Raw genomic sequence first — 57,671 nt, 5'->3', positions numbered from 1 at the left:
TAGAGCTTCAACCTATTCTGCCCCAGATAGCCGATAACAATCGTTTAAGACTATTTTCTGGTTCGGCAAATGTTTCCCTTTCTCAGGAAGTGGCACGCTATCTAGGCATCGACTTGGGACCGATGGTACGGAAACGATTTGCTGATGGGGAGCTCTATGTCCAAATTCAAGAATCCATCAGGGGGTGTGATGTTTACCTGATTCAACCGACTTGCTATCCGGTGAATGATTACCTGATGGAGTTACTCATTATGATCGATGCTTGCCGTCGAGCCTCAGCACGGCAAGTTACTGCTGTGATTCCTTACTATGGTTATGCTCGAGCAGACCGTAAAACGGCGGGGCGTGAGTCCATTACAGCGAAACTGGTGGCTAACCTGATTACTGAAGCTGGTGCTAATCGGATTTTGGCAATGGATTTGCACTCCGCTCAAATTCAAGGTTATTTCGATATCCCCTGCGACCATGTCTACGGTTTACCAGTATTACGACAATACCTGGCTTCTAAGGAACTAACCGATCTGGTAGTAGTTTCGCCGGACGTTGGTGGTGTGGCTAGAGCCAGAGCGTTTGCCAAAAAGCTATATGATGCCCCCCTTGCCATTATCGACAAGCGCAGGCAAGCTCACAATATCGCTCAAGTCATGAATGTGATTGGGGATGTGAAGGGTAAAACTGCGGTGTTGGTGGATGATATGATTGACACTGCTGGCACGATTTGTGAAGCGGCCAAAGTACTGCGTCAAGAGGGTGCTCGTCAAGTCTACGCTTGTGCAACCCATGCCGTGTTTTCGCCACCATCTGTAGAGCGCCTCTCTAGTGGGGTGTTTGAAGAAGTAATTGTTACCAATACTATTCCACTTCCGGAAGCGAAACAGTTTCCACAGTTGACAGTGCTTTCAGTGGCTAACTTATTGGGTGAAACCATCTGGCGTATTCATGAAGACTCTTCTGTCAGCAGTATGTTTCGTTGAAAATCCCCCCTGCTCCCGGGGGGATTTTAATTTTAAAAAGTTGTATTGAGTGTTGAGTGTTGACTAGATACAAGCAATGGTTAACAGTCAACCAATAACGCAACTGGGTATCAGCCAAGATTAAATTGGCCACTAAAAATTATTCGTTTGGATAGGAGGTGGAGAGAAACGGGAGATAGGGAGATAGCGGTGCTGAACGCGCACCGTGGGGTAATTTTTATTAATAAAAATGGGAACCGTGGCGAATTTAATTCTTAATGGATCAAGCGCACCTTAGGTATTTTTAACCTAAAAAAAACTCTCCCCAGCACCCCACCTCCCTTTTAACCCATTGACATACCTGCCCACTAAGGGGGTGATTATAAACGGTTTTCAGGTGTTATGAATTGAGATTCAAATCGTGAAAACCCCTTGAATAAAAGCTTTCAGGTTTATTTTTTGATTATGAGTTTTAAGGTTTATTTATCCCCACCTAAATGATATTATTATATATAAATTCAAAGAGGCATGATTTTTATGGGAAAACAAGAATCTTCTGATTTGGTGTCTGTGGACAATACATACACAGAACTCGCCAAGTATTATGATAACTTGATGACATCTGGCTATTATGACCATAAGGGTTATGCCACATCATTGCAGAAAATTTTGGGTGAAAGAAGAAAAATTCTGGATATGGGGGTGGGAAGCGGCTTATTAACGGAGCAGATGTTGTTATTGGAGAATTATAATATTACAGGTATTGATTTCTCGCCTGCGATGCTTACACAAGCAGAAAAAAGACTCAAGGATAATTCGGTGAGGCTCGTATGTGCAAGTATTGAAGATTATGAAACCAGCGAGACTTTTGAGGCTGTTATTTCGACTGGGGGAGTTTTCTGTTTCTCCTACAGAGAGCAAGAACAACAATATCGGCTGTATAGTTATTGCCCTAACAAAGATGTGCAGATGAAATCCCTGAACAAACTGTATGATATTTTAGATAAGGATGGTATTTTATGTATGTCGATTCAAGGGGATCATACCAATTCTGAAATGCCAATCAAAGATGGAATCGTGTATACGCAAAAAACCGACTTTGGAGAACAATCATTACAGAAGACTTATACATTTTCAGCAAATGGCAAGATCCTTTCTCAACAACAAATGCGATTAATATTTTTCGATGAAACAGAGTATCTTAGCTTGTTCGAAACCGCAGGGTTTTCCTTGGTTGGGCAAGAGCGGACGCAAAAATTCTGCATTTTTCGGAAAAACGAATTGAAAAAAGGGTAATAATTCAGGTGAGGGCCGGTTGAAAAAATCTTGAAATACGCTATTCTGACGGCATGAGCTTAAAACCGAAACCCGAAAAACTATAAAAACTAAAGCTATCAGCTATCAGCTAAGTGCGTTTGTATTTGAGATGTAAACCTGTATGGTCTTTTTTTTGGCAATAAAACTGAGGAGCTCTTTCCCCTCTTGGCTTTTACCTGCCCCCCTTCCGAGCCAGGGTTTAGGGGAGATTCCTTTGGCATTTTTTGGTAATTCGTGTGTTTACAATCGAGCTCCAAACGCTATATATTCTATTAATATAGCTTAACACCAATATCATTAATCTAGAATTGCCAAAAGAATAAGAAAAGGTAGTGTTTTTTGTTTGGTCTCCCTAACCCTACCTATTATAGGTGGGGTTAGGGAGAGATTTTGTTCAATTTGCCACAGTAAATTATTCGTTGCTCCTGTAGGGACTAACGTCTAACTCGCCATTATTTTTAAAGACTACTCGGAAATGAGCAAGGGGCTTCTGGGGTACTAACCCAGTCCCTTCGCTACCAATTCCAGCTGCTGCTGGCTTCATTAGGCGTTCTAAAGGAGTTTCTTGGGAGTAATCCCAAGACTCTTTATCAATTGCTTCATAATCAGCAATGATACCCTCTTCAGTCACAGCTACTCGATAAGTTAAATCTTGAGGATAGCTGGAGGTTTTATTCCAACTGTCACGAATTGGCTGAGACACTTTGTCTTTCAAATCATTAATGACAGCGATGTCAGTAATTTCTGGACCTAGGGTAATCTTACCCATATAACCATCCCAAGGACTGATTTCGAGAATCCCTTCGTTTTCCCCTGGTTTAAATAACACCTGGAACTGAGCAATAGGTTCTTGGGTAGCAATATTGTCTGTAGTCTTGGTGTAGAGCAATTCAGGCAGGGGGGTTTGCTCTGCCCCATCCAAGGGTGTGCCATTAACGGGTTTGTAGCCTAAAATCGCACCATCTCTGCCAACACTAACCTGGTATTTTAAATTCCCAGCAAACTGTTGCCGGTTCCCCCAAGCTCGAAAAATTCGCTTTTGCAGGCTTCTTTGTATATAGCGCAACTCTGTGGGATCAGTAATTTCTGGTGCAGTTGTGAGCACTTTTTCTAGCTCGTCGATGGAGAGTGGTGTTCCCTTTGGTGTTGGTGTTGGTGTTGCCTGAGGGTCACTCTCCCCAGTTGGGGTGGTGGTTTCATTAGTATTTTCCCCTGTTCGGGAAGGTTCGGGTTCCCGTACTTCTGGAATCGGTACAAAGAAAAATGCGATCGCAGCTAGAGCCAAACTTGCCATTCCCAGTGCAGCAGGTCCAGTACGCTCGGTTACTGGTTTTTCAGCTTGGCGATAGTGCTTAGAAACAGGCTGCAACGAAACACTAATATCTGGTAGGGTTCGTCCATCAGCCAAAAACTGGTCAATCGCCTCCACCAAGTCAAACAACTGCACTGTGTTCAAATCTACATGGAGAGGTTTGCCTGAGTTAGTCATTGCTCCTGACTCAGCAGTATTTAGCAGTATCAGTCGATGCAAATTCTTGTCCTCGACTTTCTGCAGATGCACCTTAGCTGGTTTCTCAGCATGGGGTTGGGGGTGAGGCACTTTAGACAAAAATTCCTGAGCATAGCGGCTTACACTATTTACCAAGTCCTCAAAAAAATCCCGCCCACCGCTGAGGGGTTTGTCCATAGCCCCTACATAGCATTCCGCATTACTTAGAGTTGTCAGCAATGGTCGGGCATCTGGCTGTAACCCATCCCCTGTGGTACTATTACTCCAACCCTCCAGGATTAGGGTACAGTTGGGAAGACTGTACTGGCGTCGAATTGTCATCGGCTGTTCCTGCTGAAAAATCCCCTTCAACCTCTTAGACTAGCATTGAGGGAATGGGTAATTGGTAATGGATAATGGGTAATCGATAATGGATAATTGATAATTGATAATGGGTAATTTGTCAATCAGCTGACTATACTTGATACTTGATGGCATGGCTATAGTCAGAAACGCCAACATTCAAGGCAATTCCCCATCAAACAGACTAGTCCATAATCTTTGCCTTCCAGAAGTGCCTGTACAGAACAGAAGCTGACTCAATAGAGAAATTGCGAGTTCATTCAACTTTTCTTGAGAGTTATAGGCAGCCACTTTAGAGCGACGGGGATTCATCCGGCTGCGAAAATGAGCCTGGAACCTTTCCAAATACTTAGATAAGCGAAAATGTTGTTCTAGAGGCACCTGCTTTTCCAGTAGTTGTTGATAAGCCGTCAACAACTGCCTAATCAGAACCGTCATTCGCCGTGCCATATGACTAGCAATCACCACTAAAGCCTTAGCTTCCTCTGGAGTTAGAGGACGTCGTGTGTAAGAGCGCCGCCAGGGATTGGTAGAGCGCATACGCCACAGGACAACACGATTTTTAATAATGTCCTGAAGTTCCAGCTCTCTAGCCGCCAATAGCATCGCCTCAGAACCTCCCAGTTCGAGAGCTTCAATGGCTAGTAAAATTAGGTCAATATGCAGCCGAGTTCGTGGTGGACAGCCCTGAGCTGGAATCCTGAAATCAGGTAGGCTATCTAAAATTATTGGCTTTGACTGGGAAGCAGGACTATTGGTCAGCATTACGGTCCGTCGAAAGATTCACTCTAATAGCGCTTATCCTACAGCGAAAACCTTTTGAATAGATTTGTTCCAAGGAATCACACAAGGTTCAGCTTTCTAGTGTACGCTTTTACAGAAAGGGAATGGCAAGCTATAGTTTGAGTCAAACCCCATTGATAACTAAGTTCACCTACTGATGGATTTAAAATCTCTGATTCGCGATATCCCTGACTTTCCCAAACCAGGGATTGTATTTCGGGATATCACTACCCTCCTGAGCAATCCAGAAGGACTACGCTACACTATCGATACCTTAGCTCAAAAATTTCAGGAAGCAGGAGTAAGGGCTGATTATGTCGTGGGTATGGAGTCTCGTGGTTTTATATTTGGACCACCTATAGCTTACCAACTCGGGGCTGGGTTTGTCCCAGTGCGCAAACCGGGTAAACTACCAGCAGCGGTATACTCGGCTGAGTATGACCTAGAATACGGCACAGACAAGTTGGAAGTCCATCAAGATGCTTTCACACCTAACTCCCAGGTTGTGATTATCGATGATTTAATTGCTACTGGAGGAACAGCAGCAGCTACAGTCAACCTGGTAGAACAAGCAGGCGGTCAAGTGGTAGCTCTTGGCTTTATCATCGAATTACGGGATTTAGGTGGACGTCAGCAACTGCCTGATGTACCAGTTATAACCCTGGTTGACTATTAGTTATTAGTTATTAGTTATTAGTCATTGGTCAAAAGAAAGTTTCCAATTAATAAAGGACTTTCAAGGAATGACAATTTTTGAATTCAAAATGACGTAAGCATTCAGCTATCAGCTATCAGCTATCAGCTATCAGCTATCAGCTATCAGCTATCAGCTATCAGCCATAGGCCAACGGCTGACGGCTGACGGCTGACGGCTGACGGCTGAATGCTTACAAAATGACTAGCTTTATAATTGGCAATTGTTTCCACCGGAAACAACCCCCTGAATTCAGGTATGGGATAATTTTGAATTTTTAATTGATAATTTTGAATTGGAGCGAAGCGATTGACTTCTTCTACTAGAGATTCTAGCATTATCAATCGGTTTGATGGGGCTTGGCATAGACTAAAACTTCTGGTCACCAGTGAGACCTTTCTGTACGTGGTAAAGCGACTGTTGCAAGGTCTTTTGACCTTGCTGTTGGCATCTGCTCTAAGTTTTGCCATTATTCAGTTTGCACCAGGAGATTTTCTGGATACCCTCAGGCAAAATCCCAAAATTTCCCCGGAACGAATCGAGGAACTCAAGGAGCAATTTGGTTTAGATCAGCCAGCAATTATTCAGTATTGGCGTTGGCTAGTACGAGTTGTAACCAAGTTTGACTTTGGTACCAGTTTCGCTTACTTCCGTCCGGTGTCGTCTTTGTTATTAGAACGGATACCAGCAACCTTACTCTTAGCCGTAGCCTCAATCTTTATTACTTGGACGATCGCAATTCCTCTTGGTATCCTGGCTGCTGTTAATCAGAATCGCACCACTGACCGATTCCTACAAGTCATTAGCTACACAGGTCAGGGTTTCCCCAGCCTAATCACTGCTCTGTTGCTGCTCATACTCGCCCAGAATCTTTCCCCCTTAGTTCCTGTCGGTAGTATGACCAGTATCAATCATGATGATTTATCCCCCATTGGTAAGGTTTTGGATATTGGCTGGCATATGATTTTGCCAACAATAGCTCTATCCATTACTAGTTTTGCAGGTCTACAACGAATTACTAGGGGTGAATTGCTGGATGTGCTACGGCAAGACTATATTCAGACAGCTCGTGCTAAGGGACTGCCAGAAAATCGAGTTATCTATGTCCATGCTTTGCGCAATGCTATTAATCCTCTAATTACCATCCTTGGCTTTGAGTTTGCTTCTCTACTCAGTGGCTCATTTATTGCTGAAATTTTCTTCAACTGGCCAGGTTTAGGTCGTTTGATTTTACAGGCGGTAACTGCTCAAGACCTCTATCTGGTAATGGGAAGCTTGATGATGGGGGCTACAATGCTGATTTTGGGGAATTTGTTAGCAGACTTGCTTCTAAAAGTAGTTGATCCTCGAATTCGTCTAGAAGATTTGAAATAGAGAATGTAAGCAATCAGCAATCAGCCATCAGCCATCAGCAATCAGACATCAGCAATCAGCAATCAGCCATCAGCCATCAGCCATCAGCCATCAGCCATCAGCCATCAGCCAAAAGCCTATGCTTCACAGCGTCGAAGTCTGTGCCACGCTACTTGAGGTGCGACAGTTTTTGAATAAAATAACCTGACCGCTGACCGCTGACTGCTGAATACTTACTGTCCTAAATGTACTTTTGACGTCAATTTTTGTTAACAACCTAAATAGGCGTTGCAGAATAACGGGATGATGTACCTATTTACTGAAGTTTGAACTGTAGACTATAAGCCACTTTCAGTTATGTGCAAAAAATGGTATCATCCCACAAATGTGCAACGCCCCTAAATAAAATAAAACCTTTTATTAAATCAGGAAAAAAACCTGAAACGATTGTCCATCCTGCCTTCAGCATAGCTGCCTTCAGCATAGCTGCCTTGCTGTAAAGACGCGCCTCAGGAATATTTTCAAGATGTTTACCCAAATTCATTATGTAATTCTTTCTAGAAGGAACGGTCGTTATCTGGTTGCCCAACCGAAAGCTGGTAGCCCAGAGGCTGGAGCTGGATATCTGTTGATGTTTCGCGAACACTTTGATGCCCTGAGTTATCTCAATACCCACGGTGCTGATTTAGCTGACCAATTTTCTGTAGAGTCGGTTTCTGGTAGTCAGTTGAAAAATTTGCTGGAACGGTGGGGGTTTGTTGGTGTGGGTGTTGTTCAAGACCCATTGGTACCTCAAATTGAGTTTTTTTCTTACAAATAAGGGCTATTAGGTGACACAACCAGACTATTCAACTAGTCCAAAAAATAGCGATCGCATTTTGTAAGCATTCAGCCGTCAGCCGTCAGCCGTCAGCTGACGTAACAGAGATTAAACCAATGCTTACTTGTTTTATTCAAAAGCTGATAGCTGATAGCTGATAGCTTACCGCATTTTCCCAAGCTCTCTGGCTTGACTGGGGATAATTGATACTCCTACTAACCGTCGTTCCCTGATTGATTTTTTTGAGCAGGCAATGATTGCGAGGACTGGTTATTCACGGAATTGATATTTCCTCTTGCTTGTCCATCACGACAACCATCACACCGCTGCTGGGCATATTGTTAATATGCATAGATTTTGTTTAAATTTTATTAAGGAGTAAATATAAGGAGTAACTATGAAAGACCTCACTGCTTATCGAAATATAGGTATCTTTGCTCATGTGGACGCAGGCAAGACAACTACAACAGAGAGGATACTAAAACTTACCGGGAAAATCCACAAAATTGGTGAGGTTCACGAAGGTGCAGCTACAACGGACTTTATGGAACAGGAACAAGAGCGCGGTATTACTATTCAGTCTGCCGCCACCAGTTGTTTCTGGAAAGACCACCAACTCAACATTATTGATACCCCAGGTCACGTAGACTTTACCATTGAGGTTTATCGTTCCCTCAAGGTTCTCGATGGTGGCGTTGGTGTTTTCTGTGGCTCAGGTGGTGTAGAACCCCAGTCAGAAACTAACTGGCGCTATGCCAATGACTCAAAAGTTGCTCGGATTATCTACGTAAACAAACTTGACCGTCTGGGGGCTGATTTCTACCGAGTTGTTAAGCAGGTAGAAGATGTACTTGGTGCTAAGCCTCTGGTAATGGTACTGCCGATCGGAACTGAGAACGATTTTGTGGGTGTAGTGGATTTGCTAACCCGTAAGGCATGGGTATGGGATGACTCTGGGGATCCGATGAACTATGAGATTCAAGACGTTCCCGCCAACATGGTTGATGATGTGGAAACCTACCGCGAGCAGTTAATTGAAATGGCTGTGGAGCAGGATGACGAGGTGATGGAACAGTATCTAGAAGGGGAAGAACCAGATCTCGAAAGCCTTAAGCGTTGCATTCGCAAGGGAACTCGTGAGCTGGCTTTCTTCCCTACCTACTGCGGTTCATCCTTCAAGAATAAGGGAGTGCAGTTGGTACTCGATGCTGTAGTTGACTACCTGCCGAATCCCACTGAAGTCAAACCCCAGCCAGAAATCGATCTAGAAGGTAACGAAACCGGTACACTTGCCTATGTTGACCCAGAAAAACCTTTGCGTGCCTTGGCATTTAAGATCATGGATGACCGCTTTGGCGCTCTGACCTTTACCCGTATCTACTCAGGAACCTTATCTAAGGGTGACACAGTACTTAATACCTTCACCGGTAAAACTGAGCGTATTGGTCGTTTGGTAGAGATGCATGCCGATTCTAGGGAAGAAATTAACTCTGCCCAGGCCGGTGATATTGTGGCCATCGTTGGGATGAAAAATGTCCAGACTGGGCATACCCTCTGTGACCCGAAAAATCCTGCTACTCTGGAGCCGATGGTCTTCCCAGACCCGGTGATTTCCATTGCGATCGCACCTAAGAAAAAAGGTTCCTCTGAGAAAATGGGCATTGCCCTGAGCAAGATGATTCAGGAAGACCCATCTTTCCACGTTGAAACTGACCAGGAAAGTGGCGAAACTATCATTAAGGGCATGGGTGAGCTGCACCTAGACATTAAGGTTGATATCCTGAAACGGACTCATGGCGTTGAGGTGGATGTAGGTAAGCCCCAGGTTGCATATCGTGAGTCCATTACCAAGCGCATCGAAGACAGCTATACCCACAAGAAGCAGTCCGGTGGTTCTGGTCAATATGGTAAAATCGATTACGTTATCGAGCCTGGTGAACCCGGTACTGGCTTCCAGTTTGAGTCCAAGGTGACTGGTGGTAATGTCCCCAGGGAATTTTGGCCTGCTGTGCAAAAGGGCTTTGAGAATAGCATTCAAAAGGGTCTGTTGGCTGGATTCCCTTGTGTGGACTTCAAGGTTACCTTGACTGATGGTGCCTACCACCCCGTAGACTCATCGGCTATTGCCTTTGAAATTGCGGCCAAGTCGGCTTATCGGCAATCCTTTGGTAAGGCTTCACCTCAATTGTTAGAGCCAATTATGAAAGTGGATGTATTCACACCAGAAGATTACATGGGGGATGTAATTGGTGACCTCAATCGCCGCCGTGGGATGATTAAGTCTCAGGAGAAAACTCTTACTGGTGCTCGCATTAAGGCAGATGCACCGTTGAGCGAGATGTTTGGCTATATTGGTGACCTGCGTACTATGACATCTGGTCGTGGTCAGTTCTCGATGGAGTTCTCCCACTACGCCCCTTGCCCAAGTAATGTGGCAGAAGAGGTAATTAAGGAAGTGAAGGAACGTGAGGAAGCTGCTAAATAATCTTTTGATTTAAGTAGAGTTCCTGGCTGGTTTTAGACTGGCCAGGAACATCGTGTGATCAATGATTAAGTCTGTGCCATCACCATCCCCATCAAGGCAATTACCGAAGCATTGTAATCAATAGCATATTCATTAGTAGCCCAAGACCGCTCATCATCTACATAACTCAACATTCCCAAGCCTTTAGGCGCAATCCCATCCTGGGCATCAGTATTAGGACCCCCTACCATCAGACCAGGGATGACAATTCCTTTAGCTCGGGAAATCCGGTGATGAACATGACGCACCGAGTTGCTACCAACACGGGTAATAAAACAAAGATTAAAATGATTGCGCCCCAGTAAATAATCTAACTGCTCAACAGCTGCCTTGTAGTAGCCTCGATTGCCAGTGATGCGGTAGGCATAGAGTAGAGTAATTCCTTCCTCAGCTATCTTATGATTAGATGCCCAATGGAATTTATCAATAGTTAAACGGTAGCCACTACGGTTAATCTTTTCCATCAGAGTATCCGCCCTTCGCATCAGCCTAGCTGTTATTTCTAATTTCAGTTTGTCTGACCCTTTCCTTTGTTTCTGCACCAAATAGTTAACCATTGCTAGAGGAGACGGATCTTTCCAACCAAACTCACCATAGTCAAAGGCCGTGATAGTTTTAGCTAAGTATTTCTCGTAGCTAGTATCCCCTGTAGTAATAAACAGTTCTACGGCTGCCCAGAAGCGGTCATCTTGATCTGTTTTTAAGGATTCTTGCTGATCCCACTCTCCAAAAAGATACTTACCTGAACCGGTGTCATCTCCTTCTTGCCAATCCACCTTCATAGATCGCTGTTTTCGGAGAAACCCCCAGGCTTTCTGAGCTGCTTGTAAGTAGGTTTGAGCCTGTTGCTTGTCAAAGGGACTATAAACTCTAGCAGCCATTGCCATTACTGCTGCAAACTTGCCAGTCTCAGGTGTCGAGATTCCAAAAGTGTACCGTGGCTGAGTATCTTGATTGGGTAGAATTTCCCCTGGCCATTTTTTTCCTGACAGCTTGCGGTAGACAGCACCATCCTCTCGCTGCATCTTCAGCAGCCAATCTAATCCTACTTTGACCTCATCGAGTAGGTCAGGTCTACCATTGCCGCTTTCTGGTATAGTTAATTGGTTGTCCCTAAATAATTTAGGATATTGCTCGTACAAGCTTAACAAGCGTCCGATGGTGACTGTCATTGGCGCAACATATTTACCAAAATCCCCAGCATCATGCCAGCCACCTTGGGCAGATTTGAAGTCTCCAGCTTTATTAATCTCATCGTTGTGGGCAATAATCCCATCTTTGAGATGGCAGGGGGGATGTTTGACTCCAGATACTGAATCATTTACAGCAACACCGCACCGTTGCAAATAGTAGGACCGGAGTAGCTTTGTAAAGGTATCCTTATAAATTTCCTTACCAATGCCAAACGGATAAGACTGACTATAGCCGTATTTGAGGTAATAGCTACCTGATTTATCGTATTTAGTAAAATCAATAACCGTAATTTTATCATTACTGGCTTTATCCTTTACGGAGTTTCCCAGGTTGGTCACAAAAACCGTTTTGTGAGTGATTAAATCAACAAGTTCAACCTGCTTGTTTTCCGAATTGGGGGAATTGATTAAGAACGCCAACTTAGGCCCAGTTGGGTAATAACCTATTTGATTGATAACAATTTTTCCTCTAGCTGCTGGATTATAGGGTTGAGCATTAAGCTTGGAAAAAAATCCATAAGCGATCGCACTGATCCAGCCGATAAAAAATCTTCTATCTATTTTCATCGTCAAGCTTTTACTTCCATGATATCTTGATTATGGGTCTTTTGGAAATTTTCCAGAACGAACCTCTGTAGTAAACTCCTGCACGGCTTGGGTTATTACCTGGCGCAAATTCACATAAGACTTAGCAAAGGGTGGCTGGTGCTCGGAAAGCCCTAGTAAATCCGCTGTCACTAACACCTGGCCATCACAGTGTGGTCCGGCTCCAATGCCAATGGTGGGAATAGTTAATTTTTGTGTAATTGACATTGCCAAATCGCTTGGAATATGCTCTAAAACGATAGCAAAGGCACCAGCTTGCTCCAATGCGATCGCATCCTGCAAAATCCGCTCCCCAGTTTCCGGTGTTTTTCCTTGTTGCCGTAAACCCAGCCGATGAATAGACTGCGGTGTTAAACCTACATGACCCATCACCGGAATTCCCACAGCGCTAAGCCTCCCCACCGTTTCAGCCATGGCAGGATATCCTCCCTCCAACTTCACTGCCACTGCCCCAGTTTCCTTCAACACTCGACCGGCAGAGTGGATTGCCTGCTGAGGACTTTCCTGATAACTCAAAAACGGCAAATCACAAACCACTAATGCCCGTTTAACACCCCGACACACCGCTTTGGCATGGTGAATCATGTCCTCAAGGGTCACTGGCAGCGTTGTCGAGTAACCCAGCGTAACCATTGCTAGAGAATCCCCGACCATGATTATGTCTACTCCCGCTTCATCCAACAGCTGAGCGATCGCATAATCCGCAGCAGTCAGCACCACAATCTGGCGCTCCTGTTGTTTCCATTGATTCAACTGCTTGATAGTAACTGCCATAACCAATAATAGTTTCGGTCAATCCGATTAATAATTCTCAAAGATGCTTATAAAAAAAGTAAACCGAACTATGGAAATCTTTGTAAAGAAGCGTGAACTACTGACTTCAGTGTAATGTGATCGTTAGCTATCAGCTATCAGCTCTCAGCTATCAGCTCTCAGCTCTCAGCTCTCAGCTCTCACCCAAAGGCCTGTGGCCAAGCTACACCGAACAGTTTTTGAATAAAATAAGCTGACCACTGACGGCTGACCACTGACGGCTGACGGCTGACGGCTGACCACTGAATACTTACATCTCATCTGTGCAACTGATTTATGACCTATTAATACTATATGGGTTAATTACGGTAATCAAGAAGGTTGAAGAATACTGCTTGAGTAGGGAATACTAAAAATGAAGCTTCCTCGATCAGGTTCCCTATGTCAGAGCCTCTAATTTCTGCCATCATCTGCACCCACAATCGCGAACAATATTTGGGTGCCGCCATTGATAGCGTGCTACAGCAGGATTTTGCCGATTATGAAGTAATTGTGGTCGATAATGCGTCAAGCGATCGCACCCGTAACATTGTTGACCAACGCTTGGACAACTCTCGACTAAACTATGTTTATGAACCCGTACTTGGTTTATCGGTGGCTCGTAACACTGGGGCTGCCAGTGCCTGTGCTGGTATTTTAGCTTATCTGGATGATGATGCCGTTGCCAGTCCCCGTTGGCTTAAGACAATTTACGAAGCTTATCAAAGTAACGAAAAACTGGCAATTGCTGGTGGTAAAGTTACCCTATTGTGGCCAGATGGCATTACCTCTCCCTCCTGGTTGTCACCAGACCTAGCAGGAAATTTGGGAGCTTATGACCTAGGGGAAACCCTAATTCAGATCCAAAATCCTGGTTTGACTCCCAGAGGTTTAAATTACTCGATCAGGCGGACTTTCCTGGAGAAAATCGGTGGTTTTGATGTCAATTTAGGTCGTGTGGGGAAAAATTTATTATCTAATGAAGAGTTACATATGACAGAATTAGCTCTCCAGGATGGTTGGCAAGTTGCTTATCTACCTGATGCTCTAGTGGCTCACAATGTTGCCCCAGAACGAATCAATAAACGTTGGTTTTTGAATCGTGGTTGGTGGCAAGGTATTAGCGAGTGTTACCGTGAACAATTGGTTGGTCGTGCTGGTACTGCCCAATTGTTACGGGGAGGTGAACGAATGATGCGAGGAATCTACAAATCCTTCAAGCACTTCCGCAATCCAGCTCTTCGCTTTGATAATTTCGTTTATGCCTATGGTCAAATCGGTTATCTGAGTGCAGTAATTAAAGGAATGCTACCAAAACATCCGGGAACGTGAGATCCCCTCTCTTTTAAGGAGGAGATGAAACGGACGCGACGGGTTTTAACCCGCCGTGTCCCTCTGCTTAGGTTCATAAAATTTGGATATTAGACTTCTGACCAACTCAGATGGAGTCATCCCACGCCGTTCTGCTTCTTGCTTTAATTGCATTTTTTTTAATTTATTAATTCGGATCATCAATCGTTCGTCTTTCATTTTTGGAATACTATTTGCGCGCACGAATGTTACGATTCTAGTAGGAGGCAATCAAATGTACAAGACGATTCCAGTAAAAGCAAACTTGACAGAGGAAGAGCAAGCTTTTTGGGTATTTCAATGCCAACAAGCGAATAGTCTGGTAAATTGTGCTATCTATTACTCCAAACAAAAACATTACACCTGGTTAGAACAGCAAGAAGAAGCTTTTACGACTTACTGGCGAGAGGATGATCTTAGATATGGGTGGAAAACCTATAAATGCAGTGTCAAATATGCCGAACTCTGCAAGAATCTAAAAGAGAATCCTCACTATAAGGCGATGGCAGCTCAGTCGGCACAACAAACTCTCAAGACTGTAGCCGAATCAATCAATAGCTACAATCAGTTAGTCGGCCATTATTACAAGGGAAAAGTCGATAGACCAAAACTGCCAAGATACAGAAAGAAAGGCGGATTGGCAGCTGTAACTTTCCCTAGACAAGCTCTTGGTTATAAGTCAGGGTTGTTCTACCCTTCGATCAGCAAAGAAACAAAACCTGAGTTGATCACCGAGATTACCCTGGAGCCGCCGGACTTTATAGATCCGGACTGGGTAAAACAGATAACTGTTCGTCCGTACCTTGGGCAACTTTGGATCGACTGGGTAATTGATGACGAGAAGCAACCAATCTCTGATAACCCCAACCTCGACTATTCCCAAGCGTGGAGTTTTGATCACGGCGGGACGAACTGGCTGACTGGGCTTTCAACCCTTGGCAAGAGCCTGATAATTGACGGTCGAAAACTCAAGTCAATGAATCAGGGCTACTGCCGGTTAGTCGCCAAGTACAAACAGGGGAAACCAGAGTTTTACTGGGATTCCAAGCTAGATCGAGTGCAGCGGAAACGAAACAACCAGATACGGGATGCGATCAACAAAGCTGCTAGATTCATTATCAATCGGTGCTTAAATGATCGCATTGGAAACCTAATTATCGGCTGGAACGAAGAACAGAAAAGCCGTTCTAATATGGGCAAACGTGGCAATCAGAATTTCGTAGTCATCCCGACCAAGAGACTAATCGAACGGCTGAAACAACTTTGCCCTGAGTACGGCATTAAACTAACAATTACCGAGGAATCGTACACCAGCAAAGCGTCTTTCCTTGACGACGATCCATTACCAAAATATGGTGAAAAACCCAACGGGTGGAAACCGTCAGGATGTCGGGTAAGGCGTGGTTTGTATAAAACTTCTGAGGGATACCTGGTAAATGCCGACTGCAATGGTGCGGGTGTGATTCGTTAGCTAGAAACCATATTCTATAAAGGATTTGGGGGATTAGCTGCTTGGTTATAGAACCATGACAACTTGATAACCATGATGGTGAAAATCCATCCCTCGTGAAATCCGAGTGACAAGAACAGATGAACTATTTACCAGATCAGCAAGCAATTACCCATCAGGGGGCTATAGTAATGGTAAAAATATTAGGCTTAAGTGACATGCTTCCCCTATTACCTATTACCCATTACCTATTACCCATTACCTATTACCCATTCCCGATTCCCCATTCCCGATTCCCGATTCCCCATTCCCGATTCCCCATTCCCCAGATAAGCGTACTAATGTTGCTGCATAAGTGACATGCTCCCGTTTCTCGCAGTTATGAGGTACACTATCCTTTGACACTGATTCCCTGTCTTGATGCAATAGCGAGTGGGGGGAACCACGGCAATAGCGAGTGGGGGAAACCCCCAAGACCGTAATGGTGCGTTTACAGTCGTCGAATTAAATTCGCCACGGGTCGCACCTCTGCCTCCCCAAGACCGTAATGGTGCGTTTGACCCGTAATTAAATTCGCCACGGGTCGCACCTCTGCATCGCTTAAAACCCTCTTTACTATTGCTAGCATGCATGCATGCCTTTTGCCTTAAAGGGATAAGCAATGTCGCTCACTCGTCCTGAGAACTGCTATAATTTGGAGGCTACTAGAGTCAGCAAACAGCGATTAATTTCTCTGATTTTATTAATTTGTTTGTCCTACACTTTAGCTAATTTTAATGGACAATATATTCAGCAAAAATGGTTAGCATCCTATGTTAATCGTCCCAGTTATCATTCAATATTTTACCGACGACATAGCAGTTTTTATATTGGCTTGCATGGTAAAAATTGGTTGGATTCAATGTCTTTTGTCTCAGAACTCATTCAATAATTACTTCGTTTTTATCGCCACAAACTGCCTTATCCTCTCCGAGGTTACAGGGCTGCTTCCCTTATATAGCACTACCCATTAAGATGTTTGACATTTCTAAACTCCGAAACCTAGTCAATGCTTACTTTTGACTTCTGACTTGTGACTTGGGACTTGCGCGTTTGTGGATGCTTGGATGTAAGCCTTTTTCCTAGACCAGTAAATCTTGGCGAGGATTAAAATTATCAATCTCCCTTAGTTTTTCGTATAGTTCTCTGACCTCCTGAGTGGCTTCGGTTGGCACAACAATCTGAATTTCTACTACCTGATCCCCTCGTAACCCATCCTGATTGGGATAACCCTTATTTGCCAAGCGCAATTTTTGTCCTGACCTGACGCCACTAGGAACATTAATTTGCACTATACCATCCAAGGTGGGAACTTCTATTAAGTCACCTAATACTGCTTCAGCAGGGCTTACTGGTACTACACAAATCACATCCAATTCCTCTAATTTAAAGAAAGGATGAGGTGACACAGTAATTTTTAAATTTAAACATCCACCATCAATACCTTGACCTTGGAGCCGCACCAGGGCACCGGTTACCATCCCAGCAGGTAGCTCAATTTCTAAAGCCCGTCCATCTTCTAGGCGAATTCGCTCTCGACCCCCTTTATAGGCTTTTTCCAAAGGTAGGGTTAATCGAGCGTCAATATCTTGAGGTTGAGGTTTGGGATAAGGTTGAGGCTGAGGGGGGGATTTGGGTTGAGGTCTCAGACGAGAACTAACAGTGTAGGCTGTTTTAGTTTTCCCTGGTCGAAACGCACTCTCAGAACTTACCCGAGTCCCTGGAGGTGGGGTTGATGTTGCCTTTCTAGTAGAGCGACGCCCGAGTAGTTGATCAATGAAGGTGTTGAAGTCCCGGTAATTGCCATAATCCTCTGGTTGGTATGAACCACGACCATTGCCGTTCCAGCCTACATTTTTAATCAAAGTAGCAGCTTTAGCCGCTTTTCTACCAAACTTCTTCTTCTGCCAATATCGGCTGAATTGGTCGTACTGCGATCGCCTATTCGGGTCAGAGAGAACTTCATATGCCTCACCAATATCCTTGAACTTGTCTTCTGCTGTCTTATCTCCAGGATTCAGGTCGGGGTGATACTGTCGAGCTAACCGCCGATAAGCCTTTTTAATTTCCTCGCTGGATGCCTCTGTGGGTACACCCAACATTTCATAGTAATCTCGATAGTTTTGCATAATTAGTCAATAATGAAGTGTCTCGATGCACTCCCTCATCGGGTAAACCCCCGTATTAAGGCTTTTTTGATCTATTCGTTTTTTGATCTATTCGTGATTAATCGTTAATTGTCAGTATTTTTTAAAGGGAAGAGCGAGAAAACTTTTACCTAAAGACTAACCGCTAATTAGTTGTGGCTACTGACAACTGACAACTAACTACTGACTAATTTAGAACCAATTATCATCCTCATCCCAATCATTTTCAAGGGGGTTTCTGCGATCGCGATCGCGACTGGACCTCGATGAACTAGCCCCATAGGAGTCATAGGAGTCCCGGCGGTAATCCCGTTGAGAATATCGGTCTGTGTCACTATCTCCGGTGAAGGTGCGACGAATTGAGCCAAACAAGTCATCATCCTCTTCTTCCTCATATTGCAGCCGTACCTCTCGCTTGAGCTCATAGAGGGCATCTTGTAGATCACCTTGAGTGCGATCAATAGCCCGGTCATCATTTTGGGCAACGGATTGACGCATCTCCTGAATTAAGCCTTCAATCTGACGCCGATAACCACTAGCAAACTGTCTCCCAAAATCTAGGGCTACCTCCCTCAGTTGCCGTTCCGCTTCATTAGCCAAACTTTCTGCCCGATTGCGCTTTTCTACTCGTTCCCTTCGTTCCCGGTCAACCTCAGCGTATTCTTCTGCCTCACGAATCATTTTGTTGACTTCCGCTTCACTCAGGGTAGAAGCCCCTTGAATGGTAATGCTTTGTTCTCGACCAGTAGTTTTATCCAGTGCCAATACCTGCAAAATTCCATTAGCATCAATATCGAAAGCCACCTGAATTTGGGGCACTCCCCGTGGTGCTGGGGGAATACCAGTCAACTTAAACCGACCCAAAGACTTATTATCTGTTGCCATATCCCGTTCCCCTTGCAGGACATGAATTTCCACCAAAGTCTGATTATTTTGGGAGGTGGAAAAAATATCAGACCGCCGGACTGGGATAGTCGTGTTGCGGGGGATTAACTTTTTCATCACCCCACCAATAGTTTCCAAACCCAAGGACAACGGAGTTACATCCAGCAATAGGATATCTTTGACTTCACTGTTAAGAATTCCTCCTTGAATTGCAGCTCCTACTGCCACTACCTCATCAGGATTAACATTCTGATTTGGTTCCCGATCGATTAAGCTGCGCACCAATTGTTGTACCATCGGGGTGCGGGTTCCCCCTCCTACCAAGATCACTTCATCAATGTCCATAGGAGTTAAGCCAGCATCTTTGAAAGCTCGTTTTAGGGGTCTGCGCAAACGACTAACTAGATCCACACATAGCTCTTCAAACTGAGAGCGCTTCAGCCTAGTTTCTAGGTGTTTTGGACCATCTTCTGTAGCTGTAATAAAGGGCAAATTAATCTCAGTTACACCCACCCCAGACAGCTCGATCTTAGCTTTTTCTGCAGCTTCAGTCAGCCGTTGTAGGGCTTGGCGATCGCGTCGCAGATCAATTCCCTCTGATTTCAAAAATTGCTCTGCCAACCAGTCAACAATTTTTCGATCAAAATCATTGCCCCCCAGTTGAGTATCACCACTGGTTGATAGCACTTCACACACCCCATCCCCCACCTCTAGGATCGAGACATCAAAGGTACCCCCGCCCAAATCAAATACCAGGATAGTTTGGCTGGCCTCAAGATCCAAGCCATAAGCCAAAGACGCTGCTGTTGGTTCATTAAGAATCCGCAGAACCTCTAACCCAGCAATTCGTCCAGCATCTCGTGTGGCTTGCCGTTGAGAATCATTAAAGTAAGCCGGGACTGTTATTACTGTTCCTGTTACCTCCTCTCCCAGGTAGCGGCTGGCCTCATCCGCCAACTTCCGCAGAATCATTGCAGAAATTTCCTCTGGGGCGAAGTCTTTTTTCAACCGGGGGCACTTAATTCTCACATTACCACTTTCATCCCGGCGAATGGTATAGGCAACCCGCTTTGACTCTGGATTCAGTTCAGCATACTTACGTCCAATATACCGCTTCACCCCATAGAAGGTATTTTGGGGATTAAGCACAGCTTGGCGGCGTGCTAATTGTCCTACAACCCTTTCCCCATCCTTACTAAAGCCAACCATTGAGGGAGTTGTGCGCATACCTTCCGCATTAGCAATTACCACCGGCTTACCGCCTTCGATGACAGCCACCACGGAGTTTGTTGTACCCAGGTCAATGCCGACTACCTTGCCCATGCGTCCTTTATTCTCCTCAAGATGAATGCTGTCAACTCGTTCAATGAATTTCAACTACTATATATATAGATGATATTTTGATTAAAATTGTATATAGCCAGTGGTTCGGTTTTCCGAAGCGTAGTCACCCTAGACCTCTGACGGTTGCAGTTATGGTAAGGGATGCCCCGAAGTGCTGAATCTATTCTATCCCTTGACTTCTTCCCCAATTTAGCGGAATTTCAAAGTAAGCATCCTATCATAATAGAGAATATATTAGCAAACTCGAGGATCGGGTGAAGTAGTACATTCAAGACTATTGATTAGCGCTTCCACAGCATGGGCGCGCCAAAGCGTGAATTTAATTCTTAATGGTAAGAGCGCACCTATCAATCTGCCCGACTTACCTGTGGGAAACTTCCCTGTACATCATCATTCGAGGGCTCTGGCAATGCTAGGATCACAGTAGCCCCCTATATTGAATTATTAATGGCAGAAACACTATTCTTTAATGCTCTGCGTGAAGCCATAGACGAAGAAATGGCACGGGATGAGACAGTATTTGTAATCGGTGAAGATGTCGGTCACTACGGTGGTTCCTACAAAGTTACCAAAGATTTGTGTAAAAAATACGGTGACTTCCGGCTTCTGGATACCCCCATTGCCGAAAATAGCTTTACTGGTCTAGCTGTTGGTGCAGCAATGACAGGTTTACGACCAATTGTTGAAGGCATGAATATGGGGTTTTTACTCCTGGCATTCAACCAAATTTCCAACAATGCCGGGATGCTGCGCTATACCTCTGGTGGTAATTTTAAAATCCCGATGGTGGTTAGAGGCCCTGGTGGTGTCGGACGTCAGTTAGGTGCCGAACACTCCCAGCGTCTAGAAGCCTACTTTCAGGCAGTTCCCGGTCTCAAAATCGTTGCTTGCTCCACCCCCTACAATGGAAAAGGGTTGCTTAAATCTGCCATTCGAGATGATAACCCAGTATTGTTCTTTGAACACGTCCTGCTCTACAATCTCAAAGAAAATCTGCCAGAACAGGAGTACTTGGTACCCCTTGATAAAGCTGAAGTTGTACGCCCTGGTAAAGATGTTACCATTCTTACCTACTCCCGGATGCGTCACCACGCCATCCAAGCGGCTAAGCAGCTGGAAAAAGAGGGCTATGATCCTGAAGTGATTGACCTGATTTCCCTAAAGCCTCTAGACTTTAAGACCATTGGTGCTTCAATCGCCAAAACCCACCGAGTCATTATTGTAGAAGAGTGCATGAAAACCGGTGGTATTGGGGCAGAATTAACAGCATCGATTAACGAGCGCTGGTTTGATGAACTCGATGCACCAGTGCTTCGGCTTTCATCCCAAGATATTCCCACTCCCTACAACGGGACTCTGGAAAATCTCACCATTGTCCAACCCCATCAAATTGTCGAGGGTGTGAAAAAGATGGTGGCTTTGCGGATTTAACTAAAAGCTTGGCAAATAAAGCTTAGGCATTAGCCATGCAGGGGGCGTTACTGATTATTAGATGCTGGAGGTGAAAAAGATGCCGATTGCTAAGTAACCAATCGATGGAATACTTAAGCCTCCAGCCTTGAGAGTTCAGAGTTCAGACTTTAGACTTTAGACTTTATATTTTCTCAGTTACTAGGCTCGCCAAAACAGATTATGATAGCATTTGTTGCGGCGGGTCGTAGTCATGCAAAAACAGCGTTCACTATTAGCCTTAATCCTAGTACTTGTAATTACAGCAATCATAGTACTGGTGCAAATTCCAATCCGGTTAGGACTGGACTTGCAGGGAGGGGCTCAACTCACAATTCAGATTAACACTACCGAAGAGATTACGGAAATTACGGCTGAGCAATTAGCCGCAGTTAAAACCGTTATAGAAGGCCGAGTCAATGCCCTAGGGGTTTCTGAGTCGGTAGTGCAAACCGTTGGCAAAGACCAGCTTTTGGTACAGCTACCTGGCGTCAATGACCCGCAACAAGCGGAACGGGTACTAGGGGGAACAGCACAGCTGGATTTTCTCAATCAAAAGATTGGTACAGAAGCACAGCTGCCGGTTGAACAGCAAGTGCTACGAGAACTACAATTCAACCAAGAGGTCTTACGAAACAATGGTGATGGAGATGCGATCGCAGAAAATCAAGCTGCTATCAATCGTAGTAACCAAGCCATCCTTGAACTATTTGAAAGTAGTGGTCTGACTGGCAAAAACCTCAAAGATGCTCGTCCCCAACCTCTTCAAACTGGTAGTGCTTGGGAAGTAGCTATTCGATTTGATAGTGAGGGAGCTCAAAAGTTTGCCGAGCTGACCAAGAACATTGCCGGTACAGGACGCAGCATTGGTATTTTCCTCGACAATTTACTAATTAGTGCTCCGAGTGTGGCAGCGCAATATGCTGAAAATGGCATCAGTGGTGGTGCAGCAGTGATTACCGGTAACTTTGATGCCGAAAGTGCCTATGAATTTGCTGCCCAGCTGCGGGGAGGTTCCTTGCCTTTGCCAGTGGAAATCGTGGAGAATCGCACCGTAGGGGCAACCTTAGGACGAGATAGTATTCAACGTAGTATCTATGCTGCTGTAGTTGGTCTGATTTTAGTATTAATCTTTATGGTGGTCTATTACCGACTGCCTGGCATCATTGCTAATATTGCTCTGAGTATCTACGCTTTACTGACCATCGCAGCATTTGCCCTACTAGATGTTACCTTAACCCTACCCGGAATTGCTGGTTTTATCCTTAGTATCGGTATGGCAGTTGATGCCAATGTGCTGATTTTTGAGCGGACACGGGAAGAATTACGTGCTGGTAAGACCTTGTATCGCTCAGTGGAGTCCGGGTTTTACCGAGCATTTTCTAGTATTTTGGATGCAAATGTCACCACATTAATCGCTTGTGCAGTACTGTTTTGGTTAGGCTCAGGTCTAGTCAAAGGCTTTGCCGTAACCCTAGGCATTGGGGTAGGAATCAGTATGTTTACCGCCCTGACCTGTAGTCGCACCCTGATGCTCGTGGCAGTTTTAGGACTTCCAGGGGTACGTCAGAAACCAGAACTCTTCTGCCCGAATTTACCAACCCAATAGTTTATAAATTAGGAACTAGGAAGTAGGAACTAGGAAGTAGGAAGTGTAATTCCTAGTTATGGATAAAGCGTTTAGTTGACCAGGATCGAGTTCAACTAAAAAATCTATTTAATCCTTCATCCTAGTTGTGGATAAAGTTGTGAATATAGTTGTGGATATAGTGTTTAGTTGACCAGGATCCGGTTCCACCAAAAAAAACATTTCATAATTCATAATTCATAATTCATACTTTATAGCAATCCGTGTAGTAATTGTGATAACTTTGTTCCCTAATTCCTGTTCCCTATTCCCTATTCCCTATTCCCTGTTCCCTACTCCCTGTTCCCTACTCCCTTTGCTAAATAAGGATTTAGTAATAGAAAAGTCAATATGAAACTTAATGTAATTAAAACGCGATCGCTTTGGTGGAGCATCTCAACCGCCCTGATTACGGTCGGTATCATTGCCATGGTGATTTCTTTTCTCCAACTAGGAGCCCCTTTACGGTTAGGTCTCGATTTCGTTGGTGGTACCCGCCTACAGCTAGAGAAAGACTGTACTCAACCCGGAAACTGTGACCAACCCATTGATTTGGCTCTGGTACGGGAGGTGATGACAGCACAAGGTCTCGGCAATAGCAGTATCCAAATACTAGGGGAAGAAAAACAAGCCCTGACAATTCGGAGTAAAACATTAGATGTTGAACAACGCACCCAGTTGCAAACTGCCCTAACGGAGCGTCTTGGTGTTTTCGATCCCAAATCTACTCAGATTGATACCGTTGGTCCCACCTTGGGCAGACAACTGTTTTTTTCTGGCTTAATCGCTTTGTTGATGGCATTTGTGGGCATCTTTGTCTACCTTACCTTCCGATTCGAGTTTGATTATGGCCTATTCGCTTTCGTTGCCCTGTTCCACGATGTCTTAATCGCTATTGGTCTTTTCTCTATCCTAGGTTTAGTGCTAGGGGTAGAAGTCGATACCTTATTTGTGGTTGCCCTATTGACAATTATTGGTTTTTCTGTTAATGATACTGTGGTGATTTACGACCGGGTGCGAGAAGTAATTAAACTCAAGCCAGGTCAACATATCAATCAAGTTGTAGAGGATGCTGTTAATCAAACCTTAACCCGCTCGATTAATACCACCTTAACTACCTTGCTACCCCTGTTAGCAATCTTGCTGTTCGGGGGAGAAACCCTAAAATTCTTTGCCTTAGCACTAATTATTGGTTTTACAGCAGGCTCTTACTCCAGTATTTTTATTGCAAGTACCCTCTTAGCTTGGTGGAGAGAGCGCACTGGTAAAGCTCAGTCTGTAGTCGAGGTTCCGGTTAAGCCCGAAAAGGAGGGGAATCCAGTGATTGAAGCAGAATTTTCTGATGAAGTTTAGTTCTATAGCAATTATCTCTCCCATGAGGTACAAAGCGATCCCCCGTTTCCCTTAAAAAGGGGGACTTTGAGGTTGAGAAGCATACCTCATAAATGCAATAAAAGCTATAATTTTCAATAGTCTTCTGATCATGGAGCAGCCAGGTAGCCCAAGAAGAAAAATTACCCTTGACCCCATCTTTGAGGCCAGGGTAAAACGATTACATCAAATAACTGTTTATGGTAGGTGGGTTTTCGTAGGCATCCTCTGGATAACTGTTGCTCCATTAAGCCTGTGGGGTTGGCACTATGAAATTTCCCTGATGCGATCGCATTTTACCTGGGCAGCACTCCGGTATAGTATTATCTACAACCATGTGCCTGCCCTAGGTCTGGCTATCTGTATTGGCACAACTTTAGCCGTCTTAGTTTGGCAAAGTCGCAATATTTTATTTGGATTACCACCCTTAGAACAGAAACGTCTGGAGCAACAAGTACAGCGGATTTGTCAGCAAGGCCCCACACACCCACTCTGGAAGTGGGTGTGCGGCTCTTGAATTAAACGACTATATCCTCCTCAACAATAAAATCTGCCGCTGTGAGCTGACTCGCGGAGACCCCGAACACCTGTGCTAAGACTTCGCCATTGGCAGTAATAGTAGTCGCGCCCATATCAGCAATTGCCAGCTGATCAAAGGTCAGATCTCCACCTAACTTGAACATATCGATTCCATCTTCAAAACTAAACACAGTATCTGTTCCCTCACCAGGGTTCAAGACATAGGTGTCAATGCCCCCTGCGCCAGATAAGATATCATTGCCTAATCCGCCTTCTAAGATATCATCACCGTTGCCACCAAACAGGGAGTCATTACCCTCAGCACCGATCAAGGTGTCTGAGTTTTCTCCCCCAGACAAGTTATCATTACCAGCTCCACCATCTAGGAAGTCTCCATTAGTCCCACCATCAAGGACGTCATTACCGTCACCACCGAGCAAGGTGTCTGAGTTATCTCCTCCAACCAGGCTATCATTACCAGCTCCACCGTCGAGTAAGTCATTACCTGAGTTACCCTCTAGGGTATCGTTGCCATTACCCCCAAGCAAGGTATCATTCTGGAAAGTACCAATCACCGTCGAGTCATTATCTTGGATGGTAATCAGAGTAGCTACCTCACTTACGTTGTTGAAAGCTAAACCATCATCAACCACAAACTGGATAATGCGACCAGAGGCATCAGTCACACCAGATGTGTTTTCATACTCTAGGGTGTTGAGGACTTGCTGGTAATTTTGGATGGTATCTACCCCACTTAAGGAAAGGATACCATTGTTGGCATCGAAGTTAACCGCAATCAGGGTATCAGTGTTGTCAACAGTCAGCAGTTCCTCTGTGGGATTGAGCAGATTGGCAATTTTTACTGTTGCGCCAACCAGAGTGGTGTTATTAGCATCACTCAGAGTCAATTTGTTATCTGGGAACAGTGCCAGCTGATTACCGGTAAATGTGACAGTAGCATCAATGCCGTCGGTATCTGGATCTGGGGCAGCAGCTGGAATAGCTGGGGCAGCTGCAATAATTGGTTCGGGAGCTGGATCAGTAACTGGATCAGTAACTGGATCAGTCACTGGATCGGTAACTGGATCGGTAACCGGATCGGTAACTGGATCAGTCACTGGATCAGTCACTGGATCGGTAACCGGATCGGTAACTGGATCAGTCACTGGATCGGTAACTGGATCGGTAACTGGATCGGTAACTGGATCAGTCACTGGATCAGTCACTGGATCGGTAACCGGATCGGTAACTGGATCGGTAACTGGATCAGTCACTGGATCGGTAACTGGATCGGTAACTGGATCGGTAACTGGATCGGTAACTGGATCGGTAACTGGATCGGTAACTGGATCGGTAACTGGATCGGTAACTGGATCGGTAACTGGATCGGTAACTGGATCAGTCACTGGATCAGTCACTGGATCGGTAACCGGATCGGTAACTGGATCAGTCACTGGATCGGTAACCGGATCGGTAACTGGATCAGTCACTGGATCGGTAACTGGATCGGTAACTGGATCGGTAACTGGATCAGTCACTGGATCAGTCACTGGATCGGTAACCGGATCGGTAACTGGATCAGTCACTGGATCGGTAACTGGATCAGTCACTGGATCGGTAACTGGATCGGTAACTGGATCAGTCACTGGATCAGTCACTGGATCAGTAACCGGATCGATAACTGGCGATACACCATTGAGGTCTATCACTGGAGCAACATTACCGAATAGGACATAGCTATTCCCTGGGGTGTCGCCATTGGCTGTACTAAGCTCAAGACCAGGTGCGCCAATAACTAGGTCATCAATGCTATCACTATTAACGTCTTTTGCTCCACTTACTGAGAAGCCTAGGGAGTCAGTACCTTCGATAACTAAGCCATCTTCGCCGTTTAGGGTAGAAAGGTCTACACTGCCAGTAGTTCCCAACTCTTCACTGCCGAATAGCACATAAACTTTGCCTGCACCTTTAGCTCCAATCGCAACATCAGCAAACCCATCTTTGTTGAGATCCCCAGCATAACTAACTGACGAGCCCAGGAGACCATTCGCTTCAATCCCTGTGATGGCAAAGCCATTGGTACCGTCGAGGCTTGCAAGGTCTAAGTTCCCTGTACCAGCAACATCGGTGCCGCCAAACACTACGTAAGCCTCGCCAACATCAGTCTGGGTATCGGAGTCAACAAAGGGAGCCCCAATGATTAAATCACTAACACCATCACCGTTGACATCGCCAGCATCACTCACGGACCAGCCTGCCCTGTCACCGAGATCAAGGCTAGAACCTTCATCAATACCATTAATGACGAAGCCAGTTTTGGGGTCGGAGGAGGGTATCGATGAGAGGTCTAGGGTTCCAGTGGCACCGACACCTGAACCACCGAACACTACATAAGTCTTGCCAGCAGAACTGTTGTCAGTTAGAGGAGAATCACTACCAGGAACACCGATAGCGAAGTCCTTGATGCCATCACCATTGATATCCCCAGCACTACTGACTGAAAAACCTGCTAAGTTTCCGGCAACACTACTGGTGAGGAGGAAGCCATTAGTGCCGTCCAGAGTGGAGAGGTCTAGGCTACCGCCAGTACCTGTGCCCCCAAATACCACATAAGCATTGCCAGGATTAAGACCGGGAGAAGAAATAGGCAACAAGGCATGAGGAGCACCAATCAATAGGTCATTTTTCCCATCGCCGTTAACATCCCCTAAATTGCTGATGGAATGACCAGAAAATTCTGCAGGATCGACGCCATTGATAGCAAAGCCGTTGGTACCGTCTAGGGATGATAGATCTACGCTACCAGTAGAGCCGACAGTGGAACCGCCAAATACTACATAGCTCACGCCATTGTTGTTGGCACCAGCACCAGGAGCACTTACCAGTAGGTCATTCGTACCATCACCATTGATATCTCCACCACTGCTAACCGAAAAGCCTAAGAATCCAGTTGAATTAAGACCCTCAATAACAAAACCGTTAGTACCGTCTAGGTCAGCGAGTTCAATGGTACCGGTAGTACCTACATCTGGACCACCGAAGACTACATAGCTTGTACCTGAAAAAAGGCCATTGGGATCAGCACCTGGGGCTCCGATGATCAGATCATGATTGCCATCACCGTTGATATCTCCAGCGCTGCTGACTGAGAAACCGGAGCGGTCACCTAACGTAACACCATTAATAGAGAACCCAATTCTGCCGTTAAGGTTTGAAATATTGAATAGTTGATTTGACATAGTTAATTTGGTAGATGTCTATATGCTTTCGATTTGACATCATCTCAGCTAATCCTAGTGATTGGGACTAGGATTGTGATAAATTCATCAAAATTTTACTTAATTCTGAGGCAGTCTAGGGAAAATCTTTATATGTTGATTGTAAATTATTAATTACTGTAACATAGCCACTACGCGCTTTGAGGTATTAAGTCAGTCAATATGATTAGAATTTCTCGGATTTTCGTTTTTGGTAGGTAATTGGTGTTGCCGAAAAGTCCGCTAATCAAGGGATAACCTTCCTAGACAATCCAGCACTAAACCTTCTTGGTTTTGTTCAAATATTTATGCACTAAAGAAAATCCGTTATGTAAAGATTTGGCAAAATCGTCAATTTGGCACGACAGTATTATGAAATTGTGCTAGTCATCTGTGTTTGTTTACACCTAATTTCTCCATCTCCCCATCTCCCCATCTCCCCATCTCCCCATCTCCCCATTCCCCATTCCCCATTCCCCATTCCCCATTCCCCATTCCCCATTCCCCATTCCCCATTCCCCATTCCCCATCTCGATTATTGGGATAATCAGCATATTCCCAATCGAATCTAGCTTTCTTAGCTGAAAACGGGATAACTAAAAATAAATCCCTTCAGTCTTGATCAGTGTACATCTATGACATATTGCCTGAGAATTGCTGATATTCCCATCAGTGAACGTCCTCGTGAGCGATTAGTTGCTCTAGGAGCTAAAAATCTGGCGACAGCGGAACTGCTAGCAATTCTTTTAGGTACAGGTCAAGGCAAAGGAAAGCTTTCTGCCATGGGTTTGGGACAGTTGATTTTACAGGAACTTGGCAAAGACCAGCGAGACCCAATGGCTGTGTTGCGGAATATTAAAGCTCAAGAATTGACCCAAATTCATGGTGTTGGACTAGCGAAAGCCACAACGATTTTAGCAGCAGTGGAGCTGGGAAAACGGGCATTTCTGTCTCGACCAACAGAAGGTGTAATTATTGATAGTCCAGCCTCAGCAGCAGCGTCTTTGAGTCATGACTTAATGTGGCAAAATCATGAAAGATTTGCTGTGTTGCTACTTGATGTTAAAAATCATTTGTTGGGTACTCAGATTATTACTGTTGGTACAGCAACAGAAACCATTGCTAATCCCCGAGATATTTTCCGAGAAGTGCTGCGCCAAGGAGCAACACAGGTAATTGTGGCTCACAATCATCCCACTGGGAGTGTTGACCCAAGTTTTCAAGATATTACTCTAACGGAACGGTTATTACAGGTAGGTCAACTCTTATGTATTCCGGTATTGGATCATTTGATTGTTGGCAATGGTAATTACCAGAGCATACGGCAAGTAACGAAACTGTGGGATGAGTATCCCCAGGAAGAGTGAGGTTTACCTGTGGCAGATACGGAAGGGTTGCCTGACCACTCATCTCATGGGCGAATACTTACCTTTGAAGAATTACCCTTAATCAAACCCTCCATCCCACACGCCCCAAACTTCCCACACGTCCCAAACTTCCCATCTCCTGTGTGCCAGAAAATGTTAAGTTAAGTATCAAAACGTGTCTTTTTTTTACAAAAGACCAGATTACCCTATTGGTGATCTCTCACCTCCCACGTATCATCAAAACACTATTACAAGGATTCAGCCATGGTTAGTAAAGTACAAAAGACTGAAGCACAGTGGAAAGAGCAGCTAACACCGGAACAGTTTAAAGTCACCAGACAGAAGGGAACGGAAAGAGCCTTCACTGGAGAATACTGGAACAATAAGGACAAGGGTATCTACAAATGTATCTGTTGCGGAACAGAGCTATTTAACTCCGATACCAAATATGATTCTGGGACAGGTTGGCCTAGTTTTTTTGCACCTATCAAAGAAGAGAATGTAAAGGAGGAACCGGATAACAGCCTATTTATGCGCAGGACAGAAGTGTTGTGTGCTGTCTGTGACGCTCACCTAGGTCACGTGTTTAGCGATGGACCACCACCAACAGGCTTACGCTACTGTATGAATTCTGCTTCCCTTAGTTTCGAGAAACAGGATTAACAAAACAGGATTAATCAGATCAAGTCCCCTGAGTTTGATTAGGAAAATCAATTATAGTCTGTCGATAAAACTGGGGCATTCCGGTATCAAAATACTTGCCTTTAACTAGATAACCGGTTATGCCCTCTTCTTGTCGCAATTTATCAAGACATGATGTGAGCTGAAATTCACCTTTTTCACGGATATTGTGGTTGATGTGCTCTTCAAGATAGTCAAAAATTTTCGGCTTAAGTAAATACATACCAAATACCGCTAAGAACTGATCCTCTGCCATTCCTTCCATATGGAGATGGGCTCGCGCATACTCAAGAGTAGGCTTTTCATAAAGCTCTGTCACACGCAACCGTGATTCTGACTCTTCCCAAATCCCAGTCACGCAACCAGCTTTGTGAATAATCTCTCCTGGCATTACGGTCAAGGCAACAACGCTCTGATCAACCTGGTTATAAACTTTTAGAACTTGACTAGCACAGGAATTTTCATGGTCAGAAGTGTAAACATGATCCCCCAGCAACAATAGAAAAGGCTGATCGTTTACCCATTCTTTGGCACAGAATACAGCATGACCATAGCCTTCTTGCTCCTCTTGAATCAGAAAGGTAATTCTATGGCCTAAATCCTGTAAATATTGGCTGTATGCTTGGTTTTCTGGAGAGAGTTTATCGAAGAGTTCGGGTTTGGGGGGGGACTTAAAAAATTCTTCAAAATGTTTGCGATCGCTTTTTTGAACCACAATCCCCACTTCTTCTATCCCAGCACTGACCGCTTCTTCTACAATCGCCATGATCACTGGTTTCGCCCTACCATCCCGGTCAATAATCGGAAATAACTCTTTTTTTACCACTTTGGTGGCTGGAAACAAACGGGTCCCAAAACCCGCTGCGGGAATTACAGCTTTGCGAACGTTATTGGTCTGCATAAATCGTTAACGTCAAAGATTCCATGTGGGGAAAATCACGCTCAATAATTTTAATTAACTTTTGTTGACTTTCCTTGTCTTTAACAATAAATTGTGCACTGCCATCCCCTTGAGAGCCAACTCCCTTTCCCCCTAGGATATAAGGTTGAATTGGTTCATAATTCAGGATTTGGTGCAGCACTCCAGCAGTTAATTGCTCAGGGCAAGCAGGGATAAGATAGCGGTCGAATTCAGCTTGTGCCTGGTTCATCAAGGCACCAATCCGTTCAGCATCACCCCTTTCCAGAGCCTCAACTGCCTCCTGAGCAATTTTAGAACTGATTGGACCAAGATAGTGCTGAACATTCTGTTGTATTTCGTTAGTGGCGAATGGATAGCACTGATTCAGTTTACTCAGGATTTCCTGAGTATTTTTGCTGGCCCCGAGGTCTACGATTACAAAAAATAGATTCCGAGGTACCTTGAGTTCAGTAATATCGGTGTGATCACCATCAAACATCATCATGATCGGTCGATTGCCATAAGCACACGCGAAATCCATCCGACCACATTGGGAAGGGGTGGTGGTTTCCCCTAGATAGGCTAACTCCATTTCCTCTTGGAGAGTCATGTTTAATTCATACAGGCGATTGAAGCTGCGGGCAACTAGGACGGAAATTGCTGCACTTGAGGATAGCCCTTTCTTGATTGGTAAGTCAGTGCGGTAATTATCGATTTCAATTCCACCGACAGAGTAGTGAGAGAGACACTGGTAGGCAACCCCAGCAGCATAACTAAAAAAACCGCCTTTTTTAGCAACAGCGAGCAGAGCACTCTTTTCCATTGGTAAACTAATAGAAACGGTCGGTTTCCCCTGACTCAGGGAAGTACGCATAATCAGCTCGGTCGGATCAGATAAGACCAGAGCATAAAGTCCCTGATTGGTTCCGGTGATTAGGGTGTAGCCCCTTGCCAGCTGGGGATTTAGGCAGCGATACCCTCCTGCCCAATCACTATGTTCCCCAAATAGACAAAGGCGACCTGGCACAAACAGTTTCATTACTCAGTTAAATCTATAGCAGTCTTGATTGGAATAGAATACAGCCGGTGATTGCAGTGGGAGCTCCCGAGAGGCTAAAGTGTATTTTACTGAGCTGCAAATCACTATATGCACTATATAAAGCACTATAGTATGACATTGCCATCAGAGGGATTGCATTCAAAGACGGCAAGACACCACCAGACTGGGAAACTCTCGATAGAGGGTGCTAACGCTCAATGCTACTTGGTATTAACTAGAAATTTTGAAACCTCTAGGGTCGATAGAAATAAACGTAACGTGGGGTAACTACATGGAACGTTTTATGTTAACTACTGCATGCAAGCCTTGGCTGTGCATCCCTAAGATCAACAGTCAACAGTCAACAGTCAACAGTCAACAGTCAACAGTCAACATAGTTAACGTGATTCAAATCACGCTTTACTGGCAGAAGGTTAACAACTTATTAAAACTTAAATCACCCCAGATCAACCTCAGATATTTGATTATGAAGAATGCCAGGAAAAATTTCATCAGGGAAATCTAGCATGACAGCTTTGATTAATTTGGAAACCTCCCAGACCAGTGCTTGTGTCACTGCTTGGCTCAGAAAGCACACCCTTTATCTAGGGTTCATTGGTCTTTATGTGGTAGAATTACAAAGTATCTTGGCTCACCGGGGATATTACTTTGGTCCATTAGATGGTATCTTTGACACAGAGATTGAATATGCTGTGCAAGGCTACCAGCAAAAGGTATTTCTCAGAGCAACTGGTATTGTAGACCAAAAGACCTGGCAAGCTCTTCTGGGTGGTGCTCCGGTCAATATGCCGATTCTACGTCCTGGTAGTTTTGGTGAGGCTGTCAAAACAGTCCAAGAAGTACTTTGGATTAGTGACTACTATACCGGTAAGATTGATGGCATCTTCGCTTCCCTGACACTCGAAGCAGTGCAACGCTTCCAACTCGACAGGGGTTTGCTAGGCAATGGTGTAGTTAGTGAACACACCTGGAACGCCTTGAGCGATATGCCTCGCTATGTCTATTAGGCGATGTCTATTAGGCGATTTCTCTTAGTGCGTTAGTCCTGTCCTCAAGGATTGATACCAAGTTGCAATCAATCAAAGATATTATCCTTTGAACTGGTGAGGGAGTGAGCAGCTATACTACCATCTTGTTCAACTTAGTACATAGCACATTAGAATTAATAACGGCAACTATGTTATGTTAATTTTCATGAAGCTCCTGAAAATTGACATAACATTATGAACCTGCCAGAGTCTGTTAAATTTTGGTCTCAATTCTTCCACCCCTTACTGATGTGGGTGCTGCTAGCGGCAGCCTTCTATGCTCTTTATCTGGGTTTGAAAATCCAAAAGACTAGAACGGCGGAAGGTGACGAAAAGAAAGCGCTAGTTAAGGGTCAATATAATGTTAAGCACCATCTTGTGGGTTCAGCGTTGCTAGCAATGATGGTACTGGGTACAATCGGAGGTATGGCAGTAACCTACATTAACAATGGCAAGTTGTTTTTTGGACCCCATTTGCTGGCTGGTTTAGGCATGACCGGAATTATTGCTACCTCTGCCTCTCTAACACCATTAATGCAGAAAGGTCAAGCTTGGGCTCGCTATAGTCACATCGTCCTGAATGTTGCACTCTTGGGACTATTCAGCTGGCAAGCCATCACCGGTATGCAAATTGTTCAGAAGATTCTTAGCAATCCGTAGATGATTTGATTTACCTAGGGGCGTGGTATTGTACCCGCCCTAGGATGGTTGTAGAGTTTAAATATGCAAACTTAAACTTAGCTTTTCGTTGCTTTTAGTTTAGGTGTCCAAGCTAAGCTCTAAGCATTGGGCTGATAGCTGATAGCTGATCTATCAACCCTTAGAGTAAATATTACCGTAGATTTTGCCGCTGCTGTGATTGCTTCGGTATAGGTAGACCATTACTGTTATGAAAGTCTTCCTGCACCTTGTGGGTTAAACGCCGGGAAACTTGACGGACAACTTGCTGCAAAATTCCGTTGCCTGTGCGTTGAATCAAGGACTGAGGTAGTTTCCGAATTGCCTTGGGAAACCACATGTCAACACTGAGGTCAAGATGCCACTCCACGCGGGTTATCGCTGATGGTATGGACTGCGATTCCAGCTGATGCTCTTGAAAATATTCCCTTGCTGGTACTTCTACTAAGCTCTGAGATGCCTGGAAATCAAGCTCATAGCCTGGACTGACGTGATTCGGGATGGGGATTGTCCGAATCTGATAGGAATTTTCGTCTTGAGGTAGCAATTCCAAACCGATTTTTGGTTCAACCTTATAGCCAAATGCGCCAAAGCTACCAATGGTCAAAATATAGCCATTGTCTGTGAGCAGTTCTACTTTCATCGGATGAGCGCAGCGACAAAACCAATCCTGGTGAGTATTTAGATAGGCACTTACTTGCTCAGCTGAAGCATACATCTCCATACAGTCTTGAAAATGACACTGAAACCGAGTCGGCTCACTACCTGAGTAAGACGCTGATGGAACAATAGGGTCAGTGTCGGCCTTTATAGCAGGAGTATTCAAATCCACCTGTTTTGCCTCAATTGACTGATGGTTAATAAAATGCGATCGCATACATCATCCTCTTCATTTGATTGCCTTGTGACTAGTTCAGAAACTAGTTGAGAGCCTAGTTGAGAAATGTCCATGGGTCGCTCTTGCTTATCCTACTCCTCTGGCTGAGTTAATCAGGAGTCGGACACAAACAAGTTGAGCTATGTAAACAAGTGTAAAGTTTGGGGGACTGATCTAGCTGGGTTTCTGGTGATGCGAGATCAGTTATTAGATCAGTTATTAGATCACTGACTATAGCAGGTTTTAATTAGATCGACCGAGAAAGCGAAGAACACATGACCATGAAACTTATACAACCGAGAGGTTGGGGTTTACGGAAGCGATGCAGCGCGGTCTTGGGGAGGCAGCGCGGTCTTGGGGGTCTCCCCCATGAGCGACTGCCGTGGTTTCCCCCACTCGCTATTGCATCAAGACAAAATCCAATAATTCTCGATTGAATGGCCTAGTTTAATTTTCACTCAGAATAACTGGTAAACTAGCTAAGCTACTAGGTGAATTGTACGGAAATTGCTATGAAAGCATGTGTAGCTGGAGCAACAGGAGAAACAGGAAAGCGGATTGTACAGGAACTCGTTTTGCGTGATATTCCTGTACGGGCTTTAGTGCGAAATCTAGAGTACGCTCAAGAAACATTACCACCAGCAGCAGAATTAGTGGTGGGGGATGTGCTCAAACCCGAGAGTATCCGTGCCGCGATCGCAGATAGTACTGTAGTGCTGTGCGCCAGTGAGGCTCGCCCTAGCTTTGACCCAACCGCACCCTACAAGGTGGATTACGAAGGGACTAAAAATTTAGTAGATGGTGCTAAGGAAAAAGGGGTAGAACACTTTGTATTGGTTTCTTCCCTCTGTGTGTCCCAGTTTTTTCATCCCCTCAACCTATTCTGGCTGATTCTGGTCTGGAAGAAGCAAGCAGAGGAATATATCCAAAAAAGTGGCTTGACTTACACTATTGTGCGACCAGGTGGTCTCAGAAACGAAGACAACTCAGAGCCGATGGTCATGTCTGGCGCAGATACTCTATTTGAAGGTAGCATACCTCGCACCAAAGTAGCAGAAGTTTGTGTTGAGGCGCTGTCGGAACCGGAAGCTCGGAATAAAATAGTAGAAGTGGTTAGCTCAGCAGAAGCTCCCGATCACAGCTGGGAACAGCTATTTGCTGACGTAGGTTGAGGGAGTGTTGAGCGTTCGCGTAGCGTGACGTTCCGTCAATCGCATTTTGTGAACACTATTAAGTTCACACTATTAACACTAGTAAGGATTAGTCAACTGAGTGTCTTCATCACCCCGGCAGAAGTACGGAAAGTTAAGAGGATTTCCAAATACTTCCTATAAATTTACACTCAAAGGCTTATTTTACAATATTTCAGCCTTAGCGATAGTGAGCTTATTATTGGGGATTTATCTCAGACATGTTTTTAATAGATGGGCTTACTACCCGGTTGAGCGTACGCTATCTGATTATCCTACCAGTATTCACGGCACCCCTCCCTTAGTGATGAGGGGGGGAGATCCTTACATTCGCGCCCTAATGCGTACTATCACCGCTAGTGAAGCTAATGACCCCCAACCCTACACGATTATCTATGGGGGTCAACACGTTTCTGATTTAAGGCGTCATCCTGAAATATGTGTTCCCATAGTCGCTGGTCCTAATGTTGGAAAATGTAGCACAGCGGCGGGACGGTATCAGTTCCTTGATATCACCTGGAAAGCAAAGGCACAAAGCTATCACCCCAGACCCTCAGGCTTTTTGTTTTGGAAGCAGTATAGCTTTGAGGCACACTTCCAGGATGCTGTGGTTCACGATTGGCTCAAGGATAGTAGAGCCTGGGGGATGGATATTCCCAAAGAATTGCGGCAAGGAAATTTAGATAAAGTTTTGCGGCGGTTGTCCGGTACTTGGACAAGTCTAGGTTATGGCATAGAAACGAATAGCATGAGTAAGCACTTGCCAAAGGTTTATGAACGGATGATTGAGGAAGAACTAAACCGCTAATCATTGATGCATACTTGCAGGCTTGCAGGACAAATGCAATTTTATAGCATTTTATAGCATTTATTAATTTGGTGAGGTACTTTCGTCCTGGATTTTAGGGAGTAGGAGGTAGCGATGCATCGCTATTCCCTATTCGTAAGCATTCAGCTATCAGCCGTCAGCCGTGAGCACCTCAAGTAGCGTGGCCAACGGCCAAGGCTCAAGCTGCTTGAGGTGCTTTCCGTAACTCAGATTAAACAAATGGTTACCTGTTGTCAAGATCCCAAGCGCGAGTGGGGGAAATCCCCTGTTCCCTTGCTGCATCGCTTATTCGCGCATCACCTCAAGTATAGCAGTCGCCAGGGCAGTTAGGACATCGACATTAGTCTCACACCCTTTGTAAGCGATGCAGAGGTGCGACCCGTGGCGAATTTAATTCGCCAACGGAAAGCGCACCATTACGGTCTTGGGGGTTTCCCCCATGAGCGACTGCATCAAGAAGCGCAAGAGTTTGACTTCTGACAAAGGACTTCTGACAAAGGACTTCTGACTTCTGCTATAGCACCATCTGTAGCCCATAAGCTGATACGCGACACGCTGATAGCTGATAGCTGACGGCTGAATGCTTACCCCTATTCTCTGTTGCCTGTTGCCTGTTGCCTGTTGCCTGTTTCCAAAAATTATGTACTTCACCCCATTTAAAACCGCTATATCTCGATTATTTATACATAGCTAAATTATTGAATTTAAATTATTTACATTCCTATTTATAGCGTTCCTCGCAATTATGATGTACAGTCTTCTTTGACGTTGATTCCCTGTTAGGTGCGCTTTCCGCATCTAATTATTAAATTCGCCACGGGTCGCACCTCTTGATGCAGCGCATCGCTATTCCCTATTCCCTATTCCCTATTCCCTATTCCCTATTCCCTATTCCCTATTCCCTATTCCCTATTCCCAGATCCGCTGTTCCCTATTCCCTATTCCCTATTCCCTATTCCCTATTCCCTAAAATCCCGAAATTGTGTACCTCATAGCTATGATAATTGCTATATAGAATATTTTTTGACGTAATAAATTATCAAAAAGTACCCTTAAGGGTACTGTTGAACCATAACTAAGCCTCCCATCATAGAAACAAGCTGATTGACTGACAAAATTATCCTGAGCAAAGGATAAAGTCATGAAAGATTGAATGGGTAACCTTATGATGGTGAATCCCTAGTAAAGACTGAAAAGCAGACTAGGTAAGATTATCCTGACTTTTGTCAGTCAACCAGTATAACTAGTCAAAAGCGACAGAGTATTATTTTTAAGTAAAGAAAAATTATGGTAAAAATTCAAGCTGAAAGCTTTCCCAATCTAACGAATTTTGTAATTGCTAATAATAGCGATGCTGAGGGTAATTCAGTCATCAGCCTATTTGACGCTGGAAGTGATACTAGTTTCCCCTCTGGTACTGCTACCAGAACCTTTGACCTAGCTACTGGTAACTACGAAGTAAGGCTGGGCTACTTTGATGAGACTGATGGGGATAGCACCATAGATATCACTATTGGCGATACCGAATTGCCAACCTTAACTCTCAATGACCCCCCTGATGGTGCTGGTATTGCCGCTAATGCTGCTGCTTTCGTCAATCAACAGATTAGCAATAGCATATTCATCGAAAATGGAGACCTGATCACAATTAACGGTACTTCTGATGGCGACGAATTTACCCGAATTGACTTCATTGAATTCAATGCACTCAATGTCCCTTCTGCGGATATTTTTTGGCGTAATTCCGAGACTGGAGACAATCGTGCCTGGATCATGGATGGCACCAACTTGGATCAGTCAAATCCGATTCAATCGGAACCAGCTGACAGTCCCTGGGAGATGCGTGGTGCTGGAGACTTTGACGGCGATGAGCAAAAGGATATTATCTGGCGTAATACCGATACCGGAGATGTTGGCTTCTGGTTAATGGAAGGCTTTGAGTTCAAAAGCGGAGCATCTAGCACCCAGGTATCAGACCTCAACTGGGAAATCCGTGGCACGGGAGATTTCGACAGTGATGGAGAAGAAGATATTCTCTGGCGTAATACCAATACCGGAGAAAATGCGGTTTGGTTGATGAATGGCACGGAGCTGGATCAGGGAGTGTTGATTACCAGGCAGAGTAATGGTGAGAATTTGCTGCTACCAGAAGACGGTCTATGGGAGATGCAAGGTGCTGGAGATTTAGATAATGATGGTGACGCGGATATTCTGTGGCGCAATACTCAAAACCAAGAGATCTACTACTGGCGGATGGATGGTACTGAGTATGTAGAGTCAGTGTTCATTGACTCAGCACCAATCAGCGGTGATTGGGAAATTCGTGGTACTATGGACTTTGACGATAATGGTTTTGACGATATCCTGTTGCGTAATGGCTCTGACGGACAAAATGGGATCTGGCTAATGAATGAAACGGGGCTACAGCAGGCAGTTGCCACCGAGTCCTTAACAGGGGACGAGTGGCAAAGCTATGTTTAATATGCCAGTCTGGTTAATTATTCATTAGTGATTCAATAAGCAATTAGCATTCAGCAGACAGCTGAATGCTAATGTGATTCAAAGCCCGATAATTAAAGGGATTAACTGAACTTGATATTAATCGTTTCAACTACTACTTAACTACTACTTACCAGTGGGAAAAGCACCAGGTCGCACGGTCAATTTAGTATCTCGTTGATTGCGGCGCAACTCTAGGATTAAATCACTGCCTACTTTCGTTTTAGCCACAGACTTCTGAACTTCTGTTGCATCTTTGACCGGCTGATCATTGATTTTGCGGATCACATCACCCGCACGCAATCCTGCTTTGGCAGCTGGGGAATTAGCTATTACTTTGGCAATCAATACCCCTTTTTCTTCATCAACCATCAATCCAGCATTGGGATTACTGTTGATCTGTTGTTTAACTTCTGGGGTTAAGGTTACCATCTGGATGCCCAAGTAAGGATGTTCTACTTTACCCTCAACAATCAGTTGCTCAGCAATTCCTTCCACCGTATTAATGGGAACGGCAAATCCTAATCCTTGAGCACCCCGAATAATGGCTGTGTTCATGCCAATCACTTCACCGGAGGCATTGAGCAGGGGTCCGCCAGAATTACCGGGGTTAATGGCAGCATCGGTTTGGATAAATTCCACTCGCTTATCGGGAACACCGACTTGAGAGCTAGAACGACCGGTAGCACTAATGATGCCAGTGGTTACAGTACTATCTAAACCAAGGGGATTACCAATTGCGATCGCCCATTCTCCTGGGGTGAGTTGATCAGAATCACCGAGAGCAACGGTAGGTAAGTTTTCTGCCTCAATCTGGATCACGGCTACATCTGTCAAGGGATCGCTTCCCACTACCGTCCCTTTAAATTGGCGACCATCCTTGAGGATTACATTAACAGTATCCGCACTATCGACTACATGGGCATTGGTGAGAATATAACCATCGGTATCGATAATGAAACCTGAACCGGTACCCTGTTCAACTCGCTCTTGGGGTACATCGGGAAATGGTAACCTAAAAAATTCCCGGAACATCGGGTTTCTAAAAGTATCTGGGACTCTACTGGTGACGGTTCTAGAAGCGTTAATCCGCACCACTGCTGGTCCAACTTGTTCTACCACATTGGTGATAAAGTTGGGATTTTGAGTCACCACAGGTTTACTGCCTGGGAGCCTAGCTGTTTTGTTCTGAGGGACAATTGCTTCAGGGGATGTGGATTCGGGAAGAGAGTTACGTAATGCTACATAACCGCCGGAAAAGCCTAACCCTGCTCCCAGTAACAACAGTGACGCATAAGTTCCTGCCTTTTTTAACGGATTACGGCTGGTGTGATTAGATTTGGGGGTTTGATGGTCTACTAGCATAAGATTCTGTTGACAAAAGGGTAGATCGACTGGGAGGCAGTGGGCTTGATATTGGTTTTGAATCAGTTCCTGAATGACTGGGCTTTGATTAATTCAGGATTTACGCACCAAGATTCTTAAAACCAGGTTGATCGTTATCAATCAAAGGCTGAAATTGGTGTAATTACCTTCAATAACCGGGTTTCTGCGTAAGTCCTATAATTTAATCTAGACATCTTCTGTTAATTTTATGTCAGAGCAGTGTTTAACTTAGATTAAAATTATTGAGGGTCGGGAGCTGAATACAATTGGCAATACAATTGGCAAGGGAAGCCACGCTTCGCTTTGGGGGCTATAGGATAGGCGCAACGAGGGATAAATACTCCCTATCCAATATGATCATTAGTCTAGCGCATTCCCCTAGTAATGGAGGTTGACAATACTACCAATATGTGATGGGTTAACCGAACATCCATACAGTTCTAAGATGAAATAGTGTCAGAAATGCTACCTTAGCGTGATTTGGTAATGGATAATGGGTGATTGGTGATTCGCTAACTATTACTGAAACTATTACTGATTACCGATTACTGATTACCTAGGAATTGTGGTCAAGGGTAACTTCGGAGCATTAAAATTCGGAGCATGTAAACGAAAGTTGTTGGATTTTTACCAACATTTCACTATTGAATAGTAGGTTGAATAAGGGTTAAAAATAGTTTGTAAATTGCTCAAGCAATCCATAATACTAAAAATTTAGTAGGTAAGGTATAATATACCTAGCATCTGTTGTTGCTCAAAAAATAAAAACTATAAAGTGTAAGTTAAACACATGTAAATTAAACACATGTAAATTAAACACATGTAAATTAAACAGATGGTGTTAAACTATTATTATGCAGATTCATCGACTTCCAGCCCTTTCTGACAACTATATCTTCTTATTACACGACCCCAAGCAGAATATTGCTGCTGTTGTTGATCCAGCCGAGGCTAAACCGGTGATACAGTGTCTGAAAGAAATGGATGCGGACTTAGTGGCTATTTTCAACACTCACCATCACATGGATCATGTGGGGGGAAATCGACAGTTGATCCAGCAGTTTCCAGATGTCTGTGTATATGGGGGAGCTGAAGACCGGGGTCGGATTCCTGGTCAACAGGTGTTTTTAGAAGAATGCGATCGCGTCGAGTTTGGTGATCGCCTTGGTGAAGTCTTGTTCGTTCCTGGACACACCAGAGGACATATTGCCTACTACTTTCCCCCAGTAGTCTCTGGTGAAACCGGTGAACTCTTCTGTGGCGACACCCTATTTGCGGGGGGTTGTGGCAGACTATTTGAAGGAACAGCAAGCCAAATGGTAGAATCCCTGAGCAAGCTACGGGATTTACCAGATAATACACGAGTATGGTGTGCTCATGAGTACACCTTAAAAAATCTCCAATTTGCCCTGAGTGTCGATGGTGAAAACCCGGACTTACAAGGGAGATTTGCCCAAGTCCAAGAGGCGCGTCATCGTAAACAGGCAACGGTACCCTCCCAGTTAGGGGTTGAAAAGCACACCAATCCATTTTTACGTTGGGAAGAGCCTGCCCTACAGTCTGCTGTTCAGGCAAAAGAACCCGTTAAGACATTTGCACGGTTACGGGGGATGAAAGACCGATTCTAAGATTATTGATAAAGCGTCAGCTATCAGCTCTCAGCTATCAGCTATCAGCTCTCAACTCTCAGCTTTTGAATAAAACAAGTAAGCATTGGTTTAATCTCTTTTACGTCAGCTGAAGGCACCTCAAGTAGCGTGAGCTTTTAGCTCACGGCTGACGGCTGAATGCTTACGATAAAGCCTTGATCAAGGGACATATTTCCTTGAGAATATGTCCCTTGATTTGTTGGACTATAATCAAGGTTGAGTTAAAAAATTTAGTTAATCCAATTTACCAATAGAAAAAACCCATGCTTAGCGAATTGCAGCAGAGAAAATTGACCAGGTTGTTTAACCTGTACGATCAGCAAACAAACGGTGTTTTAACCCAAGCCGATTTTGAACGTATTACTGATAACCTTGCTGCGATCAGGGGTTGGACACCGGGCTCGTCAGATTATGACAATCTTCTTGCTATTTACATGAGGATTTGGAATGGCGTGCAGAAATTTACCGACCAGAATCAAGACCAGCAAGTCACCTTGGATGAATGGTTGACTTATCACGAAAATGTACTGAGTGATACTGACGGGAATGAAGCAGTAGTCAAGGCTAAAGCGGCAGGGATTATTTACCTATTGGATTCTGATAAAGACGATAAAGTTACTCTCGAAGAATACCGACAGTTTTTTCAGGCTTACGGTATTGACGACAGTCAAATTGAAGAAATTTTTGGACGCTTCGATCAGAACAATGATGGTTACATTGACAAACAAGAGATATTAGATCTAGTTACCGAATTCTATTACAGTCAGGATCCAGACGCTGCGGGAAACTGGATTTTTGGTTCCTACTGATGATTTAGCGCATGCCTATTGGGGGATATGTCATCCCCGAAATGGTTTAGTAAGTGTTTTAATTGACACCGAGCCCTCAGTATTCAGCCCTCAGCACTCAGCACTCAGCAATCCGCAATCAGCACTAAGTTGCGATCGCTTACAAATTGTCGTAATATGGAATGTTTGTCGAAGCATTATCCTTCACTCTAAACTATAATCGAAACTAAACACTATGGCAAAACGTGTACAAGTCGTTTTAAGCAAAGACGTTCACAAACTTGGAAAAGACGGTGATCTGGTAGAGGTAGCTCCGGGCTATGCTCGCAATTATCTCATTCCCCAAGGAATTGCAGTTAGGGCCACCTCTGGTGTTCTCAAGCAAGTTGAGCGGCGCAGAGAGCAAGAACGGCAGCGTATCCTCGAAATCAAGCAACAAGCTGAGTCGATGAAGACTGCTCTACAAACTATTAACCGCTTTACTATCTCGAAGCAGTTGGGTGAAGATAATGCTATCTTCGGTACTGTTACTAGCCAAGACTTGGCAGATGCAATCCAAGAGTCTACGGGCAAAGAAATAGACCGCCGAGGTATTACCCTACCTGAGATTAGTCAACTTGGTTTCTATAATGCAGAAATTAAGCTTCATCCAGAAGTTACAGCTACTGTAGAAATTCATGTTGTTCCCAAATAAGTTAATTAATAGTTTGTTTAGTTTGTTGACACTTGACTGTATCATCCTGTCAACTGTCAATTAAACAACAGGTGCGACCCGTGATGGCGAGCAATCCCTCGCCATCACGGAAAGCGCACCTTAGGTGCTTAATTTGTTCAGATTGTCTTAGTGCGCGTAGCGCATTAGCTGACCTTTACCCTGAACTTTAATAGACTAGTTTGCTATGACTCAAAAACAAGATTTTTCAGCGTTTGGGAACTCTATACCACCCCAAAATATTGATGCCGAAGAGTCTATTATCGGAGGCATTTTATTAGACCCGGAAGCCATGGGTCGAATTGCTGATTTCCTTAATTCCAAAGCTTTCTACGTCCGGATTCACCAAACCATTTACGAAGCTGCTTTATTACTTTATAGCCAGGGTAAACCCACGGATTTGATGAGTGTTACTACCTGGCTTTATGACAATGACTTATTAGAGAAAGTTGGGGGTCAAGCTAAGTTAGCTCAGCTAGTTGAACAAACGGTTTCAGCGGTCAATATTGACAGGTTCGCTAAGTTAGTGATGGACAAGTATCTGCGCCGTCAGCTAATCGAAGCCGGTAATGAGATTTTTAAGTTGGGTTATGAGACATCCTTGGAATTGGAAACAGTCCTTGACCAAGCGGAACAGAAAATTTTCAGCCTCACCCAATTGCGTCCTCAGCAAGGTCTAATCGCGATTTCTGAAACCCTAGTCCAGACCTTCCAAGATATAGAAAATCGGAATCAGGGTATTGATTTGCCTGGTATTCCATCAGACTTCTATGATTTGGATGCCCAAATTGGGGGGTTAAGTCCGTCTGACTTAATTATCATTGCTGGTAGACCATCCATGGGAAAAACTAGCTTAGCGTTAGGAATTGCTCGTAACGTAGCTGAAAAAATGCCAGTGGCGATTTTTAGCTTGGAAATGTCAAGAGAACAACTAGTGCAGCGGTTGTTAGCTAGTGAAGCGAAAATTGACAGTAACTTTTTGAGAGCTGGGCGCATTGCTCAAAATCAGTGGGCACCCTTGAGCGAAGCAATCGGTGTGTTATCAGAGTTGCCTATTTATATTGATGATACCGCTAACCAGACTGTGATGCAAATGCGATCGCATGCTCGTCGTCTTCAAGCAGCCCAAGGGAGCCAGTTGGGATTAATTTTAATCGATTACTTACAGTTAATGGAAGGCAGTGGTAGTGAAAATCGAGTTCAGGAGTTGTCTCGGATTACTCGCTCTCTCAAAGGATTAGCTCGGGAACTGAAAGTCCCAGTGGTTGCTCTGTCTCAGTTAAGTCGAGCTGTGGAGTCTCGCACCAACAAACGACCAATGATGTCGGATTTGAGAGAATCGGGTTCCATTGAGCAGGACTCGGATTTAATCATGATGCTTTATAGAGATTCCTATTATAATCCAGATTCACCCGATGGAGATACGGCAGAAGTCATCATTGTTAAAAATCGTAATGGTCCGACAGGAACGGTGAAACTTATCTTTAAACCTGGGTTAACCAAGTTCCTGAATATGGCAAATCAAAGAGTGTAACCTACCACAACTGAGGCGTAAGCATTCAGCTATCAGCCATCAGCCATCAGCTAATGCGCTAATTGAGGTGCTACTTGATGTGCTTATGGGCGATTAGGAAGCTACGGAACTTTTGAATCAAACAAGTAAGCAAAAGTTTAATCTGAGTTATGAAAAGCTGACTGCTGACCGCTGTTCGCGTAGCGTGAGCCAAAGCTCACGGCTGAATGCTTACACTGAGGGTTATTTTGGAATTATTATAGGTCAAAAATTAACTTTATTTTATCTAACGTTATTTACAGGACATAGATTTAATCAAATACTATTTAATCGAATGATTGAGTTCTGAACTTTAGTTTTGTACCCAGGTTTTATTAATATTTTGTAACAAAAAGGCGATGCTATTTCTAGTGTTATTCTGTTTACTAAAACTCCCAATCAGCGAGAATTCACCAACTGGGAGCAAGTATTCAGTTCATCGCTGAATTAGCTAATTTATTGCTAATTTACTAGTTAATTTTCAACAATTCCACATCAAAATTCAGCGTAGCATTAGGCGGAATCACCCCACCGGCACCACGGGTACCATAACCTAATTCTGGGGGAATGATCAGCTCACGACGACCACCAACCTTCATAGAACCAACCCCTTCATCCCAGCCTTTAATAACCTGTCCTACACCGATTTTGAAGGAAAAAGGACGATTGCGATCGCGAGAACTATCAAACTTGCTGCCATCCTCCAGCGTACCAGTGTAGTGAACCACTACCGTCTGTCCCTTCTCAGGCATTGCTCCCTCACCCTCAACCACGTCGATGTACTTCAAGCCCGACGGTGTTGTAACCGTCTCAGCCTCAGTATTGGTTTCGCTTTCTGAACTAGAATCCATAGCTATATCTCGTTTATCATTAACATCTGGGTTAGCACTGTTAGCTGTTGTCACTACTTCCGGCTGAGTGTTGGTAATTTCTCCAGCAGTGGTAGATTTTTTACCCATACCTACTTGAGCCACAACCAAAAGCAACCCAAAGGCTACTATAACGCCTATGCTGATCAGAATTTGTTTCAAAGTCTGTCCTCCTAATTGATTATCAACGCCAGAGCTTATTTTCTAAATCCCGCACCTGACGCTCCAGACGGTCAATACGACCTCGCAATTCATCCATTTCTGATTGGCGAGGAACCCCTAAATCCTGCAACATATTGCGCAACTGCCGTTCCATGTTGCTCTCAAAGTTACCCTGCTCTGACTTGATCTGATTCATCAGATCATCCACAAAAGCGGTGGCTTGGTCGGAGTTTATTTTACCATCTTTGACCCATTCATCACTTACCTCTCGCAGTTTTTCGGCAACCATTGAGGTTGTGCCAACCCCAACCAACAATAACTGCTTGAGCCAGTCGTTATTATCCATAATTGTTATCCTGTTATCCTGTTATCCTGTTATCCTGTCACTCGGCACTTGATGGGGCTGGGATCAACTAGGCTTTCCTATGATTGGAGAAGTTTCATTGATTCCCAGCCTACAGTTCTATTCTGTGACATCTTTCCTAGAACAGGAGAAGAGGGAGAACAGCGGGAGGAGAACGGAGGAGGTGCAAGAAGGTGCTATGTATCAAGCAACCTAATAAAATGCTCTGGTGAATCAGTGGTGATGGTGATGATGGTGCTGTGATGCCTGCACAGCTGCCAACTGGGGATTGATAGATAGAGCATTTTCTGATACAAGTACCTCAATTTGAGGATTAGCCCACTCCGCTGCCATCTCTAAGAATTCTGGATGATCATTAACACAGGGCATCTCTAGGTAGGTAACCTCTGAGTTACGACGTTTTAGACCGTGGACAATGTGATGCACATCTAAGAGGGTTTCGTGATTCTCTGTGGCAAAGCCAATAGGCATAAACACAATCGCCTTAGCCCCTAAGTTAATCAGGTTCTGGGCTGCTAACTCCGCGTGAGGCTGAGTCCACTTAATTAAGGGAGTTTGGTGGTTAAGCCAGCCCACAGAGATTAGGGGATACTTATACATCAACTTTTCCCTTACTGCCTCATACAATGCCTGACTTTCGTCAATCCCAGACACAAATCCTTTAGCTTCGTGGGGACAGCCATGGTTCATCAGGACAATGCCAATTTGGGAGGGGAGATAGGCTTGAGCTAAATCGGTAGTAATTTTCTCTTCCACCAATCGAGCAGTTAGATTAATGTACTCTGGTTCGTTATAGAAAGACGGGATGTAACGCAATCCCTGAACCCAGTGTTGATCTCCATCCTCTAATTTCCCTAGGGCTTTATTGACCTGTTCCACCGCAATGCCGCTAGTAAAGATGGAATCCACCACTAGCAGGGGATAGATCAGCAGTTTTTGGAACCCTTGCTCCTTAATTTCACAGAGGACTTGTTCTGGCAGAAAGGGAGCGCAGAAGTTAAAGGCTTTGAATACCTTGACCTGATCGCCCCATTTAGCTTGCAGGTGTTTTTCAATACCTGCCCGTTGCTGTTCAAAAATCTTGTTGTGGGGTGAAATAAAGTTGTCATGCTGGTGCCCCCACTCGTGGAAGTCAAACATTGCCAAAATTTTGGCTAAGGGTGGATAGATCCAGTTGGGGACTGGGGCAAATTTGGCGGTAAGCAAGTTTAAGGCTTGTTCGTTGTAGTTGGCGAAGTCTTCGTAGCTTTCGACTTCTCCATAACCCATGAGTAAAACCGCAACTCGTTCGTGACCATGGGTTGGGGAAGGTTTTACTGATTGAGATTTTTCTGGAGTGGCAACCACTTGGTATTCCTACTGGCTAAACGTCTATTCCTGGGGTATCCCTGCTTTGTCTTGGGTGCAGAATGTACCCCTGGCATTTATTAGGCTAACATCCCCCATGGGGGGATATAGGACATACCACAATAGCCTGGAAAGTTCGGTAAAGATACTAATAACAAAATCTCGATTAGGTTATAATAGGATGTCTGGTCTTAATTAAATCTTATTAAATGAGCTGATCAGTTCGAGATTAGCCCACTAGCCTCTACCAAACGCGCAAGCGTCGTCCTTTGGGCGAAGGGAGTGGGGTATTTTTCGAAGGAAAGCTCAGTTCAGGTTTTGTCTAATAAATTATAATGGACATAAATTGGGGTGAATTTATGTCTATTTGATAACCAAAGCCGAAAATGCCCTTGGTTATTGACAGTGGAGCAAAAGCCTGATTGGAATAGAGCAATTAAAATCAGATAAAATCAGAAACTTGGCGGTGGGGCATCCCGTCAATAGTAAAGCTTGTCGAGTACCCGAATGCGGATCGGTTTTCGTAAGGAAATGGCGATAGCTGGGGTTGGCGAGAAGCCCACACCTACCCCCGATCCCCAACAGGTGTGGGAGATGTCACAAGTAGGACAACGCAATGTCGGTGTAAGCAGCACAATGCTGACGTGCTTGTACATCAACAGGAGGCATAGTCATTAAAACCAAATCAAACTAGGACAAACAACGCACATGCTCAGTCAGAAAACAAAAACTACAGATATAGGATTCACTCACGAAGATTTTGCTGCCCTTCTGGATAAGTATGATTATCATTTTAGCCCAGGGGATATAGTTCCGGGTACGGTATTCAGTCTAGAGCCGAGGGGCGCTCTGATTGACATTGGTGCGAAAACCGCCGCCTATATTCCGATTCAGGAAATGTCAATAAATCGAGTTGATAATCCTGATGAGGTTTTACAATCCAACGAAACACGGGAATTTTTCATCCTGACCGATGAAAATGAAGATGGACAGTTGACTCTCTCTATCCGTCGCATTGAGTATATGCGAGCCTGGGAGCGAGTGCGCCAACTACAAGCAGAGGATGCTACGGTGCGTTCTCTGGTATTCGCCACTAACCGTGGTGGAGCGTTGGTACGTATTGAAGGGTTGCGCGGTTTTATTCCTGGTTCTCATATTAGCACTCGGGCAGCCAAGGAAGATTTGGTGGCCCAAGAACTGCCCCTAAAATTTCTGGAGGTAGATGAAGACCGTAATCGTCTGGTACTATCCCACCGTCGTGCGCTAGTTGAGCGCAAGATGAACCGCCTAGAAGTCGGAGAGGTGGTGATTGGCTCAGTACGAGGAATCAAACCTTACGGTGCATTCATTGATATTGGCGGGGTCAGCGGATTGCTGCACATTTCCGAAATTTCCCATGATCATATCGATACGCCTCATAGTGTGTTTAATGTCAATGATGAACTGAAAGTGATGATCATTGACTTGGATGCTGACCGAGGTCGGATTTCTCTGTCAACAAAGCAGTTAGAGCCAGAACCGGGAGATATGATTAACAACCGGGAAGTGGTATTCGAGAAGGCAGAAGAAATGGCTCAGAAGTACCGGGAGAAGATGCTAGCACAAAAGCAAGGTATAACTCCAGAAAGTATGACTCCAGAAGCGGTTGAAACCCAAGAGCCCCAAGAGTCCCAAGAGCCCCAAGAGCCTCAACAAGTCCAAGAGCCCCAAGAGCCTCAAGAGCCTCAACAGGTTCAAGAGCCCCAAGAGCCTCAAGAGCCTCAACAGGTTCAAGAGCCTCAAGAGCCTCAAGAGCCTCAACAGATCCAAGAGCCCCAAGAGTCCCAAGAGCCTCAAGAAGACCCAGTGCCAGAGGGAGAGTTTGTAGCAGCTGCCATCGACGAGTAACAACCAGGTGCGGTAACAAGAATTAGCCGTTAGCTGAGGCTAATGGCTAATTTGTGTTTATGGCTGTGTTCCGGAACAAGAGCAAAGAACTTGGCAGGTGCGAATCTTGATCAACTAGCTAGTAGAATGAAGTTGATTACAATAAACAGCGGCATAAACCCTTGGTAACCATTCGTTGTGGGAAGGTGACTTTCCCCAATATTGAAGCAGTCATATTTGATAAAGACGGTACCTTAGAGGATTCACAAGTTTATTTAAGAGAACTAGCCTATAAGCGATCGCGTTTAATCGATGCCCAAATTCCTGGTATTGGAGAACCCCTCCTGATGGCCTTTGGTGTCCAAGATGACACCCTTGACCCTACCGGGTTAATGGCAGTGGGTAGTCGTCGGGAAAATGAAATTGCTGCTGCGGCTTATATTGCTGAGACTGGTCGGGGTTGGCTAGAGTCATTGGAAATCGCTGGGAGTGCCTTTGTTGAAGCCGAGAAGTACTTGCAAAATGCGGCTGGAACTTCCCCAATGTTTGCCGGTAGCCTCGAAGTCCTTAAATTCCTCTCGGAAGCTGGTTTAAAGCTGGGTATTCTATCGGCAGACTCTACGGCTGGCGTACAAGCCTTTGTCCATCGACACCAGCTAGACCCCTATATCCAATTACAGCAGGGTGTGGATTCTGAAATCAGTAAGCCTGATCCCAGGTTGTTCCTACAAGGGTGCCAATCTTTAGAGGTAAAACCTGCTTCCGCCCTAATGGTAGGAGATTCAGCCGGTGATATTGAGATGGCAAAGCGTGCTGGTGCAGCGGGTTGCATTGGTATTTGCTGGGGCAAGCCAGAAGCTTCCCATTTAGAGGGAGCTGATCTAGCGATCGCGAGCCTGGATGAGATTGAAATTATTTAAAGTCAACTATATTGAATCGGCAAGGGGTGAGAGAAGTGTTATTTTCAATTTTCAAGTTTCAATAAGCACAACTCCCGCAGCCTTGGTGCGATCGCACCAATTGGTAAAACCTGTTTGACCTTGACCCCAGACAGAATTTTAATCTTATTGATCAACTCCTGCTGGAGCAACTGATTATCCGTTGTCATTCCTGCCGACGGCTTAGGAAAAATATCCACTGCTCCTGCATCTAAAAGCTGAAAAATCTGATCAGTATCCTCTTGCTGCACCGAAACACTAATCACCAGAATCGGTCTAGGATAGAGCGCCATAACTTCAGATGTCAACTCCAGACCATTCATCTGGGGCATATGGAGGTCTGTACAAATGACATCTGGTTGAACTTTGGGAATTAAGTTCAAAGCTTCTAAACCAGTTCCAGCTTCTCCCACCACTTCAATTTGCTCTGATGAATTCAGAATCCTTTTCAGTACTACTAGAGCAATCGGTGAATCTTCAACTAATAAAACTCGAATAGTCATTGATTATTTAATAATTTTAAATTTTTCATTTTTAATTACCAATTTAACCTTAAAGCTTCACAATTTAAACTTAAATATTAACCTTGTATATTAACTATCACACAAGTATTTGCAACGTTTCGATGAGAAAATCTTGATTAAATTTTCCTTTTGTTATATAGGCATTAGCCCCCGCTTCCATCCCTTTTTTATTATGTTCATCGGAAGCCAAAGATGTTACCAAAATTATTGGTAATTCGTTATACTCTTGATGCTGACGAATTATGGCAGTTAGGGAAAATCAGTCTAGATTTGGCATTTCCACATCAGATATTACGGCATCAAAGTAACGGCTGTTTAGTTTGTTATAGCCATCTAATCCATCTACAGCTGTCACTACTTCATACCCAGCCCTTTCTAGTATCCGTTTTTCTTGGGTGCGAACGGTAATCGAGTCATCTACTAGGAGAATTACTGGCGTCCTTTTAACGATTTGCCTTAGTTTGGTTGAGACTGTGGATGTGTTTGACTGATAGGATTGTAATGATGTGAGCAAATCTGGAGGGTTAAGAATCATACAAACTTCCCCTGTACCGATAATAGTTGCTCCACTGACATTACGCACCCGCTTTAATAACTTACTTTGAGGTTTGATCCTGGGGGGGGCGACATGAGAGCTAAAAAGTAGACTGTATAAGCGACCTAGCTCTCATACCTCGTAAATAATTATTGAGCTTATGACGACTTAAGCGCATCAAATCATCAACTAATTACCAACATTTATCCATAAAATTAATCCAATTTTGAGCATATAGTCCAATATAAAAACTGGACGGTGCGCGCCTCCTAGGCCGGGTTCCCCGGCCTTGGGTCGCACCGCTATGTCTTTTAGTTGAACGCCCATATTGTTTGACTCTAGCCACATATTTATGAACTCCTTGTCTTGATGCAGTCGCTCATGGTTTGAAGTTACCGTAAGACAGGCTCGCCTTAATCAATGGAGGCGCGCTTTCCTATGGCGAATTAAATTACGGGGTCGCGCCTCAAGTTTTAACCCTTTTCTGCATAGCCTAACAACCATAAAGGCGAGCCTGTCTAAGGTTTCGTCTCCGGGGGGAACCCCCAAGACCGCGCTGCATCGCTTTTATTAATTATTTATCCTTGTATTGTGGAAATCAGATAAGCGAAAGATATTATAACAACTAAAGAAATAAAGCGTTTTCCAACCACATTGCTGCCTGACATATTATATCCACCGCTCTTATAATCTCGGAACATTTGTTCAATATTAAAACGTTGTCTTGATGCAGTCGCTCATGGTTTGTTTGCGACTGCACCAAGACATGACTCTGCGATTTTTTCAAGTTTAACATTTTTGGTGTCTTGTCTAATAATTACTACAAGGTTAAGGAATAATAATTGAGATTCGGAAAGGAGATTTTTTAGATGTTTTTGATATAATTATGGTAGCATTTTCAATCTTATTGGTCGTCTTGACAATTTCTGACCTATCTTTTTTTACCATAATTCGCTCAATTTAATATCTATCAAGGGTTACAGGCCGCTTGTCGCCCCCCCAGGAATCTTTGACTAAATTAACCGTTTTAAACGTGACCATTTTTTGGATACGATTATCGATGTGATAGGAATTGTTAATGAGCCCAAAATAGTCACGCTTTATGTCTGGATTAATACTTCTAAATGACCAAGAACTGTAAATTCCTTTTCTTGCGGTTTCTAAGGCATAGTTATTAATGTCTATCCCAAAAATTTTAACCTTCCATTTTTATAATTCAGGAAGTATTTTATGGAATAAAATAGCAATAGAATAGGGTTATTATCCAGTTGAACATCCTGCAATACAAATCTGAATTATTTTGTGGTTATTTTGTCGTTTAATTATATCTGGAATAATGTGATTTTGTCAGGTTTTAAAATGACATTTATAGCAGTCGCCAGGGTAATTATGACATGACAAAAGTCTCAAACTACAGTATGGCAAGAGTTTAACTTCTGACTTCTGACTTCTGACTTCTGCTATATCTCGCCAAAAGTAACTTTAATTATTAGTCATCATGGCAACTAATTTTTGCCATTATATATTACTTTATATAGTCTTATATAAGAGTTTAGAGTAACTTTATGGTGAACCAAATTTGATAAATTTCATTCTCACAAGGATGGTTTAAATTAAATTGTCTTGGTCTGCTTCTTTAATAACTAATCCTGTCTGCTGGGCAATTAATCGAAGAAAAGCTTGTTTTAGCTCAACACTTAAAGATTCTGTGTTTGACACGTTAATCCCGATTGACTGACAAATCCAATGTGGTTACAGTTATATAGTTCCCAGTCAATCTGCCCAAGTAACACTAATTTAAAAACCTATAGCAATCCTAAATCATTTGTAAAATATGCAAAATCGTAAATCCTTACTGGGCAAGGGTTATAGCGATAGCTTCGCCGAATATATTTCACGAATCATAAAGGATTGCTATATTGGTACCTATTAATTTAATTCCTTATGTTCGGTTGTTCGCCTTTGGGGGTTGTAGGTTATTCGGCTGAAGGTTAGCAAGTTAGCAGGTTGAAGGTTGAACGCGACGCGCGTGCCTATTGGCCAAGGTTAGCAGGTTGAAGGTTGAACGCGACGCGCGTGCCTATTGGCCAAGGTTAGCAGGTTGAAGGTTGAACGCGACGCGCGTGCCTATTGGCCAAGGTTAGCAGGTTGAAGGTTGTTAGCTTGAAGGTTGAACGCGACGCGCGTGCCTATTGGCCAAGGTTGAAGGTTCAGAAGATAATTTTTAACCAGCTAACCAGCTAACCAGCTAACCTTCAACCAAATAACCAGCTAACCTTCAACCAAATAACCAGCTAACCTTCAACCAAATAACCTTCAACCTTCAACCTTCAACCTGTAACCTGCAACCAGCTAACCAGCTAACCTTCAACCTGCAACCTGCTAACCTTCAACCTGCTAACCTTCAACCTGATCGAGTGATTAGTTCAATCCTGGTAAGTCCAAATTTGCCACGACTTTTGTAATGGCATCCCGACTGGCTTCGGCACCAAACCCCCAAGCCAGGAGGACGCCATAGTCACCCCAGAGGTTAGCGCCAAAGGTGGATTTATAGGTGTATAGCTCAATGAAGCCACTACCAGCAAGCAGGACAATTGCGATCGCATAACTGATCGCAGAGAAAATCCAGAGGCGAAACTCTGCTAGTCTTGGCTCTTGGATAACTATCCGTGGTGTATCGATCCCTGGTGCTTTCTGCAATAATTCAGGTTGGGTGATGAGGAAGCCTAACTTAGTAGAGTTAGCTGGTATTTGTTTGGCTAGTAGAGTGATCGCTTTTTCGATTTGACCATTCAACTCCTGACCAGCTTTTTTATCCGTAGGTTCGAGATTATTCAACTTATTGCGCAAATTCTTTTGCTGACGTTGCCAACTCTGTAACTCTTGTGTTGATATGGTAGTTTCTACCAGCAGGTTGTCCAAGTCCCTGAGTTTAGCATCCAGTTGCAGGTATTTATTAATCTGTTTTGCCAAGTCATCTAACTGCTGATACAAGTCTTGAGGATTTTGGTCAGGTGCCTCTCGGATTGCCAGTTGCAAATTACGGCGTACTGACTGTAGATAAGGGGGGTCAATATCCGGAGTGGCGGGTATTTTTTCTTCCAGGGTCTGACCATAGTTCAGGAGTGCTAGCCAGTCCTCACGACCTTTGCGCCATTTCAGCCACACTGACTCAGCTTGGGTAATTGCCTGATTACCATCGTTCCAACGTTCCCCCTGCAAAGCCATCTCGACATCTAGCAGATGGCCTTCAATTCGGGTCTTGAAGGGATTTGGTATTGAGTTGAATTGATCGGTGAGTGATGTTTCAGCTAACTGGGGGTCACTGCGCAGTTGGATACGCAATTGACCAACCCGCACCAGAATTTTGTCCCGTAGTTTCCCTCGGCTACGGTAGCTGGACACAGCTATGCTCAATATCACCCCAATGGATATGATTCCCAGAGGTATGGGAAAGGGGTCTTTAATTCGGACTGTTAATGGTACGCTTAGTTCAGTTTCTGAGAACTTAATCAGTAATTCACCACTAAATTCTCCACTTTTGGGGGCATCGTCTAATTGAAACTGGATCGGGATAGATAGTAGACTATTGGCCTCAATCTCCTCGTCTGGTAAAGTAGGCTGAATCAATTTGGCGGGGAAAATTTCTTGGCCATCCTGAGTATTGAGGTCTAGGGAAATGATTTGTAAATCCTTGACGGCGTTTGTCGTGCGCAAGAGTAAGCTGCGGCTTGTGCTAGAACCCCTGGTACCTGCCACAGTCATACTTTTAGGGGTGATGGTGAGATCAGGTTGGGCAAGGGCTGGTGGAGCCGATAGAAATATTAAAATTGGGAGTATTAAAGCAATTAGAGCGCGTTGAGCGCATTTTAGCTGTTTAATCATACCTGTCTTGGTCAAGTGTGACCTCCGATTTTTGATCTGGTACTAAAGCTTAATTTGACATCTCCGCGCTTTAAAAAACGGGGATTCTACAAGGTTGTTACGTGGCGGGTTGAAACCGTGCCACTTCACTTCTTGTGCGATATGATTTACTCAGTGAGGTGAACAGATCATATCGCTTTGGGAGTGCCAAAGCTCCCCTACCCACCTTGGTCAGGTTTAGACCTAACTGTGTGGCTACTTTTCGGGCTATGTTTGCAGCGCCGTTACAGTCTGCATTGATCAGCCATCCTTCAGAAGTTTTATACAGTCCACGCTTAACCCGTTTGCCCGACGGTATCCATCCTTTGGGTTTTTCACCATGTTTTGGGAGGCTGTCGTCGTCAAGGTAAGACGCTTTACTCGTGTACGCTTCCTCGGTAATTGTTAATTTAATCCCGTACTCATAACAAAGTTGTTTTAACCGTTCGATCAATCTTCCGGTGGGGATAACTGCGAAGTTCTGATTACCACGCTTGCCCATATTGGAACGATTCTTCTGCCCTTCGTTCCAACCAATTACCAGATTCCCAATGCAATCATTCAAACAGCGATTAATAATCAACCTAGCTGCTTTATTGATCGCATCTCTGATTTGGTTGTTGCGTTTCCGTTGTACCCGGTCAAGGTTAGAATTCCAGTAAAACTCTGGCTTGCCCTGTTTGTACTTGGCTACCAGACGACAATAACCTTGGTTCATTGACTTAAGCTTACGACCATCAATAATCAAGCTTTTCCCACAGGTTGAAACTCCAGTCAACCAGTTGGTTCCACCGTGATCAAAGCTCCAGGCTTGAGTGTAGTCAAGGTTTGGGTTGCTAGCAATCGCTTCTTTCCCGTTGTCGATCACCCAATCAATCCATAGCTCTCCTAAATACGGGCGAACAGTAACTTCTTTCACCCAGTCCGGATCTATAAAATCTGGTGGTTCTAATGCGATTTCAGTTATTAAATGAGGCTTAGTTTCTTTGCTTATTGACGGATAAAACAAGCCTTTTTTGTAGTTGAGTGCTTGTCGGGGAAAAGTTACAGCAGCCAATCCCCCTTTCTTTCTGTACCTAAGCAGTCTTGGTCTGTCAACTTGGCCCTTGTAATAAAGACCTACTAATTGGTTGTAACTGGCAATGGACTCACCTACTGTCTTTAGGGTCTGTTGAGCCGACTGGGCAGCCATTGCTTTGTAATTGGGAGTTAACTTTAAAGTTTTATCTAGTTCTGGGTACTTTGTACTGCACTTATAGGTCTTCCAGCCATACCTAAGCTCATCATCCTTCCAGTAAGTAGTGAATGATTCTTCTTGCTGTTCAAGCCAACTGTAGTGTTTTTGTTTGGTGTAATAAATTGCACAATTAATCAAGCTATTTGCTTGCTCACACTGAAAGACCCAAAAAGCTTTATCTTCATCAGTAAATGACGCTTTAACTGGAATTGTTCTATACAACTTTCTATCTCCTCCTATCCTTTATTATAGACACGGCGGGTTAAAACCCGTCGTGCTGACTGACGGACACTTTTTTTTGTACATTTAGCAGTACATTTAGGCGCAGGCATCAAATTCCTGAATCAGGCAGAAGGTAATCTTCTGATAATAGCGGTCACGAGCTTTTTGGGAAGGGAAACAAG

48 protein-coding genes and 5 pseudogenes (1 of these 53 running past the window's edge) are annotated in these 57,671 nt (G+C 44.2%); 27 read left to right on the top strand and 26 right to left on the bottom strand.

The features are described from left to right. Both F6K63_RS13185 and F6K63_RS13180 read left to right on the top strand, forming a co-directional pair. On the top strand, positions 1-974 hold the 3' portion of the coding sequence (locus tag F6K63_RS13185; protein WP_008186946.1) for a ribose-phosphate pyrophosphokinase. The gene continues 19 nt to the left of window position 1, outside the view; the window shows 974 of its 993 coding nt (coding positions 20-993); its start codon lies beyond the left edge, outside the window; it ends in the stop codon at positions 972-974. 516 nt (positions 975-1,490) lie between these two features. Beyond that, positions 1,491-2,249, top strand: coding sequence for a class I SAM-dependent methyltransferase (locus F6K63_RS13180; RefSeq protein WP_287265873.1), 759 nt, complete (start codon positions 1,491-1,493; stop codon positions 2,247-2,249). 433 nt (positions 2,250-2,682) lie between these two features. Here F6K63_RS13180 and F6K63_RS13175 read toward each other — a convergent pair whose 3' ends face one another. Both F6K63_RS13175 and F6K63_RS13170 read right to left on the bottom strand, forming a co-directional pair. Continuing rightward, positions 2,683-4,101 carry a DUF4335 domain-containing protein gene (locus F6K63_RS13175; protein WP_287265872.1) on the bottom strand — a complete coding sequence of 473 codons (1,419 nt, stop codon included), beginning with the start codon at positions 4,099-4,101 and terminating at the stop codon, positions 2,683-2,685. A gap of 180 nt (positions 4,102-4,281) precedes the next feature. Continuing rightward, a complete protein-coding gene (locus tag F6K63_RS13170; protein ID WP_008186940.1) occupies positions 4,282-4,887 on the bottom strand; it encodes a DUF3038 domain-containing protein in 606 nt (201 codons plus the stop codon). Positions 4,888-5,062: 175 nt separating this feature from the next. Here F6K63_RS13170 and F6K63_RS13165 point away from each other — a divergent pair, with 175 nt between their 5' ends. Then, positions 5,063-5,581, top strand: a complete 519-nt coding sequence (locus F6K63_RS13165; RefSeq protein ID WP_008186938.1) for an adenine phosphoribosyltransferase — start codon at positions 5,063-5,065, stop codon at positions 5,579-5,581. 143 nt (positions 5,582-5,724) lie between these two features. Here F6K63_RS13165 and F6K63_RS13160 read toward each other — a convergent pair whose 3' ends face one another. Next, on the bottom strand, positions 5,725-5,937 hold the full coding sequence (locus F6K63_RS13160; protein WP_008183240.1) for a hypothetical protein: 213 nt from the start codon (positions 5,935-5,937) through the stop codon (positions 5,725-5,727). On the opposite strand from F6K63_RS13160, the gene F6K63_RS13155 reads away from it, so the two are divergent. Beyond that, positions 5,909-6,973, top strand: a complete 1,065-nt coding sequence (locus tag F6K63_RS13155; RefSeq protein ID WP_502708041.1) for an ABC transporter permease — start codon at positions 5,909-5,911, stop codon at positions 6,971-6,973. The two genes, F6K63_RS13160 and F6K63_RS13155, sit on opposite strands and share 29 nt — an antisense overlap. Positions 6,974-7,307: 334 nt before the next feature. Here F6K63_RS13155 and F6K63_RS13150 read toward each other — a convergent pair whose 3' ends face one another. Then, the gene (locus F6K63_RS13150; RefSeq protein WP_008186933.1) at positions 7,308-7,496 is read right to left on the bottom strand and encodes a hypothetical protein; all 189 of its coding nucleotides are present in this window, start codon (positions 7,494-7,496) and stop codon (positions 7,308-7,310) included. Here F6K63_RS13150 and F6K63_RS13145 point away from each other — a divergent pair. Further along, positions 7,479-7,772, top strand: a complete 294-nt coding sequence (locus tag F6K63_RS13145) for a hypothetical protein (RefSeq protein WP_008186930.1) — start codon at positions 7,479-7,481, stop codon at positions 7,770-7,772. The genes F6K63_RS13150 and F6K63_RS13145 overlap by 18 nt on opposite strands. 397 nt (positions 7,773-8,169) lie before the next feature. After that, positions 8,170-10,257, top strand: coding sequence for an elongation factor G (fusA, locus tag F6K63_RS13140; protein WP_008186928.1), 2,088 nt, complete (start codon positions 8,170-8,172; stop codon positions 10,255-10,257). A gap of 65 nt (positions 10,258-10,322) precedes the next feature. On the opposite strand, the gene F6K63_RS13135 is transcribed toward fusA, so the two are convergent. From F6K63_RS13135 to F6K63_RS13125, 3 genes are all read right to left on the bottom strand, one after another. Next, the gene (locus F6K63_RS13135; protein ID WP_287265870.1) at positions 10,323-12,056 is read right to left on the bottom strand and encodes a glycoside hydrolase family 9 protein; all 1,734 of its coding nucleotides are present in this window, start codon (positions 12,054-12,056) and stop codon (positions 10,323-10,325) included. A 30-nt stretch (positions 12,057-12,086) separates the two neighbouring features. Beyond that, on the bottom strand, positions 12,087-12,869 hold the full coding sequence (panB, locus tag F6K63_RS13130) for a 3-methyl-2-oxobutanoate hydroxymethyltransferase (RefSeq protein ID WP_287293377.1): 783 nt from the start codon (positions 12,867-12,869) through the stop codon (positions 12,087-12,089). Between the two features lie 165 nt (positions 12,870-13,034). Next, entirely contained in the window at positions 13,035-13,169 is a 135-nt protein-coding gene (locus tag F6K63_RS13125; protein WP_267872064.1) for a hypothetical protein, read from the bottom strand. A gap of 120 nt (positions 13,170-13,289) precedes the next feature. Here F6K63_RS13125 and F6K63_RS13120 point away from each other — a divergent pair, with 120 nt between their 5' ends. After that, positions 13,290-14,219, top strand: a complete 930-nt coding sequence (locus tag F6K63_RS13120) for a glycosyltransferase family 2 protein (RefSeq protein WP_008186925.1) — start codon at positions 13,290-13,292, stop codon at positions 14,217-14,219. 45 nt (positions 14,220-14,264) lie between these two features. Here F6K63_RS13120 and F6K63_RS13115 read toward each other — a convergent pair whose 3' ends face one another. Beyond that, the gene (locus tag F6K63_RS13115) at positions 14,265-14,417 is read right to left on the bottom strand and encodes a hypothetical protein (RefSeq protein ID WP_008186924.1); all 153 of its coding nucleotides are present in this window, start codon (positions 14,415-14,417) and stop codon (positions 14,265-14,267) included. Between the two features lie 55 nt (positions 14,418-14,472). Here F6K63_RS13115 and F6K63_RS13110 point away from each other — a divergent pair, with 55 nt between their 5' ends. Then, positions 14,473-15,708 carry an RNA-guided endonuclease InsQ/TnpB family protein gene (locus F6K63_RS13110; RefSeq protein WP_287312331.1) on the top strand — a complete coding sequence of 412 codons (1,236 nt, stop codon included), beginning with the start codon at positions 14,473-14,475 and terminating at the stop codon, positions 15,706-15,708. A 119-nt stretch (positions 15,709-15,827) separates the two neighbouring features. Beyond that, positions 15,828-16,046, top strand: coding sequence for a hypothetical protein (locus F6K63_RS13105; RefSeq protein WP_287312330.1), 219 nt, complete (start codon positions 15,828-15,830; stop codon positions 16,044-16,046). Between the two features lie 762 nt (positions 16,047-16,808). On the opposite strand, the gene F6K63_RS13100 is transcribed toward F6K63_RS13105, so the two are convergent. Both F6K63_RS13100 and dnaK read right to left on the bottom strand, forming a co-directional pair. Then, positions 16,809-17,855, bottom strand: coding sequence for a DnaJ C-terminal domain-containing protein (locus F6K63_RS13100; RefSeq protein ID WP_008184006.1), 1,047 nt, complete (start codon positions 17,853-17,855; stop codon positions 16,809-16,811). 210 nt (positions 17,856-18,065) lie between these two features. Further along, the gene (gene dnaK / locus F6K63_RS13095; protein ID WP_044493122.1) at positions 18,066-20,081 is read right to left on the bottom strand and encodes a molecular chaperone DnaK; all 2,016 of its coding nucleotides are present in this window, start codon (positions 20,079-20,081) and stop codon (positions 18,066-18,068) included. A gap of 468 nt (positions 20,082-20,549) precedes the next feature. On the opposite strand from dnaK, the gene F6K63_RS13090 reads away from it, so the two are divergent. From F6K63_RS13090 to F6K63_RS13075, 4 genes are all read left to right on the top strand, one after another. After that, positions 20,550-21,533 carry an alpha-ketoacid dehydrogenase subunit beta gene (locus F6K63_RS13090; RefSeq protein ID WP_287312329.1) on the top strand — a complete coding sequence of 328 codons (984 nt, stop codon included), beginning with the start codon at positions 20,550-20,552 and terminating at the stop codon, positions 21,531-21,533. Positions 21,534-21,765: 232 nt separating this feature from the next. Next, complete coding sequence (gene secD, locus F6K63_RS13085; RefSeq protein WP_287312328.1) at positions 21,766-23,160, top strand: protein translocase subunit SecD; 1,395 nt, start codon at positions 21,766-21,768, stop codon at positions 23,158-23,160. Between the two features lie 369 nt (positions 23,161-23,529). Continuing rightward, on the top strand, positions 23,530-24,531 hold the full coding sequence (secF, locus tag F6K63_RS13080) for a protein translocase subunit SecF (protein WP_287312327.1): 1,002 nt from the start codon (positions 23,530-23,532) through the stop codon (positions 24,529-24,531). Between the two features lie 130 nt (positions 24,532-24,661). Next, positions 24,662-25,066 (top strand): hypothetical protein, encoded by a 405-nt coding sequence (locus F6K63_RS13075; RefSeq protein ID WP_287312326.1) that lies wholly within the window; start codon positions 24,662-24,664, stop codon positions 25,064-25,066. A gap of 1 nt (position 25,067) precedes the next feature. On the opposite strand, the gene F6K63_RS13070 is transcribed toward F6K63_RS13075, so the two are convergent. Both F6K63_RS13070 and F6K63_RS13065 read right to left on the bottom strand, forming a co-directional pair. Further along, positions 25,068-28,307 (bottom strand): hypothetical protein, encoded by a 3,240-nt coding sequence (locus tag F6K63_RS13070; protein ID WP_287312325.1) that lies wholly within the window; start codon positions 28,305-28,307, stop codon positions 25,068-25,070. A 425-nt stretch (positions 28,308-28,732) separates the two neighbouring features. Next, positions 28,733-28,879, bottom strand: coding sequence for a hypothetical protein (locus F6K63_RS13065; RefSeq protein ID WP_287312324.1), 147 nt, complete (start codon positions 28,877-28,879; stop codon positions 28,733-28,735). An 81-nt stretch (positions 28,880-28,960) separates the two neighbouring features. Here F6K63_RS13065 and radC point away from each other — a divergent pair, with 81 nt between their 5' ends. Together radC and msrB are read left to right on the top strand one after the other, a co-directional pair. Further along, positions 28,961-29,692, top strand: coding sequence for a RadC family protein (gene radC / locus F6K63_RS13060; protein WP_071105522.1), 732 nt, complete (start codon positions 28,961-28,963; stop codon positions 29,690-29,692). Between the two features lie 264 nt (positions 29,693-29,956). Then, complete coding sequence (msrB, locus tag F6K63_RS13055; RefSeq protein WP_008182689.1) at positions 29,957-30,355, top strand: peptide-methionine (R)-S-oxide reductase MsrB; 399 nt, start codon at positions 29,957-29,959, stop codon at positions 30,353-30,355. Positions 30,356-30,374: 19 nt separating this feature from the next. Here msrB and F6K63_RS13050 read toward each other — a convergent pair whose 3' ends face one another. Together F6K63_RS13050 and F6K63_RS13045 are read right to left on the bottom strand one after the other, a co-directional pair. Beyond that, positions 30,375-31,274: a UTP--glucose-1-phosphate uridylyltransferase gene (locus F6K63_RS13050; RefSeq protein WP_071105521.1), complete on the bottom strand. Its 900-nt coding sequence runs from the start codon at positions 31,272-31,274 to the stop codon at positions 30,375-30,377. Then, positions 31,261-32,313: a mevalonate kinase family protein gene (locus F6K63_RS13045; protein ID WP_287312323.1), complete on the bottom strand. Its 1,053-nt coding sequence runs from the start codon at positions 32,311-32,313 to the stop codon at positions 31,261-31,263. Before F6K63_RS13045 ends, F6K63_RS13050 begins: the two co-directional genes overlap by 14 nt. 527 nt (positions 32,314-32,840) lie before the next feature. Here F6K63_RS13045 and F6K63_RS13040 point away from each other — a divergent pair. Then, complete coding sequence (locus F6K63_RS13040; protein ID WP_287251657.1) at positions 32,841-33,341, top strand: peptidoglycan-binding domain-containing protein; 501 nt, start codon at positions 32,841-32,843, stop codon at positions 33,339-33,341. Positions 33,342-33,557: 216 nt separating this feature from the next. Beyond that, positions 33,558-34,022, top strand: coding sequence for a DUF4079 domain-containing protein (locus F6K63_RS13035; protein ID WP_008179999.1), 465 nt, complete (start codon positions 33,558-33,560; stop codon positions 34,020-34,022). Between the two features lie 172 nt (positions 34,023-34,194). On the opposite strand, the gene F6K63_RS13030 is transcribed toward F6K63_RS13035, so the two are convergent. Continuing rightward, a complete protein-coding gene (locus F6K63_RS13030; protein ID WP_287251656.1) occupies positions 34,195-34,917 on the bottom strand; it encodes a DUF1997 domain-containing protein in 723 nt (240 codons plus the stop codon). 512 nt (positions 34,918-35,429) lie between these two features. Here F6K63_RS13030 and F6K63_RS13025 point away from each other — a divergent pair. The 4 genes from F6K63_RS13025 (at position 35,430) to F6K63_RS13010 (ending at position 39,417) form a co-directional block, all read left to right on the top strand. After that, positions 35,430-36,089 carry an NAD(P)H-binding protein gene (locus tag F6K63_RS13025; protein WP_287251655.1) on the top strand — a complete coding sequence of 220 codons (660 nt, stop codon included), beginning with the start codon at positions 35,430-35,432 and terminating at the stop codon, positions 36,087-36,089. A gap of 100 nt (positions 36,090-36,189) precedes the next feature. Further along, positions 36,190-36,915 (top strand): glycoside hydrolase family 24 protein, encoded by a 726-nt coding sequence (locus F6K63_RS13020; RefSeq protein ID WP_081431898.1) that lies wholly within the window; start codon positions 36,190-36,192, stop codon positions 36,913-36,915. Positions 36,916-37,769: 854 nt separating this feature from the next. Then, on the top strand, positions 37,770-37,931 hold the full coding sequence (locus F6K63_RS13015; protein WP_287312322.1) for a hypothetical protein: 162 nt from the start codon (positions 37,770-37,772) through the stop codon (positions 37,929-37,931). A gap of 292 nt (positions 37,932-38,223) precedes the next feature. Continuing rightward, positions 38,224-39,417, top strand: a complete 1,194-nt coding sequence (locus F6K63_RS13010) for an FG-GAP repeat domain-containing protein (RefSeq protein ID WP_008180010.1) — start codon at positions 38,224-38,226, stop codon at positions 39,415-39,417. 144 nt (positions 39,418-39,561) lie between these two features. Here the strand turns inward: F6K63_RS13010 and F6K63_RS13005 are convergent, their stop codons facing one another. Continuing rightward, a complete protein-coding gene (locus tag F6K63_RS13005; RefSeq protein ID WP_287312321.1) occupies positions 39,562-40,800 on the bottom strand; it encodes an HhoA/HhoB/HtrA family serine endopeptidase in 1,239 nt (412 codons plus the stop codon). An 875-nt stretch (positions 40,801-41,675) separates the two neighbouring features. Here F6K63_RS13005 and gloB point away from each other — a divergent pair. The 4 genes from gloB (at position 41,676) to dnaB (ending at position 45,504) form a co-directional block, all read left to right on the top strand. Next, positions 41,676-42,449, top strand: a complete 774-nt coding sequence (gene gloB / locus F6K63_RS13000; protein WP_287312320.1) for a hydroxyacylglutathione hydrolase — start codon at positions 41,676-41,678, stop codon at positions 42,447-42,449. A 284-nt stretch (positions 42,450-42,733) separates the two neighbouring features. Then, on the top strand, positions 42,734-43,279 hold the full coding sequence (locus F6K63_RS12995) for an EF-hand domain-containing protein (RefSeq protein ID WP_287312319.1): 546 nt from the start codon (positions 42,734-42,736) through the stop codon (positions 43,277-43,279). A gap of 214 nt (positions 43,280-43,493) precedes the next feature. Then, a complete protein-coding gene (gene rplI, locus F6K63_RS12990; protein ID WP_287312318.1) occupies positions 43,494-43,952 on the top strand; it encodes a 50S ribosomal protein L9 in 459 nt (152 codons plus the stop codon). A 205-nt stretch (positions 43,953-44,157) separates the two neighbouring features. Then, positions 44,158-45,504 carry a replicative DNA helicase gene (gene dnaB / locus F6K63_RS12985; RefSeq protein WP_287312317.1) on the top strand — a complete coding sequence of 449 codons (1,347 nt, stop codon included), beginning with the start codon at positions 44,158-44,160 and terminating at the stop codon, positions 45,502-45,504. A gap of 488 nt (positions 45,505-45,992) precedes the next feature. Here dnaB and F6K63_RS12980 read toward each other — a convergent pair whose 3' ends face one another. The 3 genes from F6K63_RS12980 to F6K63_RS12970 form a co-directional block, all read right to left on the bottom strand. Continuing rightward, positions 45,993-46,553 (bottom strand): FKBP-type peptidyl-prolyl cis-trans isomerase, encoded by a 561-nt coding sequence (locus F6K63_RS12980; protein WP_008180023.1) that lies wholly within the window; start codon positions 46,551-46,553, stop codon positions 45,993-45,995. Positions 46,554-46,575: 22 nt separating this feature from the next. Next, positions 46,576-46,899, bottom strand: a complete 324-nt coding sequence (locus F6K63_RS12975; RefSeq protein WP_008180024.1) for a phasin family protein — start codon at positions 46,897-46,899, stop codon at positions 46,576-46,578. A 231-nt stretch (positions 46,900-47,130) separates the two neighbouring features. Then, the gene (locus F6K63_RS12970; RefSeq protein WP_287296816.1) at positions 47,131-48,264 is read right to left on the bottom strand and encodes a ferrochelatase; all 1,134 of its coding nucleotides are present in this window, start codon (positions 48,262-48,264) and stop codon (positions 47,131-47,133) included. A 708-nt stretch (positions 48,265-48,972) separates the two neighbouring features. Between F6K63_RS12970 and F6K63_RS12965 the strand changes: the two genes are divergently transcribed. Together F6K63_RS12965 and F6K63_RS12960 are read left to right on the top strand one after the other, a co-directional pair. Then, on the top strand, positions 48,973-50,151 hold the full coding sequence (locus tag F6K63_RS12965; RefSeq protein ID WP_008180027.1) for a 30S ribosomal protein S1: 1,179 nt from the start codon (positions 48,973-48,975) through the stop codon (positions 50,149-50,151). A 161-nt stretch (positions 50,152-50,312) separates the two neighbouring features. Then, positions 50,313-51,050, top strand: a complete 738-nt coding sequence (locus tag F6K63_RS12960) for an HAD family hydrolase (protein ID WP_044492317.1) — start codon at positions 50,313-50,315, stop codon at positions 51,048-51,050. 116 nt (positions 51,051-51,166) lie between these two features. Here F6K63_RS12960 and F6K63_RS12955 read toward each other — a convergent pair. The 7 genes and pseudogenes from F6K63_RS12955 to F6K63_RS12930 all read right to left on the bottom strand — a co-directional run. Further along, positions 51,167-51,571, bottom strand: a pseudogene (locus tag F6K63_RS12955) (response regulator); the annotation flags it as partial. A 97-nt stretch (positions 51,572-51,668) separates the two neighbouring features. Next, positions 51,669-52,205, bottom strand: a pseudogene (locus F6K63_RS12950) (response regulator); the annotation flags it as partial. Beyond that, positions 52,181-52,491: pseudogene (locus F6K63_RS12945) on the bottom strand (hypothetical protein); the annotation flags it as partial. The pseudogenes F6K63_RS12945 and F6K63_RS12950, both read right to left, overlap by 25 nt. A 217-nt stretch (positions 52,492-52,708) precedes the next feature. Then, a pseudogene (locus F6K63_RS12940) lies at positions 52,709-52,858 on the bottom strand (IS4 family transposase); the annotation flags it as partial. Positions 52,859-53,087: 229 nt separating this feature from the next. Beyond that, positions 53,088-53,324 (bottom strand): annotated as a pseudogene (locus F6K63_RS37220) (CheR family methyltransferase); the annotation flags it as partial. 1,224 nt (positions 53,325-54,548) lie between these two features. Next, complete coding sequence (locus F6K63_RS12935) at positions 54,549-56,027, bottom strand: hypothetical protein (protein ID WP_287250281.1); 1,479 nt, start codon at positions 56,025-56,027, stop codon at positions 54,549-54,551. 82 nt (positions 56,028-56,109) lie between these two features. After that, on the bottom strand, positions 56,110-57,489 hold the full coding sequence (locus tag F6K63_RS12930; protein ID WP_287312316.1) for an RNA-guided endonuclease InsQ/TnpB family protein: 1,380 nt from the start codon (positions 57,487-57,489) through the stop codon (positions 56,110-56,112). Positions 57,490-57,671: the final 182 nt, after the last annotated feature.

It is taken from the genome of Moorena sp. SIO1G6 (assembly GCF_010672795.1).
Lineage (GTDB): Bacteria > Cyanobacteriota > Cyanobacteriia > Cyanobacteriales > Coleofasciculaceae > Moorena > Moorena producens.
This window is presented reverse-complemented; position numbering and strand designations above follow the sequence as displayed.

Bases quoted from the DNA above. Each gene is read 5' to 3' on its own strand.
- F6K63_RS13180 (WP_287265873.1), top strand. From the start codon at position 1,491: ATGGGAAAACAAGAATCTTCTGATTTGGTGTCTGTGGACAATACATAC.
- F6K63_RS13175 (WP_287265872.1), bottom strand. From the start codon at position 4,101: ATGACAATTCGACGCCAGTACAGTCTTCCCAACTGTACCCTAATCCTG.
- F6K63_RS13170 (WP_008186940.1), bottom strand. From the start codon at position 4,887: ATGCTGACCAATAGTCCTGCTTCCCAGTCAAAGCCAATAATTTTAGAT.
- F6K63_RS13165 (WP_008186938.1), top strand. From the start codon at position 5,063: ATGGATTTAAAATCTCTGATTCGCGATATCCCTGACTTTCCCAAACCA.
- F6K63_RS13160 (WP_008183240.1), bottom strand. From the start codon at position 5,937: ATGCTAGAATCTCTAGTAGAAGAAGTCAATCGCTTCGCTCCAATTCAA.
- F6K63_RS13145 (WP_008186930.1), top strand. From the start codon at position 7,479: ATGTTTACCCAAATTCATTATGTAATTCTTTCTAGAAGGAACGGTCGT.
- F6K63_RS13150 (WP_008186933.1), bottom strand. From the start codon at position 7,496: ATGAATTTGGGTAAACATCTTGAAAATATTCCTGAGGCGCGTCTTTAC.
- fusA (WP_008186928.1), top strand. From the start codon at position 8,170: ATGAAAGACCTCACTGCTTATCGAAATATAGGTATCTTTGCTCATGTG.
- F6K63_RS13135 (WP_287265870.1), bottom strand. From the start codon at position 12,056: ATGAAAATAGATAGAAGATTTTTTATCGGCTGGATCAGTGCGATCGCT.
- panB (WP_287293377.1), bottom strand. From the start codon at position 12,869: ATGGCAGTTACTATCAAGCAGTTGAATCAATGGAAACAACAGGAGCGC.
- F6K63_RS13125 (WP_267872064.1), bottom strand. From the start codon at position 13,169: ATGAGATGTAAGTATTCAGTGGTCAGCCGTCAGCCGTCAGCCGTCAGT.
- F6K63_RS13120 (WP_008186925.1), top strand. From the start codon at position 13,290: ATGTCAGAGCCTCTAATTTCTGCCATCATCTGCACCCACAATCGCGAA.
- F6K63_RS13115 (WP_008186924.1), bottom strand. From the start codon at position 14,417: ATGAAAGACGAACGATTGATGATCCGAATTAATAAATTAAAAAAAATG.
- F6K63_RS13110 (WP_287312331.1), top strand. From the start codon at position 14,473: ATGTACAAGACGATTCCAGTAAAAGCAAACTTGACAGAGGAAGAGCAA.
- F6K63_RS13105 (WP_287312330.1), top strand. From the start codon at position 15,828: ATGAACTATTTACCAGATCAGCAAGCAATTACCCATCAGGGGGCTATA.
- F6K63_RS13100 (WP_008184006.1), bottom strand. From the start codon at position 17,855: ATGCAAAACTATCGAGATTACTATGAAATGTTGGGTGTACCCACAGAG.
- dnaK (WP_044493122.1), bottom strand. From the start codon at position 20,081: ATGGGCAAGGTAGTCGGCATTGACCTGGGTACAACAAACTCCGTGGTG.
- F6K63_RS13090 (WP_287312329.1), top strand. From the start codon at position 20,550: ATGGCAGAAACACTATTCTTTAATGCTCTGCGTGAAGCCATAGACGAA.
- secD (WP_287312328.1), top strand. From the start codon at position 21,766: ATGCAAAAACAGCGTTCACTATTAGCCTTAATCCTAGTACTTGTAATT.
- secF (WP_287312327.1), top strand. From the start codon at position 23,530: ATGAAACTTAATGTAATTAAAACGCGATCGCTTTGGTGGAGCATCTCA.
- F6K63_RS13075 (WP_287312326.1), top strand. From the start codon at position 24,662: ATGGAGCAGCCAGGTAGCCCAAGAAGAAAAATTACCCTTGACCCCATC.
- F6K63_RS13070 (WP_287312325.1), bottom strand. From the start codon at position 28,307: ATGTCAAATCAACTATTCAATATTTCAAACCTTAACGGCAGAATTGGG.
- F6K63_RS13065 (WP_287312324.1), bottom strand. From the start codon at position 28,879: ATGCTGATTATCCCAATAATCGAGATGGGGAATGGGGAATGGGGAATG.
- radC (WP_071105522.1), top strand. From the start codon at position 28,961: ATGACATATTGCCTGAGAATTGCTGATATTCCCATCAGTGAACGTCCT.
- msrB (WP_008182689.1), top strand. From the start codon at position 29,957: ATGGTTAGTAAAGTACAAAAGACTGAAGCACAGTGGAAAGAGCAGCTA.
- F6K63_RS13050 (WP_071105521.1), bottom strand. From the start codon at position 31,274: ATGCAGACCAATAACGTTCGCAAAGCTGTAATTCCCGCAGCGGGTTTT.
- F6K63_RS13045 (WP_287312323.1), bottom strand. From the start codon at position 32,313: ATGAAACTGTTTGTGCCAGGTCGCCTTTGTCTATTTGGGGAACATAGT.
- F6K63_RS13040 (WP_287251657.1), top strand. From the start codon at position 32,841: ATGACAGCTTTGATTAATTTGGAAACCTCCCAGACCAGTGCTTGTGTC.
- F6K63_RS13035 (WP_008179999.1), top strand. From the start codon at position 33,558: ATGAACCTGCCAGAGTCTGTTAAATTTTGGTCTCAATTCTTCCACCCC.
- F6K63_RS13030 (WP_287251656.1), bottom strand. From the start codon at position 34,917: ATGCGATCGCATTTTATTAACCATCAGTCAATTGAGGCAAAACAGGTG.
- F6K63_RS13025 (WP_287251655.1), top strand. From the start codon at position 35,430: ATGAAAGCATGTGTAGCTGGAGCAACAGGAGAAACAGGAAAGCGGATT.
- F6K63_RS13015 (WP_287312322.1), top strand. From the start codon at position 37,770: ATGCAGCGCATCGCTATTCCCTATTCCCTATTCCCTATTCCCTATTCC.
- F6K63_RS13010 (WP_008180010.1), top strand. From the start codon at position 38,224: ATGGTAAAAATTCAAGCTGAAAGCTTTCCCAATCTAACGAATTTTGTA.
- F6K63_RS13005 (WP_287312321.1), bottom strand. From the start codon at position 40,800: ATGCTAGTAGACCATCAAACCCCCAAATCTAATCACACCAGCCGTAAT.
- gloB (WP_287312320.1), top strand. From the start codon at position 41,676: ATGCAGATTCATCGACTTCCAGCCCTTTCTGACAACTATATCTTCTTA.
- F6K63_RS12995 (WP_287312319.1), top strand. From the start codon at position 42,734: ATGCTTAGCGAATTGCAGCAGAGAAAATTGACCAGGTTGTTTAACCTG.
- rplI (WP_287312318.1), top strand. From the start codon at position 43,494: ATGGCAAAACGTGTACAAGTCGTTTTAAGCAAAGACGTTCACAAACTT.
- dnaB (WP_287312317.1), top strand. From the start codon at position 44,158: ATGACTCAAAAACAAGATTTTTCAGCGTTTGGGAACTCTATACCACCC.
- F6K63_RS12975 (WP_008180024.1), bottom strand. From the start codon at position 46,899: ATGGATAATAACGACTGGCTCAAGCAGTTATTGTTGGTTGGGGTTGGC.
- F6K63_RS12965 (WP_008180027.1), top strand. From the start codon at position 48,973: ATGCTCAGTCAGAAAACAAAAACTACAGATATAGGATTCACTCACGAA.